General features: G+C 65.0%; 49 protein-coding genes (1 of these 49 cut by a window edge). 23 read left to right on the top strand and 26 right to left on the bottom strand.

Going from position 1 to position 57,032, the window contains the following annotated elements; translation table 11 throughout:
- Nucleotides 1-141: 141 nt before the first annotated feature.
- Nucleotides 142-1,578, bottom strand: coding sequence for a lipopolysaccharide biosynthesis protein (locus BRA471DRAFT_RS08950; protein ID WP_007606388.1), 1,437 nt, complete (start codon nt 1,576-1,578; stop codon nt 142-144).
- A 307-nt stretch (nt 1,579-1,885) separates the two neighbouring features.
- Between BRA471DRAFT_RS08950 and BRA471DRAFT_RS08945 the strand changes: the two genes are divergently transcribed.
- Complete coding sequence (locus BRA471DRAFT_RS08945; RefSeq protein ID WP_007606386.1) at nt 1,886-2,953, top strand: endo-1,4-beta-xylanase; 1,068 nt, start codon at nt 1,886-1,888, stop codon at nt 2,951-2,953.
- Between the two features lie 12 nt (nt 2,954-2,965).
- Here the strand turns inward: BRA471DRAFT_RS08945 and BRA471DRAFT_RS08940 are convergent, their stop codons facing one another.
- The 5 genes from BRA471DRAFT_RS08940 to BRA471DRAFT_RS08920 form a co-directional block, all read right to left on the bottom strand.
- The gene (locus BRA471DRAFT_RS08940) at nt 2,966-3,916 is read right to left on the bottom strand and encodes a DUF6492 family protein (RefSeq protein ID WP_007606383.1); all 951 of its coding nucleotides are present in this window, start codon (nt 3,914-3,916) and stop codon (nt 2,966-2,968) included.
- Between the two features lie 111 nt (nt 3,917-4,027).
- Complete coding sequence (locus tag BRA471DRAFT_RS08935) at nt 4,028-4,630, bottom strand: DUF6036 family nucleotidyltransferase (protein ID WP_007606380.1); 603 nt, start codon at nt 4,628-4,630, stop codon at nt 4,028-4,030.
- Nucleotides 4,631-4,638: 8 nt separating this feature from the next.
- The gene (locus BRA471DRAFT_RS36625) at nt 4,639-5,010 is read right to left on the bottom strand and encodes a hypothetical protein (protein ID WP_007606378.1); all 372 of its coding nucleotides are present in this window, start codon (nt 5,008-5,010) and stop codon (nt 4,639-4,641) included.
- Nucleotides 5,011-5,104: 94 nt separating this feature from the next.
- Nucleotides 5,105-5,896, bottom strand: coding sequence for a protein-L-isoaspartate O-methyltransferase (locus BRA471DRAFT_RS08925; protein WP_007606376.1), 792 nt, complete (start codon nt 5,894-5,896; stop codon nt 5,105-5,107).
- Nucleotide 5,897: 1 nt separating this feature from the next.
- Nucleotides 5,898-9,362: an AAA family ATPase gene (locus BRA471DRAFT_RS08920; protein ID WP_007606374.1), complete on the bottom strand. Its 3,465-nt coding sequence runs from the start codon at nt 9,360-9,362 to the stop codon at nt 5,898-5,900.
- Nucleotides 9,363-9,504: 142 nt separating this feature from the next.
- On the opposite strand from BRA471DRAFT_RS08920, the gene BRA471DRAFT_RS08915 reads away from it, so the two are divergent.
- From BRA471DRAFT_RS08915 to BRA471DRAFT_RS08905, 4 genes are all read left to right on the top strand, one after another.
- Nucleotides 9,505-15,954, top strand: a complete 6,450-nt coding sequence (locus BRA471DRAFT_RS08915) for a non-ribosomal peptide synthetase (protein WP_007606372.1) — start codon at nt 9,505-9,507, stop codon at nt 15,952-15,954.
- Nucleotides 15,955-16,095: 141 nt separating this feature from the next.
- Nucleotides 16,096-16,263 (top strand): hypothetical protein, encoded by a 168-nt coding sequence (locus tag BRA471DRAFT_RS38775; protein WP_007606370.1) that lies wholly within the window; start codon nt 16,096-16,098, stop codon nt 16,261-16,263.
- Nucleotides 16,264-16,508: 245 nt separating this feature from the next.
- The gene (locus BRA471DRAFT_RS08910) at nt 16,509-17,240 is read left to right on the top strand and encodes a 4'-phosphopantetheinyl transferase superfamily protein (RefSeq protein WP_007606367.1); all 732 of its coding nucleotides are present in this window, start codon (nt 16,509-16,511) and stop codon (nt 17,238-17,240) included.
- Complete coding sequence (locus tag BRA471DRAFT_RS08905) at nt 17,237-18,217, top strand: LLM class flavin-dependent oxidoreductase (protein ID WP_007606364.1); 981 nt, start codon at nt 17,237-17,239, stop codon at nt 18,215-18,217. The genes BRA471DRAFT_RS08910 and BRA471DRAFT_RS08905 overlap by 4 nt, the downstream gene beginning before the upstream one ends.
- 139 nt (nt 18,218-18,356) lie before the next feature.
- Here BRA471DRAFT_RS08905 and BRA471DRAFT_RS08900 read toward each other — a convergent pair whose 3' ends face one another.
- The 3 genes from BRA471DRAFT_RS08900 to BRA471DRAFT_RS08890 form a co-directional block, all read right to left on the bottom strand.
- The gene (locus BRA471DRAFT_RS08900; protein WP_007606362.1) at nt 18,357-19,382 is read right to left on the bottom strand and encodes a histone deacetylase family protein; all 1,026 of its coding nucleotides are present in this window, start codon (nt 19,380-19,382) and stop codon (nt 18,357-18,359) included.
- A gap of 124 nt (nt 19,383-19,506) precedes the next feature.
- Complete coding sequence (locus BRA471DRAFT_RS08895) at nt 19,507-20,448, bottom strand: SMP-30/gluconolactonase/LRE family protein (protein ID WP_007606359.1); 942 nt, start codon at nt 20,446-20,448, stop codon at nt 19,507-19,509.
- Complete coding sequence (locus BRA471DRAFT_RS08890; RefSeq protein ID WP_007606357.1) at nt 20,405-22,477, bottom strand: sorbosone dehydrogenase family protein; 2,073 nt, start codon at nt 22,475-22,477, stop codon at nt 20,405-20,407. Before BRA471DRAFT_RS08890 ends, BRA471DRAFT_RS08895 begins: the two co-directional genes overlap by 44 nt.
- A 206-nt stretch (nt 22,478-22,683) precedes the next feature.
- On the opposite strand from BRA471DRAFT_RS08890, the gene BRA471DRAFT_RS08885 reads away from it, so the two are divergent.
- The 3 genes from BRA471DRAFT_RS08885 to BRA471DRAFT_RS08880 all read left to right on the top strand — a co-directional run bounded on the left by BRA471DRAFT_RS08885 (nt 22,684) and on the right by BRA471DRAFT_RS08880 (nt 24,954).
- Nucleotides 22,684-22,917 carry a hypothetical protein gene (locus BRA471DRAFT_RS08885; protein ID WP_007606355.1) on the top strand — a complete coding sequence of 78 codons (234 nt, stop codon included), beginning with the start codon at nt 22,684-22,686 and terminating at the stop codon, nt 22,915-22,917.
- Nucleotides 22,918-22,926: 9 nt separating this feature from the next.
- Nucleotides 22,927-23,103: a hypothetical protein gene (locus tag BRA471DRAFT_RS38770; RefSeq protein WP_007606352.1), complete on the top strand. Its 177-nt coding sequence runs from the start codon at nt 22,927-22,929 to the stop codon at nt 23,101-23,103.
- Between the two features lie 261 nt (nt 23,104-23,364).
- Nucleotides 23,365-24,954: a gamma-glutamyltransferase family protein gene (locus BRA471DRAFT_RS08880; protein WP_007606350.1), complete on the top strand. Its 1,590-nt coding sequence runs from the start codon at nt 23,365-23,367 to the stop codon at nt 24,952-24,954.
- A gap of 2 nt (nt 24,955-24,956) precedes the next feature.
- Here BRA471DRAFT_RS08880 and BRA471DRAFT_RS08875 read toward each other — a convergent pair whose 3' ends face one another.
- Genes BRA471DRAFT_RS08875 through BRA471DRAFT_RS08860 form a run of 4 tightly spaced genes read right to left on the bottom strand, consistent with a single transcriptional unit; the run spans nt 24,957 to nt 28,427 of the window.
- Nucleotides 24,957-26,243: an FAD-binding oxidoreductase gene (locus BRA471DRAFT_RS08875; RefSeq protein ID WP_007606349.1), complete on the bottom strand. Its 1,287-nt coding sequence runs from the start codon at nt 26,241-26,243 to the stop codon at nt 24,957-24,959.
- Between the two features lie 12 nt (nt 26,244-26,255).
- On the bottom strand, nt 26,256-26,987 hold the full coding sequence (locus BRA471DRAFT_RS08870; protein ID WP_007606347.1) for an amino acid ABC transporter ATP-binding protein: 732 nt from the start codon (nt 26,985-26,987) through the stop codon (nt 26,256-26,258).
- A complete protein-coding gene (locus BRA471DRAFT_RS08865; RefSeq protein ID WP_007600584.1) occupies nt 26,984-27,637 on the bottom strand; it encodes an amino acid ABC transporter permease in 654 nt (217 codons plus the stop codon). The genes BRA471DRAFT_RS08870 and BRA471DRAFT_RS08865 overlap by 4 nt, the downstream gene beginning before the upstream one ends.
- Nucleotides 27,638-27,668: 31 nt before the next feature.
- On the bottom strand, nt 27,669-28,427 hold the full coding sequence (locus BRA471DRAFT_RS08860; protein ID WP_007606346.1) for an ABC transporter substrate-binding protein: 759 nt from the start codon (nt 28,425-28,427) through the stop codon (nt 27,669-27,671).
- Nucleotides 28,428-28,608: 181 nt separating this feature from the next.
- Between BRA471DRAFT_RS08860 and BRA471DRAFT_RS08855 the strand changes: the two genes are divergently transcribed.
- Entirely contained in the window at nt 28,609-29,277 is a 669-nt protein-coding gene (locus BRA471DRAFT_RS08855) for a helix-turn-helix domain-containing protein (RefSeq protein ID WP_007606345.1), read from the top strand.
- Between the two features lie 63 nt (nt 29,278-29,340).
- The gene (locus BRA471DRAFT_RS08850; protein WP_007606344.1) at nt 29,341-29,898 is read left to right on the top strand and encodes a hypothetical protein; all 558 of its coding nucleotides are present in this window, start codon (nt 29,341-29,343) and stop codon (nt 29,896-29,898) included.
- Nucleotides 29,899-29,945: 47 nt separating this feature from the next.
- On the opposite strand, the gene BRA471DRAFT_RS08845 is transcribed toward BRA471DRAFT_RS08850, so the two are convergent.
- Together BRA471DRAFT_RS08845 and BRA471DRAFT_RS08840 are read right to left on the bottom strand one after the other, a co-directional pair.
- A complete protein-coding gene (locus BRA471DRAFT_RS08845) occupies nt 29,946-31,211 on the bottom strand; it encodes a D-amino acid dehydrogenase (protein ID WP_007606342.1) in 1,266 nt (421 codons plus the stop codon).
- Between the two features lie 69 nt (nt 31,212-31,280).
- A complete protein-coding gene (locus BRA471DRAFT_RS08840) occupies nt 31,281-32,609 on the bottom strand; it encodes an aspartate aminotransferase family protein (protein WP_007606340.1) in 1,329 nt (442 codons plus the stop codon).
- Nucleotides 32,610-32,758: 149 nt separating this feature from the next.
- Here BRA471DRAFT_RS08840 and BRA471DRAFT_RS08835 point away from each other — a divergent pair, with 149 nt between their 5' ends.
- Together BRA471DRAFT_RS08835 and BRA471DRAFT_RS38765 are read left to right on the top strand one after the other, a co-directional pair.
- Entirely contained in the window at nt 32,759-33,307 is a 549-nt protein-coding gene (locus BRA471DRAFT_RS08835) for a cupin domain-containing protein (RefSeq protein WP_007606338.1), read from the top strand.
- Nucleotides 33,308-33,446: 139 nt separating this feature from the next.
- Nucleotides 33,447-33,599: a hypothetical protein gene (locus BRA471DRAFT_RS38765; protein WP_007606330.1), complete on the top strand. Its 153-nt coding sequence runs from the start codon at nt 33,447-33,449 to the stop codon at nt 33,597-33,599.
- A 43-nt stretch (nt 33,600-33,642) separates the two neighbouring features.
- Here the strand turns inward: BRA471DRAFT_RS38765 and BRA471DRAFT_RS08830 are convergent, their stop codons facing one another.
- Genes BRA471DRAFT_RS08830 through BRA471DRAFT_RS08820 form a run of 3 tightly spaced genes read right to left on the bottom strand, consistent with a single transcriptional unit; the run spans nt 33,643 to nt 37,440 of the window.
- Entirely contained in the window at nt 33,643-35,898 is a 2,256-nt protein-coding gene (locus tag BRA471DRAFT_RS08830) for a xanthine dehydrogenase family protein molybdopterin-binding subunit (RefSeq protein WP_007606329.1), read from the bottom strand.
- Entirely contained in the window at nt 35,885-36,946 is a 1,062-nt protein-coding gene (locus BRA471DRAFT_RS08825; RefSeq protein WP_007606327.1) for a xanthine dehydrogenase family protein subunit M, read from the bottom strand. The genes BRA471DRAFT_RS08830 and BRA471DRAFT_RS08825 overlap by 14 nt, the downstream gene beginning before the upstream one ends.
- A complete protein-coding gene (locus BRA471DRAFT_RS08820) occupies nt 36,943-37,440 on the bottom strand; it encodes a (2Fe-2S)-binding protein (protein WP_007606326.1) in 498 nt (165 codons plus the stop codon). Before BRA471DRAFT_RS08820 ends, BRA471DRAFT_RS08825 begins: the two co-directional genes overlap by 4 nt.
- A 240-nt stretch (nt 37,441-37,680) precedes the next feature.
- Between BRA471DRAFT_RS08820 and BRA471DRAFT_RS08815 the strand changes: the two genes are divergently transcribed.
- Together BRA471DRAFT_RS08815 and BRA471DRAFT_RS08810 are read left to right on the top strand one after the other, a co-directional pair.
- Nucleotides 37,681-38,322 carry a TetR/AcrR family transcriptional regulator gene (locus BRA471DRAFT_RS08815; RefSeq protein ID WP_007606325.1) on the top strand — a complete coding sequence of 214 codons (642 nt, stop codon included), beginning with the start codon at nt 37,681-37,683 and terminating at the stop codon, nt 38,320-38,322.
- A 53-nt stretch (nt 38,323-38,375) separates the two neighbouring features.
- Nucleotides 38,376-38,783, top strand: coding sequence for a DUF4864 domain-containing protein (locus BRA471DRAFT_RS08810; protein WP_007606324.1), 408 nt, complete (start codon nt 38,376-38,378; stop codon nt 38,781-38,783).
- Here BRA471DRAFT_RS08810 and BRA471DRAFT_RS08805 read toward each other — a convergent pair.
- The gene (locus tag BRA471DRAFT_RS08805) at nt 38,780-40,045 is read right to left on the bottom strand and encodes an MFS transporter (protein ID WP_007606319.1); all 1,266 of its coding nucleotides are present in this window, start codon (nt 40,043-40,045) and stop codon (nt 38,780-38,782) included. The two genes, BRA471DRAFT_RS08810 and BRA471DRAFT_RS08805, sit on opposite strands and share 4 nt — an antisense overlap.
- A 151-nt stretch (nt 40,046-40,196) precedes the next feature.
- Between BRA471DRAFT_RS08805 and BRA471DRAFT_RS08800 the strand changes: the two genes are divergently transcribed.
- The 8 genes from BRA471DRAFT_RS08800 (at nt 40,197) to BRA471DRAFT_RS08765 (ending at nt 47,530) form a co-directional block, all read left to right on the top strand.
- On the top strand, nt 40,197-40,640 hold the full coding sequence (locus tag BRA471DRAFT_RS08800) for a hypothetical protein (RefSeq protein ID WP_007606317.1): 444 nt from the start codon (nt 40,197-40,199) through the stop codon (nt 40,638-40,640).
- A 79-nt stretch (nt 40,641-40,719) separates the two neighbouring features.
- A complete protein-coding gene (locus tag BRA471DRAFT_RS08795; protein WP_007606316.1) occupies nt 40,720-41,004 on the top strand; it encodes a hypothetical protein in 285 nt (94 codons plus the stop codon).
- Nucleotides 41,005-41,013: 9 nt separating this feature from the next.
- Nucleotides 41,014-42,450, top strand: coding sequence for a TolC family protein (locus BRA471DRAFT_RS08790; protein WP_007606315.1), 1,437 nt, complete (start codon nt 41,014-41,016; stop codon nt 42,448-42,450).
- A 13-nt stretch (nt 42,451-42,463) separates the two neighbouring features.
- Nucleotides 42,464-43,801, top strand: coding sequence for a copper oxidase (locus BRA471DRAFT_RS08785; RefSeq protein ID WP_007606314.1), 1,338 nt, complete (start codon nt 42,464-42,466; stop codon nt 43,799-43,801).
- 35 nt (nt 43,802-43,836) lie between these two features.
- Nucleotides 43,837-44,292, top strand: coding sequence for a cupredoxin domain-containing protein (locus BRA471DRAFT_RS08780; protein WP_007606313.1), 456 nt, complete (start codon nt 43,837-43,839; stop codon nt 44,290-44,292).
- A 16-nt stretch (nt 44,293-44,308) separates the two neighbouring features.
- On the top strand, nt 44,309-44,611 hold the full coding sequence (locus tag BRA471DRAFT_RS08775) for a copper-binding protein (protein WP_007606312.1): 303 nt from the start codon (nt 44,309-44,311) through the stop codon (nt 44,609-44,611).
- Between the two features lie 282 nt (nt 44,612-44,893).
- The gene (flhA, locus tag BRA471DRAFT_RS08770; protein WP_035973738.1) at nt 44,894-47,035 is read left to right on the top strand and encodes a flagellar biosynthesis protein FlhA; all 2,142 of its coding nucleotides are present in this window, start codon (nt 44,894-44,896) and stop codon (nt 47,033-47,035) included.
- Between the two features lie 294 nt (nt 47,036-47,329).
- Entirely contained in the window at nt 47,330-47,530 is a 201-nt protein-coding gene (locus BRA471DRAFT_RS08765; RefSeq protein WP_007600553.1) for a hypothetical protein, read from the top strand.
- A gap of 1,085 nt (nt 47,531-48,615) precedes the next feature.
- On the opposite strand, the gene BRA471DRAFT_RS08755 is transcribed toward BRA471DRAFT_RS08765, so the two are convergent.
- From BRA471DRAFT_RS08755 to fliI, 7 genes are all read right to left on the bottom strand, one after another.
- Nucleotides 48,616-49,527: an ABC transporter substrate-binding protein gene (locus BRA471DRAFT_RS08755; protein ID WP_157234035.1), complete on the bottom strand. Its 912-nt coding sequence runs from the start codon at nt 49,525-49,527 to the stop codon at nt 48,616-48,618.
- Nucleotides 49,528-49,766: 239 nt separating this feature from the next.
- Entirely contained in the window at nt 49,767-50,993 is a 1,227-nt protein-coding gene (locus BRA471DRAFT_RS08750; RefSeq protein WP_007606305.1) for an NAD(P)/FAD-dependent oxidoreductase, read from the bottom strand.
- Between the two features lie 353 nt (nt 50,994-51,346).
- Nucleotides 51,347-52,306 carry an AraC family transcriptional regulator gene (locus tag BRA471DRAFT_RS08745; RefSeq protein ID WP_007606304.1) on the bottom strand — a complete coding sequence of 320 codons (960 nt, stop codon included), beginning with the start codon at nt 52,304-52,306 and terminating at the stop codon, nt 51,347-51,349.
- A gap of 238 nt (nt 52,307-52,544) precedes the next feature.
- Complete coding sequence (locus tag BRA471DRAFT_RS08740) at nt 52,545-53,597, bottom strand: anti-sigma factor domain-containing protein (RefSeq protein WP_007606303.1); 1,053 nt, start codon at nt 53,595-53,597, stop codon at nt 52,545-52,547.
- Nucleotides 53,598-53,648: 51 nt separating this feature from the next.
- Complete coding sequence (locus BRA471DRAFT_RS08735; RefSeq protein WP_007606302.1) at nt 53,649-54,194, bottom strand: sigma-70 family RNA polymerase sigma factor; 546 nt, start codon at nt 54,192-54,194, stop codon at nt 53,649-53,651.
- A 179-nt stretch (nt 54,195-54,373) separates the two neighbouring features.
- Nucleotides 54,374-54,793 (bottom strand): flagellar export protein FliJ, encoded by a 420-nt coding sequence (fliJ, locus tag BRA471DRAFT_RS08730; protein WP_007606301.1) that lies wholly within the window; start codon nt 54,791-54,793, stop codon nt 54,374-54,376.
- A gap of 121 nt (nt 54,794-54,914) precedes the next feature.
- Nucleotides 54,915-56,240, bottom strand: coding sequence for a flagellar protein export ATPase FliI (gene fliI, locus BRA471DRAFT_RS08725; RefSeq protein ID WP_007606294.1), 1,326 nt, complete (start codon nt 56,238-56,240; stop codon nt 54,915-54,917).
- Between the two features lie 415 nt (nt 56,241-56,655).
- Between fliI and ctrA the strand changes: the two genes are divergently transcribed.
- On the top strand, nt 56,656-57,032 hold the 5' portion of the coding sequence (ctrA, locus tag BRA471DRAFT_RS08720) for a response regulator transcription factor CtrA (RefSeq protein ID WP_007600544.1). It continues 325 nt past the right edge of the window; 377 of the gene's 702 nt are visible here — the first part of the coding sequence; the start codon lies at nt 56,656-56,658; the stop codon falls past the right edge of the window.

Below are 57,032 nucleotides of genomic sequence, written 5' to 3'. Positions count from 1 at the left end.
CAAGAAGCACGGTTATGGCCACCGACGCAACAAAATCGCCCTCCGCCTGGACAGCTTCCCGTCGGAACCGAGCCATCGCCAGGCCAAGCGGCGCTTTCAGAGCTTCAGACGGTGAGGCCAAGCCTCGTCAGACATCGCGGCTTAAACGCCCAGCGCCTTGCGGTTGAAGGTGCGCAGGAAACGCAGCGACAGCGTCCGGACGTTTGCGACGTTCAGCAACCAGCCGGCAGCAGCATAAGCGAGCCCGCCGGCGAGGCTCACGACCATGAGCGGGACGAGGCCGATCCCATTGACCTGGGATCGTGCCAGGAGGATCGCAGCCGCCATCGCCGCAGCGGAGACCGCAACGCCGGCGAGGCGGTGGAGGTCGAACGGGACCGGATGGGCGCGATGCATCAGGACGACGGCAACGAGGAAGCCGATCGCTTCGGTTGCGAGCGTCGCCAGCGCCGCGCCGTAGAGGCCATGGCTGGCCACCAGCACGAACATCAACGCGACGCTGACGACCAGCGTCAGGAACGACTGCGCCGCCAGCATGAACGGCCGCTCGGCAAGCTGGAAGCTGATCTGCACGTAGAATTGATTGGCGATGCCGAACAAGCGCGCGAGCACCAGGGTCGGCAGCAACGCCGACACGCCGGCGCGGAAGTCGACGCCGACGAGCGTGCCGGCGACCTGGTCGGCCGCGAGCGCGAGCCAGACGGCGACGGGCGCGACCACGACGAGCAGAAGCTCGAGGCTCTCGGTCAGCCGCTCCCGCGTCGTCTCGGTGTTTTTCTCCGACAATGACCGGAACACCAGCGGCACGGTCGCCGCGGCGACGCTGGAGGCGATCATGACCATGAACTGTCGCGGCAGATCGGCGGCGACGCCAAAGATGCCGGCGGCGTCCTTGCCGAGCAAATAAGCCACGATGAGGCGGTCGCAGGCTGAATAGACCGCAACGGACAATCCGGCCAGCGTCAGCGGCAGGCCGTAGCGCGCGAGCTGCACGAACTGGCTGCGCTGAAAGCGCGCGATCCTGGTGCGGTCACCGACGAGGTTCAGGATGATCCCGGCGAGCGAACCCAGGCCGAATGCGGCGAGCAGTCCCAATCCACCCCAGCCGAGCCAGATGCCGAGCAGGCCGAAACCGACGCTCGACACGCTGCGCACGATCGAGATCGCCGCGAACCTGTAAGGGCGCAGTTTTGCGCGCTCGAACTCCTGGCCGACATCGACGGCATTCGCCATGATCGCGACGAACATGCTGGCCAGCAGCAGCCCAACGCTGAGATCACTGCGGAACAGGAAGACCAGCGGCGTGGTGGCGCAGAGGACGGCGACGGTGAGCGCGAAGGCGACCATTGCAGTGCCGCGAAAATCCACCTCGGCCGACATCGCCTGATAGCGCGACACCGAGAGCTTGATCCAGGCGAAGAAGATCGCGCCCAGAATGCCCGCCAGGCTGATGCCGACGACATAGACGCCGTACTCCGCCGGCGTCAGCAGCCGGGTGTAGGCCGTGACGGCGAAGAAGCCCACCGCCGCAGGCAGGATGTAGGCGACGAGATAAATCGAGAAATGGCGGTTCAGCATGCGAGCACGGGACCGGCAACATTGTTGCGAGTGTGACGGCCGTTCATCAATTGGACCATGGCAGGGCGAACGAATTGCGCCGCAGCATCTCTGAAGAATGTCACATAAGTCTGGAGATCGGGCGGCGAATGCGGCTTTGAGGCCGCTTTCGCGGGTTAGCGTTAAATTTGCCCTTCCCTGACGGCGGCAGGGCCACCGAAAGGAACCGTGATTTCGCAGATGGCAAAGTTAACCCAACGAGGGGAAACCCCGGCGTTGCAAGGCGTCGCTTGGTACGATGGCGCGTTGGTTCCGATTAAGGAATGCCGTGACCAGGCTCGACAGACGCGAATTTCTCCTCGGCAGCGCCGCGGCACTCGCGGCGGGCGCATCGGCGTCCGCAGCGACGGCGTCGAAACTCGCCCAGCGCAATCAGGGATTTGGTGCCGCGGCCACGCTCTGGGATCTGCAAGCCGATCCCAGGCTCGGCGAAGCCATCAGCACCTATTGCACGCAGGTGGTTCCGGTGCTCGAGCTGAAATGGCCGATGCTGCGTCCCGACGCGCACACCTTTGCCTTCGAACGTGCCGACGCGATCCTGGATTTCGCCCGGCAGAACGACCTGACGATGCGCGGGCACGCGCTCGCCTGGTATCACGACATCCCGGACTGGACCAAGCAGATCAAGGATACCAAGGGCGTCGAGCGCGCCTATGTCGACCACATCGGCACCGTCGTCTCCTATTACAAGGACAAGCTGACGTCGTGGGACGTCGTCAACGAGCCGATCCCGGACAATCCGCGCAGCCCGAAAGACCGGCGCGAGTCGTTCTGGACGCAGCATCTGGGCAATCGCTGGATTCCGCTGGCGTTCCGCACGGCGGCCGCGGCCGATCCCTTCGTCAAGCTCGCGATCAACGAATACGACATCGAGTCGGCCAAGGACACGTTCATTGCGAAGCGCGCGGCCTACCGTCATCTCATCATGGACCTGCTCGACCAGGGCGTGCCGTTGCACGCCGTGGGACTGCAATCGCATCTGCATGCCGAGCTCGAGATCGACACCCATGGGCTCGCCGAGTTCGTCACCGAGCTGCGGTCCTGGGGGCTGGAGGTCTATGTCACCGAGCTCGATGTCGACGACCAGAAGCTGACGGGGACGCCGGCGGAGCGCGATGTCATCGTCGCCAAGCGCGTCGATGATCTCTTGACCGCGATCTCGACCAGCGGACCGGTGCGCTCGATCCTGACCTGGGGCCTATCGGACCGCTACAGCTGGATCAACGGCACCTTTGCGCGGGCGGACAAGCAGCCGAACCGCCCCTTGCCGCTCGACGGCGAATTCAAGCCGAAGCCGTTCATGAACGTGATCAGCAAGTTCACGAAGGACGCGTGAAGGCGCCGGGTCTCAGCGCGTCTTCGGAGCCTCGAACTGAACCTCGTCCCCGATGTCCTCCGGAGACAGGCTCGGACTGCGACGGTCGCGCGAGCTGAGGCGGAACACGTCGCGAATGTCGTCGATCGAGGTCGACGAATAGGACTGGATGCACAGCGCCACCTGGTCGGGCGAAGCGGCGCGCATCATCGCTTCGATGGCCGGGCGGTCGAGGCGCGTGTCGTCCCAATGCGAGACCGCGATGCTGTCTTCGGTGATCCGATGGGCGGCCAGATGCGCGGGCGAGTTCGCGACGAAATGGCCGTACATGAGATATTCCGAGAACTTCTTCTTCCGGCACAGTGCCAGAACCCAGTTCAATCCCGTCGCCGACTTGATCGCGTCGGTCATCGCACGCGCGGTGTCCTTGTCCCAGACCAGCGCGTTGCCGACATAGTCGTCCGCGGGGAAGGACCGGTCCTTGATGCCAAGGAGCTGATCGACGGTGCGGAGCCACAGGACATGCAAGGGGTGGGCGGCGTCGATTCCGTTGCGCGTGACGAATAGCGGCGTCTTCTCGGCGCCGGCATATTGCCCGACGTCGAATTCGCGGAAGAACAGATTGTCCGAATCCAGGATGCAGACGCGCTGCTCGGGCGCGTTGAGGACGCCGGCGATCTTGAGGATCTGCTGGATGTGCCAACCATGAACAGGTGATGACAGAAGCGACAGCCAGACGCGCCGTTTGCTGATGAACTGGAGAGCCGGCGGCAGCGCCCACAGCCATTTCGGCAAATAGCGCGAGGCCGGAACGATGACACGCTTCTCGGAAGCGAACCGCGCGAACAGCGGCAGATCCTCATCGTTAACGAGAACATAATGCCGCGTGTAGCCCGTCAACCACGTGTCGATGCTCTCGCTGAGCAGCGAAAAGCGCTCGATATCCTTGGCGTAGCTGGCGGTCAGCAGGGCAACGGAATGCATGGCGCACGCTCGTATGGCGATCAGGCCGTACTCATAGCGGCGCATAGATAGGCTGGAAACTCACAATCTGAATCAAGGTAAAGCGAAACAGAGGGGTGACCGCAGGAAAGGTTAGCCTTCGGACGCAAGGCTTCTGACGTAGGCGATCGCTTGCTCAGCTACGGTGGGATCAAGATCCGTTTTACGTATCCTTTGCTCAATCAGCTCCAGGTCCAAAGGCCGCGTCCCATGGATCGCGCTGACGAACCTCTTATCCCTATCATCCAACCTGGCGAGTTTTGACACGACGAGGTCTTCCAGCGCAGGCGCCACGCCGGTCACCGTCCGTCCCCCGACTTCAGTTTGTACTCTGACCGCCCGGTTCAGCCATCCTCTCGGGAGCTTAGCCGTCGTCTCATCGACGCCATCGATGTAGAAACCATGCGTGCGGTGGAACTGGCTTTCAGCTCCAAAAAGGCCGTCGATGTGTTCAGACGCAATGGGCTGCACACCGTCACGCGTGTGCTTGGCCTCCTTCATTTCCCAGACTTTTGCGTTTGCTGGGAAGGCATCGATTTCCGGCGATTGCCTCGTCGCCTCTGGCGCATCGGACATGGAAGCCAGTATCGCCTGACTGCCAACGATGTACACCGTATCCGTGTCAAATGCGAAGGCCAGGGCTCTGACGACTCTAAGCAAGTCCTCGAAATCACGTACGGGGCCACCCTCAGCCATCACAGATCTCAATCAGAAGCAATTTGAGTACTCAAGGCGCGTTCGACGATTCGTCTTGCAGCTCTTCGTAGCCGGATGCGCATGTCGTAATCCCCAAAATGGACGCCTTCGGTGAGAAAGAATGGCGACGAATTGCGCAATTTGACCATCTCGCGATCGCGACTGATCAGTTTCACCGCAAGTTCTCCAGTCGGAAGAGCAAGCAACTCCTGCCACTCGCGCACGAAAGGCCAATCGGTAAATTGGTCAGCCTGACGGGTATGAGCTGCTTTGGCCTTTTCGACCAAAGATGGATCGCGGCGAAGCCTCCGCACGATCAGCCGATGCATCATCAGCTTCGCGGTATCGCCAACCACACCTTCGTTCAATCCGTCATCCATCTGTTCATCCGGGCCCAGCTGGAAATATAGACAACTCGCCGGGAACAAAACAGGGTGCAACTTCCCAATAGTTACCACTTTGGCGCGGTGAGCCCTAATCCAACGGCAGCCCCTGCTCGATGCCGCGAAAGCGCAGCGGCGCCAGCGCGGAGGCGCGCTGCCACCAATCGGCGACGCGGTCGTCGAGCGCAGTCACGCCTCGACCCTGACCGGGGAAGATCCGGATCTGCTGCACCGTCTCGGCTTCGAACCCCTTGCCCTTGCGGGTGATCTTGAGCGCGGCGCCTTCGCGGTCCCGCTGGGTCAGCGGCACCAGAAGCCGGCCGCGCGGACGAAGCGACCGAAGCCAGAGCGAATGCGGCTGCGAGAAGCCGGCATGAACGATGATCACGTCGGCGGGTTCGCCGATGTCCTCGCATCCGTCGCCATGGACGACCGCGACGTTGCGATAGGCGCCAAGATAGGTTGCGGCGCGCGCCGCAAGCCGCTCGTCGCATTCGATCGCCCGCACCTTGCCTTTGGGCCCCACGATCTTCGACAGCACGGCCGAGAAATAGCCGAGCCCGCAGCCGATCTGGACGACACGGTCTCTTTCCCCGACCTCGAGCAAATCGATGAAGTGCGCCCACAGGCTCGGCAGCCCGGTGTCGAGCTTGCGGCGCGCATCGATCGCGACCAGCACATTGTCCTGGAGATGAACGGGATCGGCATCCGGCGTCAGCCGATAGTTGCGCGCCGCCTCGCTCTTGACGCGCCAGGGTCCCTTCGCCAGAAACTTTTCGCGCGGAACAGTGGCGAGGGCTTCGAGCAGGCGCGTCGAGGAGATCCGCTCGCGTCTTGCGATCAGCTCCACGTAACGCGTACGCGCGGCGGCAAGGTCGCTCATCTCACGGGATGGCCTGTGCGCGAACAGGCGCCTCCGCGCCGAGCTCGTCGATCAGTTGCATCGCCTGTTTCAGGTCCGGCGTGGAAAAGCCCTCGCTGAACTTGCCGACGATCGGTACGAGCAGGAGACGAGCGTGCTCGCGCTTTCCGGCTTCGTGCGACAGGCGCGCGAGGCTGACGGCGGTGCGAAGCTCCCACGACAGCGCGCCCTGCTTGCGCGCGATCTCCAGCGACAGGTTGAACAGATCCTCGGCCTCCTGCACCGAGGCCGGATTCCCGTCCGACAGGGTGATTTCGCCTTGCAGGCGGTAGACTTCGGCGAGGTAGGAGTGATCGCCGGTCCGTCTTGCGGTCGCGAGCGCACCGTCCAGCGCGCGCAAGGCGGCATCGCGCATCCCGACTTTGGCGTAGGCCTCCGCGAGCAGGCAGCGGAACCAGCAGCCGGCGAGCCAGGAATCCATCGCTTCGTATTCGTCAAGGCCGAACCGCATCTGGCTGAGACCTTCGTCGGCCTCGCCGAGCTGCGCCAGCGCCCACCCGCGCAGGATCGCCGCCTGCTGCTTCCAGTGCAGGAAATTGTGCTCGGTGGCGATGATCATGGCGCGGTTGGCGTGGTCGCGCGTGCCCTCGACATCGCGCAAATGCTGGCAGAGATAGGCGCCGAACACGAGCGCGAAGGCGAGCGTGAAGGGATGGCGGATCTTCTCGGCGTTCGCGATCGCCTGCTCGCTGTGCTGGCGCGCCGCGTCCGGCCGGCCGAGGAACCACAGGAGGTAGCCGAGATAGGACAGCGAGACGACGCCGGGATCGGTGCCGTGCCGCTCCATCAGATCGGAGTGCAGGTCGGGGCTGTAGAGGTTGATGCAGCGATGCAAATGGTGCTGGGACGCGGCAAAGCGCCCGCGATAGAGCATCGTCATCGCGATCGAGCGATGCGCCTCGATCAGATAGCCGGTCTGCTGCGCCGGTTGCGTCCCCTCGTTCAGCCGCTCGCGCTTGGCGAACTTCAATAGCTCGACGCTGAGATCGTGCGCGCGGGTGAGATCGGCGCGGATGAAATGACAGACCCAGAGCCCGCGCGTGGCGGCGAAGGCCTTTTCGTCGTCGTCGAGCTGCTGGCCGAGTTCGAGGGCGCGGACGTAGTTCTCCTCGACCTCCTGCACGGCATAGCCCTTGGCGGCGATCAGCGCGTTGCCGAGCGCGATGCGCAGTTCGAGCTCCATCTCGTCGGCGCCCTGCATGCGCGCATTGGCCTGCACGACGCTGAGGCCGCGGCCCAGATGCCCGATCGCCTCCAGATTGGCGCCACTCTTGGCCGCCTGCTTGCCGGCCTTGAGCCAGAAGCTGGCGGCGCTCTCGCTCTGGCCGGATTCGGTCATATGATGGGCGAGCAGTTCCGGTTCGCGCTCGGTCTTCTCGGGATACATCTCGGCGAGCACCTGGGCGATCCGGGAATGCAGCTTGCGCCGCTCGCTGTGCAGCAAGCTCGCATGCGCGGCGTTCTGAATCATCACGTGCTTGAAGGAGTAGAGCGCGTCGGGCGGATGGCCGCGGCGCATGATCAGCCCGGCCTCCTCCAGGTGATTGAGCGCGGCCTCGATCTGTTCGGCGGGCGTATTGGCGACCGCGTGCAGAGTCTCGTAGGAGAATTCGCGACCGATGGTGGCGCCGATCTGCGCGATCCGCTTGAACGGTCCCATCCGGTCCAGCCGCGCCATCAGCGAGTCCGTCAGCGTCGCCGGGATCGCAAGCTGCCGCCACGGGCCCGACAGCACATAGCGCCCGTGCCGTTCGGTCAGGAGGTTGGATTCGAGAACCGTCTTGGTCAGCTCCTCCAGGAACAGCGGCACGCCGTCGGTCTTGACGATGATCTCCTCGATGACCTCCTTGGGAAGCTCGCGTCCCGCCACGCGCTCGACCAGCGTCGCGCGCAACTGCCGGCTCAACCGGTTCAGCACCAGGGTCGTGATATGCGAATGGGCGTTCCAGCTCGGCTGGAATTCGGTGCGCGCGGTGATGATGACCAGGATCGGCCGGTTCTGCGCCCGGTCGACCAGGAGATCGATCACCTCACGGGACGTCGGGTCGATCCAGTGCAGATCCTCGAATGCGATCACCAGCGGCTGCTCGCGCGCGAGGCCGAGGAAATGATTGACCAGCGCCGCGACGGTCGCATCCTTTTGCTGCTGCGGCGACAGCTCCAGCGGCGGATAGCGGTCGCCGGTCGGAATTGACAACAGCGCGGCAAACAGCGGCGCAACCTGCTCGATGTCGCCATGAGCGGCGGCGATCGCGGTCTCCAGGCTCGCCAGCGACTGCACGGACGCATCCTCGCGATCGAGGCCGAGAGAGAATTTGAGCTGCTCGGCGAACGGATAGAACGCCGTGGAGGTGTAATAGGGCGAGCACTGGAACGAGACCTGTCCATGGCGATCGCCCGCGATCCGGTCGAAGATCTCCTGGATGATGCGCGACTTGCCGATGCCGGGCTCGCCGAACTTGACCACGACCTGGCCCTCGCCCTCCTTCGCCTGCTGCCAGCGCCCCATCAGCAGCGCAATCTCCTCCTCGCGGTTGACGAGCGGGGTCAGCCGCGTGCCCATCGCGGCGGCGAAGCGGGTCTCCACCCGCGAGGCGCGCATCACGTGCCAGGCCTGGGCCTTCTCCGAGATGCCCTTGAGCGCGTGGACGCCGAGATCGCGGTAGTCGAACTTCCCCTTCAGCAGCGACTGGGTCGACGTGGAAATCACCACACCGTTGGGCGGCGCCAGGCCTTGCAGGCGTGCGGCGAGATTGACGGTTTCTCCGACCGCGGAGTCGCGCTCTTCGGTGCCCTGTCCGACGAGGTCGCCAACCACGACGAGACCGGTTGCGATGCCGATGCGGACGGCGGGTGAGTGGCTGAGCGCACCACGCGGCTCGATCGCGCGGGCGGTCGACAGCACCCGGACGATTTCCAGCCCCGCGCGCACGGCGCGCTCGGCGTCGTCCTCATGTGCGGTCGGATAGCCGAAATAGACCAAAATACCGTCCCCGACGAAGCGGGCAGCAAAACCTTCGTAATGCTTCACCACGCGGACGCAGGTTTCGCGGAAGCTCGCGATCATGTCGCGCACGTCTTCCGGATCGAACTGCACCGAGAGCGAGGTGGAATCCACCATGTCGCAGAACATGGTGGTGAGCTGACGCCGCTCGGCGCCGACCTCCGTCCGGACTTGCGAGCGCACCGCCGCGTCGGACTTTTCCGCGGTTTCGGCCCGGAACAACGCGGTCATGGCCCGCTGGAGCCGCTTCCGATCGCCGAGCGGCAATCCGAGCTCGACGAGATCGGATTCGGTCAGGTCCGCCATGACGTCGAGATCGAGACGGTGCTGCGCGAAGAGATCGGTATAGTGGCTAAGACCGATGCCCTCGAGCCAGCGCTTCAGCCCGCCTTCCGTTCCCGTGCCCGGCTCATTCTCCAGCATGGTGATTCCGCCCGACCAATTACTCCGTCGAAGGGCTTAGGGCCCCGCAACCACAGATTTTGGGGCCAAAACTTCACCTCAGACTGGACGCGTTCCCCAACTTCTTGGAAGAATAGCCCAATCGGATCAAAAGGGAACGGAATTGTCGGACGTCACAGGCCCAGCCCCGCGGGAATCAGCGAGCACGACGGCCGAAGCGAAGATATTCGCGGATATCGGCGGTCTTCTCGATTTCCATGCCCGCAAGACGCCGGCGGCCCCGGCCCTCCTCGCCCCCGGCCGGCCGCTCCTCAACTACGGCGGGATTGGCGAGCGGACGCAGGATCTGGTCCGCACGCTGCGCGGGCTTGGCATCGCCCCTGCCGACCGTATTGCGGTTGCGCTGCCGCGCGGTGCCGACAGCGCAATGGCCCTGATTGCGGTCGCCTCGAGCTGCGCTTGCGTCCCCGTCAATCCCGATCTGACGGCGGACGAGCTGCAACGCTATTTCAGCGAATTGAAGCTGACGGCACTCGTCACCCGGGCGGACACGAACTCGGCGGCCCGCGATGTCGCCAAGGCGCTCGATATTACCGTGATCGATTTCGTGCCGGGGTCGCAAGACGATCTCGGCGGCTGCGCGTTCGTGGGGCCGGCGGTTGGACCGGCGATCAGCAGCGGCGCCTCGCGCGGCGACGATGACGCGTTCATCCTGCTGACCTCAGGCACGGCGGCGCGGCCGAAGATGGTGCCGCTGACGCATCGCAACGTCTGTCTCTCCGCCTACAATGCCGGCCGCGTGCTGTCGCTTGCGTCCCACGATCGTCTGCTCAACGTCCTGCCGCTGTTTCACGCCCATGGTTTGATCTCGGGCCTGCTGACGGCGCTGGCCGCGGGCTCCAGCGTGATCTGTACCGAGGGTTTCGACGCATCCTCCTTCTTCGGCTGGATGCGGCAGCTGCAACCGACCTGGTACACGGCAGTGCCGACCATTCATCGCGCGCTGCTGACGGCGGCGGAAGCGAACCCGGATCTTGCCCGATCGTCGTCGCTGCGCGTGATCCGCTCCGCCTCGGCCTCGCTTGCGCCTGCGATCCTCGACGGGCTGGAGGCGACGTTCGGCGTTCCCGTGCTCGAGACCTACGGCATGACGGAGGCGGCCTCGCAGATCGCGGCCAATCCGTTCGAGCTGCGCAAGGTCGGATCGGTCGGCCGCGCCGCGGGCCCCGAGATCGCCATCATGGACGAGGCGGGCCGTGCGCTCGCCAGCGGCGAGCCCGGCGAGATCATGCTGCGCGGACCCAACATGAGCCGCGGCTACTATAATGACGAGGCGGCGACGCAGGCCGCCTTCCGCAACGGCTGGTTCCGGACCGGCGATCTCGGCTATCTCGACGCCGACGGCTATCTCTTCATCGTCGGCCGTATCAAGGACGTCATCAACCGCGGCGGGCAGAAGATCTCGCCCCTGGAGGTGGAAGAGGTTCTGCTCAGCCATCCGGCAGTGCTGGAGGCCGGCGTGTTTGCCGTCCCGCACCAGAAGCTCGGCGAGAACGTCGCCGCAATCGTGGTGCTGCGGCCGAATTCCGAGGCGACCTCGGACCAGTTGCGCCAGTTCGCACGGAAACGGCTCGCGGCCTACAAGGTGCCGAGCCTGATCCGCAGCGTGGCGACGCTGCCGAAAGGCGCCAGCGGCAAGGTCAAGCGCAATGCGCTCGCCGAGCTGATCGCAACAATAGGCGGCGGCGAGGAGGAGGCGCGTCTGCCGCACAACGCGCTGGAGACCGAGCTCGCCGGGATCTGGGCCAATTTGCTGGAGCTGCCGCAGGTCGGGAGCGATCAGGATGTCTTCGCGCTCGGCGCCGACTCGCTCGCGGTGACGCAGATGCGCTCGCGCCTGCGCGAACGCTTCAATGTCGACTTCTCGTTCGAGGACGTGTTTGATTGCGCCACGGCCGCCGCGCTTGCGGCCCGGATCGAGACCGCTGCAACCCAGACGATGCTGCCTGCCTGGCGCCAGGCCACGGAAGCAGACGCGCCGCTGTCGTTCCAGCAGCAGCGGATGTACGTGCTCTCGCGGCTGGACCCCACGCGCTACAATTATAACGTCGTCGAAGTCGCGCTCCTCAAGGGTGGGCTCGACGTCGCCGCACTCTCTACTGGCCTCGCCGCGGTGTCGGCGCGCCATGAGGCGTTGCGGTCGGTCATCACCGAACGCGAGGGCGAGCCGGTGCAGCTTGTGCTGCAATCGCCGCCGCAGTTCGAGCGGATCAAGCTCAAGCCCTGCCCCGCGGACAAGCGGGCCGCTGTTGTCAGGCGCGAAGCGTTCCGGCTCGCACAACATCCGTTCGACCTCGCGCACGAGGCGCCGCTGAAGGTCACGCTGCTCTCGTTCGACAAGAGCAGCCACGCGCTCGTGGTCAATGTCCATCACCTCGTCACCGACGGCTGGTCGCAGCGGCTGTTCTGGGAAGAACTCGCCGCCCATTATTCGGCAGCGCGCAGGAACGACGTGGCCGCACTGCCTTCGCCCGCCTTCCAGTACCGCGACTTTGCGCTCTGGCAGCAGAGCTGGGCGCAGTCGCCCGCGGCCAGGGAGCAGCTCGATTACTGGCGGACGCAGCTGGACGGCGTCACCACGCTGCCGCTGCGGACCGACCGGCCAAGGCCGGAGGTCTGGAGCGGCCACGGTGCCCGTCACTATCTCGAATTCTCCAAAACTCTGTCGGCCGACCTGCGCGCGCTGAGCCAGAACCAGGGCGTCACACCCTTCATGACCCTGCTCGCCGTATTCCAGTGCCTGCTGTTCCGCCACACCGGACACGAGGATGTCGCGACCGGCTCGCTGATCGCCAACCGCAACCAGATCGAGAGCGAGCGCCTGATCGGACTGTTCGCCAACACCGTGATCCTGCGCAATGATTTTGGCGGCGATCCGAGCTTCGGCGACATGTTGCGCCGGGTACGGCAGGTCACACTCGATGCCTACCGCAACCAGGACCTCCCGATCGAAGAAGTCCTGCGCGCGCTTCAGATCGCGCGAAGGACGGACGGCAATCCGCTGTTCCGGATCATGTTCATCCTCCAGAATGCATCGATCGAGGCGGCACGTTTCTCCGGTCTGTCGACGCGGCGGATCGAGATCGATCCAAAGGTGGCGCGATTCGACATCACGCTCGAACTGGTCGAGGCCGACGGCCGTTTCACCGGCTTCTTCGAATACGCCACCGATCTGTTCGACGCGGCGACGATCGAGGGCATGGCCGCTCAGTTCAAAACCCTGCTCAAATCCGTCATCGCCGATCCCGAGCAGCGCATCTCGCACTTGCCACTCCTGACCGAGGCCGAACGCCGGCAGCTGCTGGCGCAGGGCCGGGGCGTGTCGGCCAATTTCACCACGCGCGGCAATTTGAGCGAACGTTTCGACCGCCAGGTCAAGAAGACGCCGAACGCGATCGCCGTGTCGGACGGCCGCACATCCCTGAACTATCGCGAGCTGGCGCGCCGCAGCCAAGCGGCCGCGCGCTGGCTGGCCCGCGAAGGCGTCGGCGCCGAGACCGTAGTCGCCTTGCTTGCAGATCGTGGGCCCGACCTGCTCGCGGCGATGATCGCCGTGCAACGCGTGGGCGCCGCCTTCCTCAATCTCGATCCCGACCAGCCGCCGGCACGGCTCGCAACCATCCTCGGATCGAGCGGCGCCCGCATGCTGCTGACCGGACGGGCGCAGTCGTCCATGGCCGAGGCACTGCTCGAACCGCTGGTCGAGCGCATCCAAATGGCCGAACTCGAGGACGCCATCGCGCCAGCGTCGAGCAAGCCGGCCCGTGCAACGCGGCGCGCGGCGTCGAGCCTTGCCTATCTCATCTACACTTCCGGCTCCTCCGGCGCGCCGAAGGGCGTCATGATCGAGCAGCGCGGGCTGTCGAACCATCTGGCCTCGCTCATCTCCGAGCTGAACCTCTCGTCCCGGGACGTGATCGCGCAGACCGCGCCGCAGAGTTTCGTCATCTCCGTGTGGCAGTTCCTCGCGGGGCCGATGGTCGGCGCGCGCGTCCATGTCTGCGGCACCGCGATCGTGCAGGACCCGATTTTGCTCGCGCGCGAGATCGAGCGCGAGGGCATCACGGTGCTCGAGATCGTCCCATCGCTGCTGCGCGTGATCCTCGATCGCATGGACGAGGCACAAATCCGACGCGCCTTTGCGAGGCTGCGCCTTCTGATCTCGACGGGCGAGCCGTTGCCCGTCGATCTCTGCAAGGCCTGGTTCGCCCGCTGTCCGAAAGTGCCGCTGATCAACGCCTATGGTGCCTCGGAATGCTCCGACGACGTCTCGCTGCATCGCCTGACCAGGGCGCCCTGGACCACGACGGGCAACGTCCCGGTCGGCGCGCCGCTGCCGAACACCCGGCTCTACGTGCTTGACGCAGGCCTGCAGCCGCAGCCGGTCGGCGTGACCGGCGAGCTCTGCATCGGCGGCGCCGGTATCGGCCGCGGCTATGTCAACGATCCCGCGCAGAACCGGCAGCGCTTCCTGCCCGATCCGTTCTCGCGCAAAGCAAGCGGCCGACTGTACCGGACCGGTGACCTCGCCCGCCGCCGCGCCGACGGCACGATCGAATGCCTCGGTCGCGCCGACCATCAGGTCAAGGTCCGCGGCTACCGTATCGAGCTCAAGGAGATCGAGAACGCGCTTGCCGACCATCCCAGTGTGCGCGCCGGCATCGTCGAGCCGCGCCGCGAAGCGGGCGGCGATATCAGGCTGATCGCTCATATCGTCGCAAAATCCGGCAGCCGGAGCAGCGCCAGCGAGCTGCGCGACTTCCTGAAGAGCCGGCTGCCGGGCCATGCCATCCCGTCCGCGTTCCTGTTCCTGGATCAGGTGCCGCTCAATGCCCATGGCAAAATCGATCGGGCCGCGCTGCTGGCGCCGGCGCAGCAGGAAAAATCCGGACCGGATGCGGCGGTGCCCGCGCGGCGCTTCACCGAAAAGGTGCTGTCCGACATCTGGATCGACCTGCTGAAGGTCGAGAGCCTCGGCGTCACCGACAATTTCTTCGACCTCGGCGGCCATTCGCTGCTGGCGGGCCAAGTCATGGCGCGCGTCGCCCGGGCGCTCGGCGTGTCGCTGCCGATCAAGACCATCTTCGAGGCACCGACGATCGACGAACTTGCCCGGCGGGTCGACGAGGCCGTGGCGGCAAAGCCGCGCAAGCCGGCCGCAAGTTTCGCAAGGCTGGCTACAGCGAGCCTGGCCGAAGGCAGCCCTCCCATGCTCTCGATCGCGCAGGACCAGATGCTGCGGATCGAGCAGAATCTTTCGGGTTTGCCGCTGTTCAACCTGCCTTTCGCCTTCCGTCTCCAGGGGCCGCTCAATCTGGCCGCATTGGCGCAGGCGATCGATGAGATCGTGCGCCGGCACGAATCGCTGCAGACCCATTTCGGCTGGAGCGGCGGGGAGCCCGTCAGCCGCATCGCCGCGCCCGGCGCCCTCGGCCGTGTCCTGACCGTCGAGACGATCGGCGACGGTCAGCCCCACAACAACAAGCGGCGCAAGGCGCTGGAGCTCCGCAAGATCAATCTCCTGATCGAACAGGAGACCTATGTCCCGATCGACACCACGCGCGCGCCGCTGCTGCGCGCCCGGCTGTTGCGGCTCCACGATTGCGATCACGCGTTGCTGCTGACGCTGCACCACGCCGTTGTCGATGGCTGGTCGATCGGCGTGCTGTTCGAGGAATTATCGAACCGTTATGCGGCGCTGGCCGGCCATCGGTCGATGCCGCTGCCGAAACCGCCGCCGGCCTTTTCGGACGTGGCGCGCTGGCAGCGCTGGTGGTGCGGCACCGATGCCGCCCGCCGTCAGACGGCCGACTGGACCGAGAATTTGCGCGGGGCGGCTCCCCTCTTCGAGGGCGTATCAAGGCCGGGCCCGTCCAGGGGGCACCATCCGGTCAGCCTCAAGCGTGAGCTGATCGGCCGGCTCGCGGCCTTCGCCGGGCAGCACAATTGCACGCTGTTCATGTGCCTGCTGACCGGCTTGAAAGCCGTGCTGCTGGCGCGGACCGGCCGCCACGACATCTCGATCGCCACCGCCATGGCCAATCGCGCCCAGCCGGACACCGACCGGATCGTGGGTCCGTTCGAGAACACGGTGATCGTTCGCACCAAAATCACGCCGGAGCTGTCGTTCGCGCAGGCCGTCGCCCGGGTCCGCCAGAGCGTGCTTGACGCGCATGCGCGCCAGGAGCTGCCGTTCAACATCCTGGCCGACCATCTGGAGCAGGAGGGGGTCAATCCGGCCTCGCTGCTCCAGGTCTATTTCACCCTGCAAAATCCGCTGCGCCAGCCGCTCGATCTGCCTGATCTCACGACAGGATCGATCGGCAACATCGCCCGCGAAGGCCAGCCGGTGCTGCCGATCGACCAGACCTGGCTGTCGCTGATGCTCAAGGAGCGGTCGACGGGAATCAGCGGTTCGTGCAATTACAAGAGCGAGTTGCTCGACGGCGCTACGGTCGGCCAGTGGATGGAGGATCTCGTCGCGCTGCTCGGGGCGGCTCTCGTCCAACCCAATGCGCCACTCGGCCGATTGCTCGATCGCAGGGCGGCATGACCGGCCGCAGAGCACGGGCGAATACGGGGTCACTCGTCAAAGCTGTGAATGACCAAGTTGCATCTTGATTATTTGGCGCCATCGCGCAAGATTATTCTCGCGTTTTGATTTGGACGATTATTTTCAACCGGGGAGTTCGTTATGGGTTTCATCAAATTTACCAAGGGCACCTCGTTGAGCGACAAGGACCGCAAGGCCCTGCAGAAGTTGCTCGGCGCCGAGAAGAAGAAGTTGCAGTCCGCGCTGAAGGACGTCGACGCCAGTATTTCGATGCTGGGCGGCTCCAAGAAGAAGAAGAAGAAGTCGTAAGACTCGTCGGCCGGGACGCCGCACGAATCTTCAGGCTTCAGTTTTCGGGCTTCAGTGTTCAGATTTGGCCGCTCGCGTGTCGAGTTGGGGTCTCGCACAAGCTTGCGCCCGTAAACCGGCCAGCAATCGACAAGGATTCGCCCGAGTGGACCGCTAGAAGCGGTCCGCTCAGTTGCTTCTTGCTCAGTTGATTCTTCCGTCATGGCAGGGGATTTGGCCCCGGCCTGACGCCATGGGCCCAATTGATGGCAGACGACAGAATTGAACTGTTTGTCGGACTGATCGAGACTTTTGACGCGCCGGATGCGGTCGATACGTGCCGGCGCCTGCTCTCGGTCGACGAACGGGTACGAGCCGACCGCTTCATGTTCGAGCGGCACCAGCGGCAGTATATTTTCGCGCATGCGATGTTGCGCCTTGCGCTCTCGCACGTCGCACCTGAGGTCGCACCCACCGACTGGTCGTTTGCGGCCGGGCGTTACGGGCGGCCGTTTGTCGCATCGCCCAAGACTTCGAGCACGCTGCATTTCAGCCTGTCGCACGCCGACGGCTGCGTTGCCTGCGTCGTGTCAGGGCATGAGGCCGTCGGCGTCGACGTCGAGACCGTGTCGCGTCGGGTGGCGCCGCTGTCGACCGCGCTTCGGTTCTTCGCGCCGGAAGAGGTCGAAACGCTGCGCGGGCTGCCGGAGCCCGCCGCGACTGATCGCTTCTTCGACTACTGGACGCTGAAAGAAGCCTATCTGAAGGCCAGGGGATTCGGCCTCAATTTGCCGCTCGACGCCTTCGCGATGCAGGTATCGCGCGAGGCGATCGAGATCAGCTTCAAGCCTGATATCGCCGACGATCCGGAAGGCTGGCGATTCCAGCTGATCTCGCCGTCGCCCTCGCATCGTCTCGCGATCGCCGACGGCTCCCGCGCCACCGGCGGCCTTCCCATCACCCGCAATGCGTGGCCGCTGCAAGAGGCGGCTGAATGACACTGCCGCGGCTGCGCGTCTTTCCCGCGATTTCGCGCAACCGCGACCCCAAGAAATATGTCGGCGAGCTGATGCGGGTGGCGCAGTTCGCCGACCGCAACGGCTTCGAAGGCATCCTGCTGTTCGAAGGCAACGACGTGTTCGTCGAGCCCTGGGCGATGGCCCAGCACATCATCAGCGAGACGACCCGATCCTCGCCGCTGATCGCGGTCAATCCGGTCTACATGCACCCCTTCACGGCGGCGAAATTCGTCTCGTCCTTTGCGCAGCTCCACGGCCGCAAGGTCTATCTCAACATGATTACGGGCACGGCGGTCAGCGATCTGCAGGGGCTGGGCGACGAGCAGTCGCATGCCGACCGCTATGTCCGGCTCGGCGAATTCGTTGCGCTGATGCGCCAGTTGCTGGCAAGCCCGCGGCCGGCCACTGTCGAGGGGCGGTTCTACCGCGCAAGCAACCTGCAACTGCGGCCGCGCCTGCCGCCGGAGCTGATGCCGGAATTTCTGGTCGCGGGCCAGTCCGAGCCGGCACGGCGCGTCGCAAAGGAGACCGGCTGCATCAAGATGCAGATGCTGCCGCCCGATCTCGACCGTGGCCTCGATGCGCCGGGCGTGAATTTTGGAATTTTCGCCCGCGAGGGACGCGAAGAGGCACGGCAAGCGGCAAAGGCCCGCTTCCGCGACAATGCCGACGATCGCGAGCTGCTCGTGCTCACCGTTGAGAACAGCGATTCCGTGTGGAAACGGCGCCTCTACGAGGGCCAGAGCGGCGAACTCGCGGACAATGGCTATTGGCTGCTGCCGTTCCTGACCTTCCAGGCCGACTGCCCCTATCTTGTCGGCAGCTACGCGGAGATCGGCGCGAAGCTGAAGGAATTTGCCGCGAAGGGGCTGACCACGATCATGCTCGACATGGTCGCCGACGAGACCGAGATGCAGCACGTCTGCAAGGCGCTCGCGGCGAGCGGGATGTTTTGAGTTGTGTATGAAGTCGACCTAACCATCCACATCGTCATTGCGAGCGTAGCGAAGCAATCCAGAGTCCCTCCGCGGAAAGATTCTGGATTGCTTCGCTACGCTCGCAATGACGGAGAATGATGGCCTACTCAGCGAGAAATCACCGCGCCTCTTCGAATCCGGCCAGCACCGAGGTCAGGTTCGCGCCGAGGATATCCGAGAGATAGCCGCCCTCCTGCACGAACACGGTCGGCAGGCCCATCTTCGCGATGGCCTGGCCGATGCGGCGGAAGCCGGGCGTGGTGACGGCGAGGCCCTTCAGCGGATCGTGCTCGGAGGCGTCGAGGCCGAGCGCGATGACGAGGGCGCCGGGCGCAAAGGATTCGATCGCCTTGCGTGCGACGTCCATCGCATGGATATAGCCGTCATCCCCCGTGCCGATCGCCAGGGGAATGTTGAGATTTGTGCCGAGGCCGGGACCTTCGCCGCGCTCATGCGCGTAGCCCCACACGTAAGGATAATATGCGACGGGATCGGCATGGATCGAGACCGTGTAGACGTCCGGCCGCGCGTAAAAGATTCCTTGCGTGCCATTGCCGTGATGGACGTCGACGTCGAGGATCACCACACGCTCGTGCCTCTGCCGCAGATGCGCCGCCGCGATCGCGCTGTTGTTGAGGAAGCAGAAGCCACCGGCCATATCGCGATAGGCGTGATGGCCGGGCGGCCGGCAGAGCGCATAGGTCGCGTCCTCGCCGTCCATCACCATCTGCGCCGCGGTGACCGCGACGTCGGTCGCAGCGCAAGCCGCGGCCCAGGTGCCCGGGCCGATCGGCGCCGCGGTGTCGGCGGTGTGCCAGCCGAGCTTGCCGATGATATGGGTGGGATAAGTCCCGGCGTGGCGCACCGGATGGATGTTGCCGATCATCTCCGGTCCGGAATCGCCGAGCGCGGTCCACGCGTCCCAGGCCTCGCTCAGGAACGACAGATATTCCGGACTATGGATGCGCGCACGCGGTCCCTGCCCAAATGTGGTTGGCTCGACCAGGTGATGCTTGCCGTCCTTGAGCCCTTTGAGCAGGCGGTCGGCACGCTCGGGCTGCTCGGTGGTGCGCTTGACCACACCGCGAACCAGGAAGAATTGCGGATCATGGCTGCGATGCAGCTCGGTATGGACGGCTTTCACTCAAACACTCCGTGGTCGCTTTGACGGTGCCACAGATGTCTAAATCCCCGCGGCGGCGACATGCAAGCAAGAAGAATGCCGTCCCTGTCGCACCGCCCTGCGCCGGAAGCAGATCGCCTGACGGTCAGCAGCGCCCGCGCTGAAGACAGTGCTCGCGGCCCTGCTGGTCGGTGCGGAAGGACTCGACGAAGCCGCCCTGACGCTGGGTGACGAAGATCGTCTTGCCGTCGTGGCCCCCGAAGGCGAGGTTGGTCGGCTCCTTGGCCCTGAGCGCGATCTCCCGCTCGACCGCGCCATTGGCCTTCATCAACGTGATCGTGCCCTTGAGGATGCGCGCGACATAGAGGCGGCCGGCCACGTCGGTGCGCAGGCCGTCGACGGTGTCGGGCTGAAACGCCTTGACGAGTTTTGAATTGGTGAGTTCGTTGCCGCCGACCGTGTAGGACCAGATCTGGCCGCTGCTGGATTCCCCGACATAAAGCGTCTTGTCATCGGGGCTGAGATCGATCCCGTTGGTGGTGCCCATCGCGCGCGGCGCCGACATGAGCTGTCCCTGCACCGTTCCGTCGGCTTCCTTCGCGATGCGCCAGATGTGACCTTCGCGACCTTTCCAGTTCGGATCGCTTGCGTAGATCGTACCATCGCGGGCGATGGTGAAGTCGTTGGGCTGGTTCATCTCGTCGGAGTGAAACCAGATGGCGGGTTCGGTCGATCCCTTCGGAATCGCGAAGATGTTGTGCTTCTTGTAGTCGGCGATGAACATGGTGCCGTCGCGCGCGAAGCGGATGGCGTTGCCGACGCTGCCCTCGGGCAAAGCCGTAAACGGCACGGACGCCGCGCCGCCGACAGGCAGCTTGCCGATGGTGCCGGGCTTGCCGAAATTGACGACGAAGAGATTGCCATCGAGATCGGCGGCAGGCCCTTCGATGCCGAAGGTGTATTCGCCTGATGGCGTCACCTGCACGCTTTCGAACAGTTTTGTTTCCGCTCGTGCCGGTGCCGTCGCAAGGACGAGAACAACGCTACTGCACAGGCACCAGAAATTCCTGCCGGATGTAATAGCCATCGCCGTCGCTGCACTCGCCATTCAGATAGGGATCGGCCGGCCGGAAGAAGCGGCTGAACCCGGGTTTGTCTACAGCGTTCCTTTGTGTCACGACGACGACCTTGGCAGCCGGTATTTCGCCGCATTCCTTGTTGGTTTTGCCAAAGAACTTGCGCTGCGGCGGGCCGGGCTTGATCCGCATCCGGATTCCTGGAACCATTTTTGACACCAGCAGATCCGCCGTGTCGAGCAGGCGCGTGTAACCAGGCTCGGCCTTCGGCAGGCCTTCGCCACCCGGCGGCATCAGCTTCTCCGCGCCTAACCCACGAAGCCGCGTGCGCAACTTGCCGGAATCGGGATCACCAGGATAGATCCAGCCATCCTGCGACAGCATGAAGCGAAGCACCGTCGCGTCCTTCTGTGCGTCCGATTGGCCCGGCTTCAAGCCGAAATCCGAGTGACAGCCGACGCAGTGCTTTTCGACGAGGCCCTTGCGCAAATTGGTGAGCCGGACGCTGTTCTGCGCGTCCCTGGCCACGAAGACCGCCAGTTGATCGATCAGCGCCTGGCTGCGCACGTCGCAGGGCAACGGCGGCGGCGCATCGCCCGCGGCGCGGTCGATCCGGATCACGGTCTGGTTCTTGTCCTCGACCAGCCAGATTGCGCCGTCCTCCGCGACCGTCATGCCGACCGGGGCGCCCTGCGGCCGCACGCCGTTGACGCGGTGCCAGCCTGCGATCAGCTCCTCGAACGGCGCGGCGGCGACGTCCCCGGCCTCGGTCTGAAAGCTGTGGGTCGGATCGGCCGCGCAACTGACATGGTAGCGCACCGGCGCCGGAGCAGGCTTCGGGAAGCCGTGGTCGTCGACGTCATAGACGATGACGCGGCTGCCGGTCGGGCGATAGCCATGCAGGCCGACCAGCAGCTTGCCCTCGAGCTCCGGAAATTTCGCGTGGTGATAATAGAGCATCGCGAGCGGCGCGCCGTGCGGCGGCAGCAGCGAGAACGGCGCCTTGTAGAGAGCGTTGGCGGTGCACAGCGATTTGTAGAACCCCGACTGCAACACGATCCTGAATTCGGGGCTCGGCGTCGACAGATCGTAGCAATAGGGCCAGCCGTAATGCCTGCCCTGCTCGATCGCGTTGATCTCCTCGTTCGGCTTGAAAATGTCAGGCAGGTCGCGACCGTTCTCGCCTTGCAGGAAGGCATAGCCCGCATCGGGAAAGTTCGGGTGCAGCGCCAGCGCCATAGAGTTGCGCAGGCCCCGCGCATAGACGCCGTGCGGCGGGTCGGGTTCGCCAGGCTTCAACGCCGGGAAGATACCGCCCGGGGGCGGCGTGAACAGCCAGATCGACGCCATCGCGGAAGCGCCCTCGGCCGCCGCGCAAGGTCTCGTGATCGGCGCCGGCGTGATGCAGTCGTCGCTGTGTGAGCCGATGTTGACGAACAGCCGGCCGTTCTTATCAAAGACAAACTGCTTGAGTGGATGCGCGCTCTCGTCGAGCTTTGTGCCATCGGGCAACATGATCCGGCGTCCGGGCATGTGACGGACGATGGTCTCGACCGTGTCGCGCGGATTGTCGGCGAGCGGATCGAACCGAAAGATCGTCTCCGCGCTCGAGGCATAGAGCTTCTTGTCCGGACCGATCACGAGACCGAACGGATATTCGATTGCAGTGAGCAGCTCCTTGAACCGCTGTCCCTGGCGCGCGCGCGGGTCGAGCAACAGCAGCCGGCCATCGGTATGGCCCCAGCCCGCCATGTCGGCGACCACGAACAGGTCACGACCGGGCACCTGGATGATCGAGCGCGGGAATTTCAGCCGATCCTCCTCGCTGGCGACGAGGCCAGCGCAAAATCCCGCCTTCATGTCGATCTGGATTCTGGGAAAGGCGAGATCGGCGCTGCCGCAGGTCTCCGTGCCGATCGCATAGCCGCTCTTGCGGAGCGGTTCTGATGAGCCTACCGAGGCGAGGGTCAGGAGGACCACCGAGGCGCCCGCGCATGCACGCAGGCTTCGGCTTTCACGCCAAAATGTGAGGTGGTTCACGGCGCCTCCCGGACTTTCCGTCCAGGGTTGTTCCATGCCGTGGAAATGCCGTCCAGTTGATCAACACCCCCTTGTGATCAAACCAGCAGGGGGCTTGGCGCCGACCAATCTCCGTAGATTCCCTTACCGGGCTCGACCCGAATGTTTCGCGAAGGCTTGGAATGGTATCGGTTTGCCGTCCCAATCGCTCCCAATAGGAGACGCATATGGTCCAGGTCTATTTTCATTGCTCCAACTTGGACGGCACGCTGATCGATCGCAGCGGCACAGCCGTGACCAACCTGACCGAGGCGCGCGACCGTGCCGCCCAGATCATGAACGCGATGATCCTGACGCCCGGCGCTGAGGATTGGCGCGACTGGGTGATCCATGTCAGCGGCTCCGACGGCGAGGAGATCTTCGACCTCCCCTTCACTGCCATGCTCGGCAAGCCGCACTGAGGTGATGCCATGTTGCTCGCGTCACTGACCCTGCTCCGCCAGCCCCTGAACTTCGTCGCCAGCAAATGGCTGACGCTGATCCGGATCGCGGGCAATCCCTACCGGCCCGAACTCCACTACATGCGCGGGCCTGGCCCGAAATGGCACGCCAAGTATCAGGCCAGCCGACTGGATCGCGCGCGCTGAGCCCTGCGGCTTCCGCTTCCCACTGATCGGTCTCTCAACTCGTGATGCCCGGGGATAGCCGTCCGAAGGACGGCGTCGCTTCCGCTCGCCTATGCCCGGGCATTCACGCGTTGGCGCCACCCCCGCCTGTTTCACACCAGCCATGCCGCGTCGCCCTTTCGATGTTCTCGGTGGGGGCGATGTGCCATTCTTCGCGCGCTCCCGCCAATTGCGGAGCTCAGCGCAACGAAGCCAAACCGAAGACAGCACACAGACATCATCATGCCGCACCAGTTCAGCCACGCCCAAACCGTCCGCAAGCCCGCCGTCACATCCAAAGGCGGCATCGTCGCCGCGCAATCGCGGCGGGCGGCCGAAGTGGGGGCGCAAGTGCTGGCGGCGGGCGGCGACTGCGTGGATGCGATCGTCGCCACCACCTTCGCGCTCAACGTGCTGGAGCCCTGGAACAGCGGCATGGGCGGCGGCGGCGCGATGGTGCTCTACCGTGCCGCGGAAAATCGCTACGAGGTGATCGACTACGGCATGTGCGCGCCGCAAAGTCTGCGCACCGCCGATTATCCGCTCAGCGGCGAAGGCGCGGCTTCCGATCTGTTCCCCTGGCAGCGGGTCAAGGACGACCGCAACATCCACGGCCCCGGTTCGATCGCCGTGCCCGGGGTCGTCGCCGGCATGGAAGAGGCGCATCGCCGCCACGCCAGGCTGCCGTGGAAAGATCTGGTCGCGCCGGCTGCCGCCCTCGCCGGCGAAGGCCTGCTGGTCGACTGGTGGACCACGCTGACGATCGCGGCGTCCGCGGCCGATCTTCGGCGCTATCCCGCGAGCGCGGCAACGTTCCTGAAGGACGGCCTCCCGCCAAGCGCGCCATGGGGCATCAAGTCCGAGACGCGACTGCCGCTGGACACGCTGAAGGCGACGCTGGCGCATCTCGCGGCCGCCGGTCCGCGCGATTTCTACCAGGGCGATCTCGCCAGGAGTATCGCATCCGACATCAGGGCCGACGGCGGCGCGCTGTCGGTGGAGGACCTCGCCGCGTTCCAAGCCCATCTGCGCGAGCCCCTCGCGATCCCCTATCGCGGCGGCAAGGTGTTTGCGACGCCGGAGCTCACGGCCGGGCCGACAATGGCGCATGCGCTGCGCCTGTTGCAGCAGAACCTGAAGCCGGGACGCGCGCCCGATGCGGCCGCTTACGCCGAATATGCGCTCGCCCTGCAATCGGCTTATCGCGAGCGGCTCAAGGATATGGGTGATGCCGACGGCAAGCGTTCGCTCGGCGCGGACTATCTGGCGCCCGCCTGCACCACGCACTTCTCCGTGGTCGACCGAGACGGCAACATCGCGGCGGTGACGCAGACGCTGCTGTCATCCTTCGGCTCGAAATACGTCACGCCGCACACCGGCATCGCCATGAACAACGGCATCATGTGGTTCGACCCGACGCCGGGCACCACCAACTCGCTCGCCCCTGGCAAGCGCTGTCTCACCAACTACACGCCTGTCATCGCCGAGGCCAAGGACGGCAGGCGGCTCGCGGTCGGCGCCTCCGGCGGTCGCCGCATCCTTCCGTCGGTGATGCAGATCGTGTCGTTTGCGATGGACTTTGGCATGGATCTCGATGCCGCGATCCATCAACCGCGCATCGACGCCAGCGAAGGCGCGATCGTGATCGGCGATACCAGGTTGCCGGCGGACACACGCGAGACGCTTGCGGCGCGATTCGACTATGAAGAAGCGCGAGTGCAGTCCTTGCCGCAGAAGTTCGCCTGCCCGAGCGTCGTGATGCGCGACGGCGACACCAATTCCGGCGCCGTCGAGATCTTCCAGCCTTGGGCGGACGCGGTGGCGGAAGGCTGAGCTTAGATCCCCAGCCGGTCCCGCACGCGACCAGCGATCACTGCCGTCGTCACGCCGACCGGCCAGAAGGCATGCATCGGGATCGGCTTGATGCCGGTGACGGGCATGTCGATCTCGGCCTTGGCACCGCCGATCAGACGTCGCGCGAGCTGCGCGCCCATCGCGGTCGAGAGCGCGACGCCGCGGCCGTTGCAGCCGAGCGAGATCAGGATGTTGTCCGCGGGCTCGTGCACATGCGGGTAATGATCTTTGGTGATGGCGAGCCGGCTGTTCCAGCCATGGGTCCAGGCAACGCCCTTGAGCTGCGGCCATAGCCGCTCGGCGTATCGCATGAGATAGGCGACGTCGCGCGGCGAATTGATCCAGCGCATCGGACCGCGACCACCCATCAAGAGGCGGTTCTGCTGATCGATGCGGTAATAGACAGTGATGTGGCCGCTCTCGTAAAGGACGGGACGCGTCGGCATGATCGAACGGGCAACATCGTCGGACAACGGCGCGGTGGCGGCGATCGAGGAGAACACTGGCACAATGGTGCGGCGAAGCGCCGGCCAGAGATCGTCCGTAAAACCGTTGGTCGCGAGCAGCACCTTGTCGGCATGCACCACCGCGCGCGGCGTCTCGATGCGCCAGCGGCTGCCCTCGCGACGGAGTGATAGTGCCGGTGTTTCGCCATGGATTTTCGCGCCTGCGGAGATCGCAGCGCGCGCAAGGCCGCGAGCGTAGCTGAGCGGATGCAGGTCGCCGCCGCGGGTATCCAGCATGGCGCCGATGTAGCGATCCGTGCCGGTCATCTCGCGCAGCTGCTCGCGATTGAGGTACGACACCGGCATGCCGCGGGCGATGCACTGCCGCGCGGTTGTCTCGATCGCGGCGGCGCTGGCCTGGTTATAGGCGGCGCGCAGCGTGCCGTTCTGCCGCGCCTCGCACGGGATCTGATAGCGGCGGATCAGATCGTGGGTGAAGTTCGTCGTGCCGCAGGAGAACGCGATCATGCGGCGGCCGAGCTCAGTGCCGAAATCCGCCTCGATCTGATCGGGATCGTGCTTCAGGCCGGGATTGGTATGGCCGCCATTATTGCCGGATGCGCCCCAGCCCGGCTCCTGCGCCTCCAGCACCAGCGCCTCAACGCCCTGCTCCGCCAGATGCAACGCGGTGGACAGACCAGTGTAGCCACCGCCGATGATGGCGACCGAGACCGTCTTGTCGATGTCGAGCGGCGGCGTGGCCACCGGCGCGACGGCGGTGTCGGCATAGAGAGACGGCGGCAGAGGCAGGCGCGTGGTCATGGCAAGAACCGGTCAGAGCGGATGCAGCACGCGGCGCAGAAAATCCTGCGTCCGCGCATGCTGCGGTTGGTTGAGCACCGATTTCGCCGGTCCCTGCTCGACGATGACGCCGCCGTCGATGAACAGCACGCGGTCGGCGACGTCGCGGGCAAAACCCATCTCGTGGGTGACGACGACCATGGTCATGCCGTCGTCGGCAAGCTTGCGCATCACGCCGAGAACGTCGCCGACCAATTCAGGATCGAGCGCCGAGGTCGGTTCGTCGAACAGGATGGCCTTGGGCTGCATCGCCAGCGCGCGCGCGATCGCGACGCGCTGCTGCTGGCCGCCGGAGAGCTGCGGCGGATGCTCGTTGGCTTTCTCGGCAAGGCCCACCTGGGCGAGCAGCGCGCGGCCACGCTCGAATGCGGCAGCGCGCGGCTCCTTCTTCACATAGAGCGGACCTTCGACCACGTTCTCCAGCACCGTCCGGTGCGGAAACAGATTGAAGCGCTGGAACACCATCGAGACCTGGGTGCGGATCTTCACGATCGACGGCGCGTCGCGATCGACCTTCAATCCCTCGACGCTGATCTCGCCGCTGTCGTAGCTTTCGAGACCATTGATACAGCGCAAGATGGTGGATTTGCCGGAGCCGGAGGGGCCGACGATGCAGACCACCTCGCCTTTCTGGACGGACGCCGTGATGCCCTTGAGCACCTCGTTCTCGCCAAAGCTCTTGTGGACGTCGGTCAGCTCGATCATTTCTTGCCGGCCCGCTTCTCGAAGTGACGGACCAGCAGGATCAGCGGAATGCTCATGGTGAGATACATCAGCGCGACCATCGTGAACACGTTGGTGTTCTTGAAGGTCGAGGATGCGATCAGCTTGCCTTGCAGCGCGAGCTCGGCCACCGTGATAGTCGAGGCCTGCGAGGAGTCTTTCAGCATCATGATCATGACGTTGCCGTAGGGCGGCAGCACGATGCGCACCGCCTGCGGCAGCACGACCCGGCGCATGGTCAGCCACCAGCCCATGCCGATCGATTGCGCCGCCTCGATCTGCCCTTTGTCGATGGCCTCGATGCCGGCGCGGAAATTTTCCGCCTGATAGGCCGAGTAGGCGATGCCGAGCCCGAGGATCGCGGCCTGCAACGCGGACAGCGTGACGCCGAGATCGGGCATCACGAAGTAGAGGTAGAACAACAGCACGATGATCGGAATGCCGCGGATCACGTTGATCAGGCTGGCGCTGAGCAGCGACAGGACGCGGATGCCGGAGACCCGCATCATCGCCCAGACGAGGCCAAGCACCGTCGACAGCAGCAGCGAGCCGATGGTGACGACGATCGTCAGCACGACGCCGCTCATCAGGATCGGGAAGAATTCGGCTGCGTCGTGCCAGAAGCCTTTCATCGATCAGCCTTCATCGATTGGCCTCTTGCGATCAACCCTGTGCCTTCAGGCCCCATTTGTCGAGGATCTTGTCGATGGTGCCGTTGGCCTTCAGCTTGGCGAGCGAGGCGTTGATCTTGCCGAGCAGCGCGGTCTCGCCCTTGCGCACGCCGATGCCGACCGAGCCGACGGTGACGGGCTTGTAGCCGTCGACCAGGCGCACCTCGGGGAAGCCGCCCTGCTTCAGATTGTAGGCGAGGATCGGGCAATCGGCGTAACCGGCCTTGAGGCGGCCGGTGTTCACGTCGCGCAGGATGTCGGGGATGGTGTCGTAAGCCTTGACGTCGGCGAACAGGCCGGACTTCTTCAGCGCGTCGACGAAGGCGGTGCCGACCTGGGCGCCGACCGTCTCGCCCTTCAGATCGTCCTGGGTGGCGTAGGCCTTGGTGTCGCTCTTGGGAACCACGAGGCCTTCGCCATAGGTGTAGATCGGGTCGGAGAAGTCGACGACCTCCTTGCGCGGCGCCGTGATGAACATCGCGGCCGCGATGATGTCGATCTTGCTCGATGTCAGCGACGGGATCAGCGCCGAGAACTGCATCGGCTCGATCTGCACGTTGAAGCCGGCGTCCTTGCCCACTTCAGTGACGAGATCGACCATGATGCCCTGGATGGAATTGGTCTTGGTGTCGAGGAAGGTGAAGGGAATGCCTGTCGGCGTCGAGCCGACCTTCAGCACTTGCTGCGCCGAAGCCGGCGCTGCTGCGGCAATCGCGAGTGCCGCTACCGCGGCCAGACCAAAACGCTTCATCGCATTCCCCTTTGGGTCCGGCCGATGGCGGCGCTCGCGGATCTCGTCATCGCAGACGTTGCGGGCCAAGCCGTTTCGGCCTATTTTCACCAATATGAAAATTTGGTCACACTTTCACGACCGATGCAAGCGGTTTTCATGCACATGAAGGAAGCGGTTTGACGTGAGCGGTGGCAAGAGAATGCGCAGACCGGCCGCCGCAAAGCCGGCGAAGAAGGTGCAGATAAAGGTGAAGGTGAAAGCCAACGCCAGGGCTACGGCGAAAGCGGCCGAGCCGGCGATGGATGTCGCGGTTGGCCGCCGCATTCGCGATCTCAGGCGGATCAGGCAATTCTCGCTCGAGACGGTCGCTGCGCGCACGGAGCTGTCGATCGGCTTCCTGAGCCAGATCGAACGCGGCCTGTCGTCGCCGTCGCTGCGCGTGCTGGCCACGCTCGCCGACGTGCTCGGCGTCGGCATCGCCGCGCTGTTCGGCGCGAGCCCGAGCGCCGACGGCGCATCCGACCAAATCGTCACGCGCGGGCTTCAGCGGCCCGAGCTGAAGCTCTGGCGCACCGGCGTGTCCAAGCAATTGCTGAGCCCCGCCAGCGCCGACAACCGGCTCAATCTGTTCCTGGTACATCTGGAGCCCGGCGGCTCCACGGGCGACGAGCTCTACACCCATGACGGCGAGGAAGCCGGCCTCGTGCTCGAAGGCGAGATGATGCTGACGGTGGACAGCGAGACGTGGTCGCTGAAGACCGGTGACAGCTTTCGCTTTGCCAGCCGCAGGCCGCACCGGTTTTCCAACCCGGCGGAGGATACCAAGGCGGTGGTACTGTGGGTGAATTGCGTGACGGGGGCCGGGTAGTTTGCCGGCGCTCCGTCTGCTGGCATAATGTGAGGGCATTTCGCGAGGTGAGGGAAGCCACCGATGGATGACCCCATCATCGCCGCGATCCGACGGCGATTGAAAACGAAACCCACCGATCTAGGCCGCCCCCCGCACGCGGGATTGATGCCGGGCAAGCCCGGCGATATCGACTCCGACGAAAAGCATCTTCGTTTCGGGCTGCCATCCCTTTTGAAACGCATCTATGCAGAGATCGGGAATGGAGGCTTCGGCCCGGGATATGGGCTCATCGGGCTAACGAACGGCGTTCCCGACGATACCGGCAAGACCGCTGTTGCGATTTACGACGTGTTTCGCAGCGCGCCAGAGCTGGGATGGCCCGATGCCCTGCTACCTATCTGCCATTGGGGATGCGCGATCTACTCTTGCATCGATTGTCTCGCCCCGGACTTCCCGATGCGAATCTTCGATCCCAATGCTCAGGATGGAGACGACTGGAGCGCCGCATTCTTCGAGGAATCGCGCGGTTTCGAAGATTGGATCAGCTCGTGGGCGTCCGGCGTCGATTTGTGGGATGCCATGTACGGCAATGATGGCCACATCGCCCGGATTCTGTCCGCACGGCGCGAGCCGCCTTGAACATCATGACGTGAACGCCTCCCATCATCATTGCGAGGGAGAGAGTGTTACCCAAACCGGTGTTCGTACCGGTCGACGGTCAGCGCGCTCACATCCACATCCGGCTTCTTGCCCGACAGCATGTCCGCAAGCACCCGTCCCGAACCGCAAGACATGGTCCAGCCGAGCGTGCCGTGGCCGGTGTTGAGGTGCAAGTTGGCGTACTTCGTCGGGCCGATCACGGGCGGGCCGTCCGGCGTCATCGGACGCAGGCCGCTCCAGAACGTCGCCTTGGAGAGATCGCCGCCGCGCGGGAACAGATCGGTCAGGGAGTGATCGAGCGTGGCGCGGCGCGCATCATAGAGCTGGCTCGAGAAGCCGGAGATTTCGGCGGTACCGCCGACGCGGATGCGATTGCCGAGGCGCGTGATGGCGACCTTGTAGCTCTCGTCCATCACGGTCGATTCCGGCGCGCCGGAAGCGTCCTTGATCGGTACCGTGATCGAATAGCCCTTCACCGGATAGACCGGCAGCGAAATATCGAGCGGCGCGACCAGCCGCGACGACCAGCTTCCGAGCGCGAGGACGTAGCTGTCGGCCAGCAACATCCCGGCGCTGGTCGCGACGCCGCTGACGCGCGCGCCGTCGGTGACGATGCGCTCGATGCCGGTGTTGAACATGAAGCGCACGCCGAGCGCTTCGGCGTGCTTGGCCAGCGCCTGCGTGAACATGTGGCAATCGCCGGTCTCGTCCTGCGGCAAGCGCAGTCCGCCCGCGAACTTCTCCTTCACGCCCGCCAGCGCCGGCTCGGCCGCGATGCAGCCCTCACGGTCCAACACCTCGAACGGCACGCCGTATTGCTTGAGCACGGCGATGTCCTCGCCGGTGCCGTCGAGTTGGGCCTGATAGCGGAACAGCTGGAGCGTGCCCTGCGAGCGCTCGTCATACTGGATGCCGATGTCGCGGCGCAGGTCGCGCAGGCAATCGCGGCTGTATTCCGCGATCGGGATCATCCGGCTTTTGTTGACCGCATAGCGCGCGCTGGTGCAGTTGCGCAGCATCTTGACGAGCCAGACCCACATCACGGGATCGAGCTTCGGCCGGATCACCAGCGGGCCGTGCTTCATCAGCAGCCATTTGACCGCCTTCACCGGGACGCCGGGACCGGCCCAGGGCGAGGAATAGCCGGGCGACACTTCGCCGGCATTGGCAAAGGAGGTTTCGAGCGCCGGTTCGGGCTGACGGTCGACCACCGTCACCTCATGGCCGGCACGCGCGAGGTAGTAGGCAGAGGTGACACCGATGACACCGCTGCCGAGGATCAGAACTTTCACGCTTCGTCAAACTCCCGCGGCATCACGCGCGCCGCTGCAAGAGGCAACTCGCAACGGCGAGAGCAATTATCAGGCCACCCGCTTGATGGCATCACCGAGGATCGACACGATATCGTCGATGTGGCTCTTCTCGACGATGAGCGGAGGCGACAGCGCAAAGCTATCGCCGCTCATGCGGAAGTACAGCCCGCGATTGAAGCAATCGACCATGACGTCGTAGCCACGCACGCCGACCGTACCGTCACGCGGCGACAGCTCGACCGCGCCCATCAGACCGCAATTGCGGATGTCGACGACGTTGGGCAGGCCCTTCAGCGAATGCAGCGCATCGCGCCAATATTCGGAGATCGACGCACCGCGCGTCAGCAGGCCTTCGTCCTTGTAGATGTCGAGCGTGGCGATACCCGCGGCGCAGGCGACCGGATGCGCCGAATAGGTATAACCGTGGAACAGCTCCATCGCGTTCTCCGGGCCGACCATCAGGCCGTCGTGAACCTTGCGGCTCGCGAACACGGCGCCGCAGGGAATGGTGCCGTTGGTGATGCCCTTGGCCGTCGTCATCAGATCAGGCGTGACGCCGAAGAAGTTGGCGGCGAACGGGGTGCCAAGGCGGCCGAACCCGGTGATGACCTCGTCGAAGATCAGGAGGATGCCGTGCTTGTCGCAGATCTCGCGCAGGCGCTGGAGATAGCCCTTCGGCGGCGGCAACACCGCGGTCGAGCCGGGCACCGGTTCGACGATGACGGCGGCGATGGTCTCGGCGCCGTGCAGGGCCACCAACCGCTCGAGATCATCGGCGAGCTCGGCGCCATGCTCGGGCTGATCCTTGGCGAAGGCGTTGCGGGTGAGATCGTGGGTGTGGCGGATGTGGTCGACGCCCGGCAGCAGGGTGGCGAAGGCGCGGCGGTTGGCGACCATGCCGCCGACCGAGGTGCCGCCGAAGCCGACGCCGTGATAGCCGCGTTCGCGGCCGATCAGCCGGGTACGGCTCGCCTGGCCGTTGGCGCGATGATAGGCGAGCGCGATTTTCAGCGCGGTGTCGACCGACTCCGAGCCGGAATTGGTGAAGAAGATGCGATCGAGGCCCTTCGGCGCGATCTCGGCCAGACGCTCGGCGAAGTCGAATGCCAGCGGATGGCCCATCTGGAACGACGGTGCGAAGTCCAGCGTCATCAGCTGGCGCTCGACGGCGGCGGCGATCTGCTTGCGGCCGTGGCCGGCATTGACGCACCAGAGACCGGCGGAGGCGTCGATCACCTTGCGGCCGTCGACGGTGGTGTAGTGCATGCCCTCGGCCGAGGAGAACAGGCGCGGCGCCTTCTTGAATTGCCGGTTGGCCGTGAACGGCATCCAGAACGAGTCGGTCTTGATGGTGTTCGGAATCTGATGAAGGGTCACGGGCCACGCTCCTTTGCTGACCTGCTACCAGAGGCACGGCTTGAAAAGCGCAACAAGTCCTTTTCTGACGGGCTGCAAGCCATTGATTTGACTGGGGCTGCCGGTCCATATTTGCGCGATCCGCAACACTTGCAACACGGGTCAGGGACATGAGCGTCGATATCGGTGGACGGCTGCGATTCATCCGGGCGCGCCAGAAGCTGTCGCAGCGCGAACTCGCCAAACGCGCCGGCGTCACCAATTCGACGATCTCACTGATCGAATCCAACCAGATGAACCCATCCGTGGGGGCGCTCAAGCGCATCCTGGACGGCATTCCGATGGGCCTTGCCGAATTCTTCGCGCTGGAGCCGGAGAGCCGGCGCAAGATCTTCTACCGCGGCGAAGAGTTGACCGAGGTTGGCAAGAAGCCGATCTCCTATCGGCAAGTCGGCGACAATCTGTTCGGTCGCAGCCTGCAGATCCTGAAGGAGCGCTATGAGCCCGGCAGCGACACCGGGCGCGTTCACCTCGTCCATGACGGCGAGGAAGGCGGCATCGTGATCTCGGGAAAGCTCGAAGTCACCGTCGAGGACGAGCGCCGCATCCTCAATCCGGGCGATGCCTACTACTTCGAGAGCCGTCGCCCGCATCGCTTCCGCTGCGTCGGCGGCAAGCCGTGCGAGGTGATCTCGGCCTGCACGCCGCCGACGTTTTGAAGTTATCCGCGATCCCACGGGCCACCGGTATCATACGGAGCTTGAGCCATCTCAATTTCCGCAACCTGATCCTCTATATGTTTCGAGCCATAGCCAAGCAGCCTCCGCTTTCCGGAGCCGCTTCGTAACAGGGCTCGCTATGAAGATCACGCTCGCAAATGCAGAGGCTGCACTCGATGAAGTGCAGCGCGACAGCGACAGGCTCCATTCGGAGGAGCTGCGCAAGGCCATCGCGAACTACATCGAGGCGCAGCGAGAAGCGCTCAGGGCTCTTCGCAAGAAGCTGCATTAGCACCCGACGGAGCGAGACCGCCTCGCCGGCCCGCGGCCTCAGGCTACGTCAGTAACTCCTCGATCCGGATCGGAAAGCGGCGCACGCGCACGCCCGTCGCATGCCACACCGCGTTGGCGACCGCGCCTGCGCTGCCGGTGATGCCGATCTCGCCGACACCCTTGATGCCGAGCGCGTTCACGTGCGGGTCGTGCTCCTCGACCGTGATCACGTCGAGCGGCGGCACGTCGGCATTCACGGGGATATGGTACTCGCCGAGATTGGCGTTCATGATCCGGCCCGTGCGGCGGTCGGTTATGGCTTCCTCGTGCAACGCGAAGGACAGGCCCCAGATCATGCCACCGAACAGCTGGCTCTGCACCATGCGCGGGTTGACGATGCGTCCCGCGGCGAAGGCGCCGACCATGCGGGTGACGCGGACCTGGCCGAGCTCGGGATCGACCTTCACTTCTGCGAATACCGCGCCATGGGCGTGCATCGCATACTCCTCCATCGCCGCCGGATCCGGCGCGCCGGTGCCGCGCGCCTCGACCTCGGCGACGCCGGCGCGCGCGAGAATCTCGGAATAGCTTTCGCCGCGGCTCTCGTCGTCGCGCCGGATCAGCCGGCCATCGCGCGCGATCACGCCGGCATTGCCGGCACCGAACAGTGGCGAGCGCTCATCGCCGGTGGCGAAATCGGCTAGTTTTGCAATCACGGCCGCGCCCGCGCTGTGGATCGCAGCACCCGCGGTTGCCGTGTGTGCCGAGCCGCCGGCAATGCCGGCATCGGGCAGGTCAGACGTTCCCGCCTTGAACTCGACGCGGTCGATATCAAGCCCGAGTTCGTCGGCCGCAATCTGCGCCAGTGCCGTCCAGGCACCCTGCCCCATGTCATGCGCGCCGATTTCCATGGCGCCGGAGCCGTCGCGGCGAAGCACGGCACGCGCTTCGGCCTGGAACATCAGCGCGGGGAAGGTCGCGGTGCCCATGCCCCAGCCGACCAGAAGGCCGGTGTCGTCGTGCATCTGCCGCGGCTGGAGCGATCGCTTGGCCCAGCCGAAGCGCGCGGCGCCCTGTTCGTAGCAGGCGCGCAATGCCTTGGACGAAAACGGCTTGCCGGTGATCGGCTCGACGTCGGCATAGTTCTTCAGACGAAAGGCGAGCGGATCGATGCCGCAGGCCCATGCCATCTCGTCGATTGCACTCTCCAGCGCGATCGAGCCGGTGGCCTCGCCGGGCGCCCGCATGAACAACGGCGTGCCGGTGTTGACGCGCACGGCATCATGCGATGTGCGGATCGCAGGCGCCGCATAGAGCGTGTGCGAGGCATCGGCCGCAGGCTCGTAGAAATCATCGAACGTGCTCGAAACCGTGCGCGCGTGGTGATCGAGCGCTGTCAGGCGCCCCTCGCGGTCGGTGCCGATGCGCAGCCGCTGCCGCGTCGGCGCGCGATGACCGACCGGCCCGTACATCTGCTCACGGCGCAGCACCAGCTTGACCGGTTTGCCGACGAGCTTTGCCGCCATGATGCCGAGCACCGGAGGACCGGCCATGAGCCCCTTCGAGCCGAACCCGCCGCCGAGGAACGGACTGCGGATGTGGATCTTGTCGTGCGCGATGCCGAACAATTCGGCAACGCGCGCCAGCGACAGCATGAGGCCCTGGGTCGGCATGTCGATCTGCAGATTGTCGCCGTCCCAGGCAGCCACGATCGCATGCGGCTCCATTGCGTTGTGATATTGCGGCGGCGTTTCGTAAACCGCGTCGATCCGCTTCTCGGCCGACGCAAGTCCCGCCTCGACATCGCCGCGGTGATTTTCCGTGGGGTTGCCGACGCCGACGGCCGGCGGCACGAAACTTTCACCCGCATCGAGGCCGATGAGCGCGGGCAGCGTCTCGTAGCGCGGCGCCAGCAGGGCCGCGCCTTCCGTCGCCGCCTCCAGCGTCTCCGCGATCACGACGGCGATCGGCTGGTTGGCGTAGCGAACCTCGTCGCTCTGCAACACCTCCATGCGGAACACGAATGGATTGGTCTTGATCTCGGGGTCGATCGCGAGTTCAGGCTTGTGGTCCGACGTCATGACATCGACGACGCCGGGATGGCGCTTGGCAGCCGCGACATCGAGCGAGGTCACGCGGCCGCGCGAAATGCTGGCGGCGGCCATCACCGCAAACAGCATGCCGGGCGGATGATTGTCGGCGGCATAGGTCGCCTGGCCTTTGACCTTGAGCACGCCGTCGCGGCGGGTCAGCGGCTGGCCGATGTTCGAGCCGTGGCGCAGATGAGCGGGCGCGCTGGTGAGATTAAGCTCGGGCATGAATGGCTCCGGAGGTCGAGGCAAAGGGAGAGGCCGGCAGCGCGGGGATGCGCGCGGGCGTACCGGCGGCGGCGAGGCTCAGCGCGCGCACGACGATGCGGCGCGCGAGCTCGATCTTGAAGGCGTTGTCGCCGGACGGTTTTGCGTCGGCGAGCGCGCGCGAGGCGGCTTCCTGGAAAGCGTCCACCGCGGGCGCGACGTTCCTGAGCATGTCCTCCGCGGCGCGAGCGCGCCAGGGCTTTGCGGCGACACCGCCGAGCGCAAGCCGCGCCTCCGCGATCTTGCCGTTCTCGATCCGCAGCGCAGCCGCAGCCGAGACGACGGCAAACGCATAGGACGTTCGATCGCGGACCTTGAGATAACGCGCATGAGCAGCAAAGCCGCGCGCAGCGGACGGCAGGCGCACCGCGACGATGAGATCTCCCGGTTCGAGCGCCGATTCACGCTCGGGGGTCTCGCCGGGCAGGCGATGCAGCTCGTCGAGCGCGATCTCGCGCCGCCCGTTCCTGCCCTCGATCTCGACGATGGCGTCGAGCGCGACCAGTGGCACGCAGAAGTCGGACGGATGCGTTGCGATGCAGTTTTCGCTCCAGCCGAGCACGGCGTGGGTGCGGTTCTCGCCCTCACGCGCGTCGCAGCCGCTGCCGGCCTCGCGCTTGTTGCAGCGGCTGGCGGTGTCGTAGAAATACGCACAGCGCGTCCGTTGCAGCAGATTGCCGCCGACGGTCGCGGCGTTGCGCAGTTGCGCCGATGCGCCGGAGAGCAACGCTTCGGCGACGGCCGGGTAGGACTTGGCAAAGTCGGCGTCATGCGCGAGATCGGCGTTGCTCACCAGTGCGCCGATACGCATCCCACCCTCGGCGAGGCGCTCGATGCGATCGAGCCCGTCGAGATGGCTGACATCGACCAGACGATCCGGACGGCTGACGCCGCCCTTCATCAGATCGAGCAGATTGGTGCCGGCGGCGAGATAGACCGCGCCCGGCTGCGCGGCGGCCGCGACGGCCTCGGCGACCGTGGCGGGCCTGACATAATCAAATTGCTTCATGCGGTGCGCCTCTGATTGGATTCGTCCATGTCGGCCTGCGCGTCGAGCACGGCATCGACGATGCCGGCATAGGCGCCGCAGCGGCAGAGATTGCCGCTCATGCATTCGCGAATGCGCTCGGGATCGTTGCCGGCCTGCGCCTCGCTCATCATGCCGATGGCGCTCATGATCTGGCCGGGCGTGCAGAAGCCGCACTGAAATCCGTCATGGGCGATGAAGGCGGCCTGCACGGGGTGCAGCTGGTCGCCCCGCGCCACGCCCTCGATGGTGAGAATGTCGGCGCCGTCATGACTGATGGCCAGCGCGAGACAGGAGTTGATGCGCTTGCCGTCGACGAGAATGGTGCAGGCGCCGCATTGGCCGCGGTCGCATCCCTTCTTGGTTCCGGTCAGATGGAGGCGCTCACGCAAGAGATCGAGCAGCGTGACGCGCGGATCGTCGAGGACGAAATCGCGCCGCGCACCGTTCACGGTGAGGCTGATGGAGTGGTTCATACAAGGCTCCGATCAGATATGGACATGAGTCGTCGCGCAGCGCGCCACCGCCGTGGCCGCCGTTGACATGCGCCGCCCGAACATCATCCGGGCCAACGTCTTCAGCGAAGATACGGAGGCAGCCTCCGCTTAACAAGAGCCGGCGGGAAATATTTGGAATTCGTCAAAAGCCCGTGCGCATCAACGCGATGCAGCCCCGTAAGGGTTCAATCTAACCAATTCGTGATCTACATTGCGTGGATGGACGAGCACACCGACCAGACCCGGAAGCCCCGCGCCGATGCCGTGCGCAATCGCGAGCGCGTGCTCGAGGCGGCCAAGGCCGTGTTCAACGCGGGTGGTCCGGAGGCGAGCCTGGAAGCCGTCGCAAAACGTGCGGGCGTCGGCATCGGTACGCTCTACCGGCATTTCCCGACCCGCGAGGATTTGTTCGAGGCGGTGTACCGGCGCGAGGTCGAGCAGCTCAGCGAGCTCGCCGAGCAGTTGAAGAACGCCAGTGACCCGGTCGACGCGCTCAGGCGTTGGCTGCGCTCTGGCGTCGAATTCGTTGCCACCAAGAAGGGCATGGTGGCAGCCCTGGCCCTCGCGGTGCAGAGCGGGTCGGAGTTGCATGCCTTTTCCTTTGAGCGCCTGACGAAGGCGATCGGCTCGCTGCTCGATCGCGCAGCCGCGGCCGGCGCGATGCGGGCAGACGTCAGTCCCGAGGACTTGCTGCGCGCGTTCTTCGGCATGTGCTACATGCACGACCAGCCCGGCTGGCAATCCTCGGTGCTGCGAATGCTCGACGTGTTCGTTGACGGGCTGCGGGTGCAGCCTGTCATGAAAGCCAGGGTGCGCGCGGCCGCCAAGTCCGCGAAGCCGGCTGCAAAGCGGAAGCGATAGCCCGCGAGATGTGCTAGGATCGGTACCGCCGGGATTTCAACGCGGAGCCTGTCATGCGCATCGCCGCCTTGCTGGTCTTTCTCAGTGTCGCCTTCGGTCCAATCTCAATACGCGCCGACGATGTCGCGACGGCACAGGATATCATCCGCGCCCAGGAGCAGGCATTCGGCCGCGACGACGCGAGCGTGGCCTATTCCTACGCCGCGCCGGCGATCCGGGAGATCTTCCCTGCGCCCGACATCTTCATGTCCATGGTGCAAAACGGCTACCCGCCGGTCTATCGGCACAAGAGCTTTGAATTTGGCGACAGCAAGAGCGAGGGCAGCCGGATTGCCCAGCACGTCCATATCATCGATGCCAATGGCGAGGCCTGGGAAGCGCTTTACACGCTCGAGCAGCAGGCGGACGGCAGCTACAAGATCACGGGTTGTTCGCTGCTGAAGGCGGGGCAGGCAGTCTAGGTCGCAAAGCCCGGACCGGTCCTGACGGCATTCATCCGCGAGCGGATCAGCAGCGTCACGACGATGCCGATATTGAGCGCGTTCCACGCCACGCCGTTCGCGAACGCCGCGGCATAGGAGCCCGTCGCATCGAAGATGACGCCGGACACCCAGCCGCCGAAGGACATGCCGAACACGGAGGCGAAGATCACGATGCCGACGCGAGTTGCGGCTTCGCTCGCCGGCATCGCTTCGCGCACGATGATGGCATAGCTCGGCACGATGCCGCCCTGGAACAGGCCGAACATCGCGGAGATCAAATACAGCGAGGTCAGGCTGTCGAAGAACAGGTAAAACACCAGCGCAAAGCCTTGCGCCAACGCACCGATCAGAAGCGTCGGGATGCCGCCGATCTTGTCGGCGAGATAGCCCGAGCCGATCCGGCTGACGATGCCGCAGGCCATCATCAGCGACAGCATCTCGGCGCCGCGCGCCACGCCATATCCGAGATCGCCGCAATAGGCGACGATATGCACCTGCGGCATCGCCATGGCAACGCAGCAGGAGATGCTGGCGATCGAGAGCAACACCGTCAGCGTGTTGGTCGAGAGCTTGAGGTCGACCCGCGGCGGCGCTGCATTGGCATGATCGTGAACCTTGTCGTGGCCCATCTGCGCGCGCAGGACCAGCACCAGGATGGTCATCAGGCTCACGCAGACGAGGCCGATGCCGATATGCGTGTAACGCCAGCCGATCGTCTGCATGCCCGTGCTCACGAGCGGGGGCCACATCGTGCCGGCGACATAATTGCCGCTCGCGACGATGGTCACGGCCAGCCCGCGATAACGCTCGAACCAGTGCGAGGCTTCCGCCATCAGCGGCGCGAAGGTCGCCGAGGTGCCGAGCCCGATCAGGAAATAGGCCGCCACGAACTGCCAGAGCTGGACTGACAGACCCGCCAGCACGTTGGCGACGCCGAGGAAGGCGATGCTGATCGCCATCGCCGCCACGATGCCGAACCGGTCGGTGATCCTGCCGGCGATGACGCCGCCAAGCCCGAAGCCGAACATCATCAGGGTGAAAGCCAGCGACACCGCGCCGCGCGTCGCCGAGAATTCGGCCTGCACCGCGGGAATCATGACGACGATCGCCCACATGCCGACGCCGCCGATCGAGCCGATCAGAAGCGCAATGACGAGGCGCATCCAGGCCTGACGCGAATCAGGCGTGAATGCTTCAGGTGTCTGTCCTGATTGATTTGGCGCGTGCACGGGCGGGACCATGGCCCGCGGATCGCCACAGGGTCAAGCATTGTGGCGCGATATTGGGCATGCACGGTGCACTGCGGTAAGAAGGAGCTTGGCGAACGCGCGGTTTGCCATTAATTTGCAATCTGCGTGTGCAACATGGCCGCGCGGAGCGTATGTCGGCGGAATGTTGCTGCGACTGACACGATCGATGCGGATCAGGGTGGGGCGCATCATTGCCCTTGCCTATCTGTTCTGCGTGCTCGCGCCGGCCGCAAGCCTCGCCTGGGGTAGCGCTCCAGCACCGTGCCTCGACGACGCGCTCCCCGCCGAACTCGTGCCGGTGCATCACCAGATGCAGGCCGGCCACACGCATGACGGCGCCTCGCATGACCACGCCGGGCCGCATGCGCATCACCAGACCGCCGCGCAGGACGCGCCCGCGCCGCATCATCACGATGGCAAGGGCACGCCGGGGCCGTGCTGCGCGATGATGTGCGTGAGCGCGTTGCCGGCCGACCTGCCCAGCGTCGCAAAGCCGCTTCAGCCGGTTTCCGCCTGCTCGCCCGAGATCGTGGCCAGCCTGCACAGCGCGGCGCCGCCCCTGCTCTACCGCCCTCCCATCGCCTGATCTGACGCGCGACGACGTCAGGCCGAGCGCGCATCCGCGCGCGCGAACCTGTGGTCTCCAGACAGATCAGGGATGACTCATGCTTACGCTTTCCGGGGCGAAGTCCGCCGCTGCATCCACAGCGCGGGGACGACACTTTCGATTCATTTGGCCGCTGCTGGCCGCGACGGCATTGGGGTTGTCCGGCTGCATGCCGGCAACGACACAAGTCCCCGGCGCTGATCCTGCCGATCCCGCGGCCAAGGTCGCGCGCGCCAGCTATCGTTCGACGATTGCGCCCTACACCAGCTTGCGGCCAGCAACGCCCGCACCATGGCGCGAGCGCAACGAGAGCGTCGCGCCGCAACCCAAGCAAGACCGGTAGGAGCGCGCCATGACACACCATCTCGCGCGACGCCTTTACGTTCTCGCTGCGCTCGGCCTTTGCGCGCCCGGACTTGCCGGCTGCGCCGCCTTCTCGCCCGACAGCGGGATGAAGGCCGTCTCGGAGTTGACGAGCCAGGCCATCAACAAGGATGTCGCCTTTGTGCGAACAACCGAAGGAGCCGGCGCGGTCGACGCGCGCGTTCGCCAACTGCTCTCGCGAACACTCAACCCCGAGACCGCCGTGCAGATCGCACTGCTCAACAACAAGGGGCTTCAGGCCGCCTATAACGAGCTGGCGCTGGCCGAGGCCGATCTCGTCGAGCAGAGCCTGCCGCCCAATCCCGTGTTCTCGGTCTCGCGGATCTCGGGCAACGGCGCCAGCGAAATCGAGCGTCAAATTGTCGGCGACATCCTCGCGCTCGCCACCCTGCCGTTCCGCTCGGACATCGCCCGCGATCGTTTTCGCCAGGCGCAATTGCGAGCTAGCCTGGCGACGTTGCGGCTTGCTGCCGACGTCCGCCGCGTCTATTGGCGCGCCGTTGGCGGCAACGAGATGGCGGCGTTGCTGACGGATGCGAAGGCGACGGCGGAATCGACCGCGCAGCTCGCGGTCAAGCTCGGCGAAACCGGCTCGATCAACAAGCTCGATCAGGCCCGAGAGCAGGTGTTTTACGCCGAGACCACCGCCGACCTCGCCACCGCGCGACAGACGGCGACGAGCGCGCGCGAAAAGCTGGCCCGGCTGATGGGACTGTGGGACGGCGGCCTCGACTTCCGCCTGCCCAATCAGCTGCCGCCGCTGCCGCGCCGGCCGCAGGCCTTGCCGTCCATCGAAGCCGACGCGGTCGCCCATCGCATCGACCTTCAGATCGCGCGGCTCGAGCTCACCGCGCTGGCGAAGTCGCTGAACCTCACCGAGGCGACGCGCTTCGTGACCCTGCTCGATCTCGCCGGCATCTCCCGTCGCACCCGGGATCCGGAAGGCGCGCCGTTCCGCGAGCGCGGCTTCGACGTCCAGTTCCAGATCCCGATCTTCGACGGCGGCGAGGTGCGGGTGCGGCAGGCGGCGGAGACCTACAATTTCGCCTTCAATCGGCTGACCGAGCGCGCCGTGAATGTACGCTCCGAGGCGCGCGATGCTTATCGGGTCTATCGCTCCGGCTACGACATCGCCAGCCACTATCAGCGCGAGATCATCCCCTTGCGAAAAATCATCACCGAGGAGATGCAGCTCCGCTTCTCCAGCATGCAGGTCGATATCTTCGCGCTGCTCACCGAGGCGCGGCAGCGGCTCGCGTCGCTGCGCGGCGCAATCGACGCCAGGCAAAGATTCTTCCTCGCCCAGTCCGACTTGCAGACCGCCGTCAATGGCGGCGGCGCGCCTGCTGACGGCGACAATTCAACCACCATCGCCGCGGCAGCGCCTGCCGATGGCGGTCACTGACATGGAGGCCAACATGTTTTCCCGCCGAGGATTTTTGGGTAGCGCGGCGCTCGCCGGCGCATCCGTCGTCAGCGGCCGCGCGCAGGCCGCCTCCATTCCGGAAGCCCCGCACATGGACAAGGTGGTGATGCAGCCGCCGCTGCACCCCGTCAGCGGGCCGGACTATCGCCCCGTCGTCACGCTGAACGGCTGGTCGCTGCCGTTCCGGATGAATGGCGAATGGAAGGAATTCCATCTCGTTGCCGAGCCTGTGGTGCGCGAATTCGCCGAGGGCATGAAGGTGAATCTGTGGGGCTATAACGGCCAGTCGCCGGGCCCGACGATCGAGGCCGTCGAGGGCGACAAGGTCCGCATCTTCGTGACCAACAGACTGCCCGAATACACCACCGTGCACTGGCACGGCATGATCATTCCCAGCGGCATGGACGGTGTCGGTGGACTGACGCAGCCGCACATCCAGCCGGGAAAAACCTTCGTTTACGAGTTCGAGATGAGGAAGAGCGGGACCTTCATGTACCACCCGCATTCCGACGAGATGGTGCAGATGGCGATGGGCATGATGGGCATGGTCGTCGTGCATCCGCGCGACCCGAGCTTTCGACCGGTCGACCGCGACTTCGTCTTCGTCATGAGCACCTATCGCGTCGATCCCGGCACTTATCTGCCGAAGGTCAACGAGATGACCGACTTCAACATGTGGACCTGGAATGCGCGGGTGTTTCCCGGCATCGATCCGCTGCCGGTCAGGCTCGGCGACAAGGTGCGCGTGCGCATCGGCAATCTCAGCATGACCAACCATCCGATCCATTTGCACGGCCACAGCTTTGCGGTGACCTGCACCGACGGCGGCTGGATTCCGGAGAGCGCGCAATATCCGGAGACGACGACGGACGTACCGGTCGGCGCTGTCAGGGTGTTCGACGTGCTCGCCGACAACCCCGGCGACTGGGCGTTCCACTGCCACAAGTCGCACCACACCATGAACGCGATGGGACACGACATGCGCAACATGATCGGGGTGTCGCGCAAGGATCTCGCCAGGGCCGTCGGCAAGCTCGCGCCTGACGGCATGGCGATGGGCTCGACCGGCATGGCGATGGGCAACATGGAGATGCCGGCGCCCGACAACACGCTGCCGATGATGACCGGCACCGGTCAGTTCGGCCCGATCGAGATGGGCGGCATGTTCACGGTGATGAAGATCCGCGAAGGCCTCGCGCGCGACGACTATCGCGATCCCGGCCCCTACCAGTTCCCGCAGGGCACCGTCGCCTACGAGGTCACGCCGCCGGCCCCGGAGCCCGTGCGGCAACAACCAGGCGGACCGCCGATGAAGAACATGAAGATGTGAGCGCTTCGATGAACCACCACCAACTGGAGATACCAATGAAGACGACGATCAAGCTCGGTCTCGCGCTGGCCGCGCTTTCCACCGCGCAGGCCTTTGCCCACGACCAGCACGGGCACGGCACCTTTTCGGCCGGCGAGCCCGGCGATCCCAAAAAATCCGCGCGCACGATCGAGATCCTGCTGAACGAGATGGACTACGCCCCCGCCAGGATCGAGGTCAAACGCGGCGAGCAGATCCGCTTCGTGCTGCGCAACGTCGGCAAGGAGGACCATGAATTCCTGCTCGCCACCACCAAAGAGAATCTCGCGCATGCGGTGGAGATGAAGAAGCATCCGCACATGGAGCACGACGATCCCAACGGTGTCAGGCTCGCGCCGAGCAAGACAGCCGAGATCCTCTGGAAGTTCAGCAAGGCCGGCACGTTCGAATTTTCCTGCCTGATTCCCGACCACCGCGACTACGGCATGGTCGGCCACGTCACCGTGAAGTAACGCAAGGGAGGTCCCCATGAACCGCATCATCCGTATCGCCGCCGCGCTGTCGCTGGCCGTCGGCCTTGCCACAGGTGCCCTGGCGGCCCAGGGCGCCGCGATCAGTGGCGAGGTCAAGAAGATCGACGAGGGCGCTGGCAAGATCACGCTCAAGCACGGACCCGCGAAAAACCTCGGCATGGATGAACCCATGACCATGGTCTACCGCGTCAAGGACCCGGCCGTGCTCAAGCAGGTGAAGGTCGGCGACAAGGTGACTTTCGAAGCCGAGGAGGCTGCTTCGGGCTATACGGTGACCCGGATAGAGAAGGCGAAGTAGGTCATCTCGGTCATTCCGGGCTCGCGCTTCGCGCGCCCCGGAATGACGGCCTGAGAGCCCCCAAATACCGCGGTCAGCCCCCATGCCGCACCCTTTATTAACCCTTTGCTAACCATACACCCGGCAAGAATTGCCCAGTGGAGTCGAGTGTCGTCAGCCGCGTAGAACGGGGAGTGCCCTGTGGACGCCAGTGCGGTGCCTCACTTTCGGAACGGCGGCCCTTCGGCCGCCGCGCAGACATTTGGGGCGCGCGGACGGCAGTCGCGCGGAGGGGCAGCTACCATGGTCGACGTCACCGCGGGACAGGGCGTAGGCAGCACAAACGCCGGTTTCCCCACCCTTGCCGAGATCGGCAACATCCTCAAGCGCGGCGATATCGCGCTGGCGCTCGGCGTCCTCACCATCCTCGTGGTGCTGATCCTTCCGCTGCCCGCGATCGTGCTGGACTTGTTCCTGGCGATTTCGATCACGCTCTCGATCCTGATCCTGATGACGTCGCTGTTCATCCAGGCGCCGCTGGAATTCTCCGCTTTCCCGACCGTCCTGCTGATCTCGACCATGCTGCGGCTGTCGCTCAACATGGCCTCGACCCGCCTGATCCTGTCGCACGGGCACGAGGGCACGGACGCCGCCGGTCACGTCATCGAGGCCTTCGGCAGCTTCGTGATGGGCGGCAATTTCGTCATCGGCATCATCGTCTTCGCCATCCTGATCATCGTCAACTTCGTCGTCATCACCAAGGGTTCGGGCCGCATCGCCGAAGTCGCGGCGCGCTTCCACCTCGACGCCATGCCCGGCAAGCAGATGGCGATCGACGCCGACCTCTCCGCCGGCCTGATCGACGAGGCGGTCGCCAAGCAGCGGCGCAAGGATTTGGAGGACGAGAGCGGCTTCTTCGGCGCCATGGACGGTGCCTCCAAATTCGTCCGCGGCGACGCCATCGCCGGCCTTCTGATCGTCTTCATCAACGTCGTCGGCGGCATGATCATCGGCGTGGCGCAGCAGGGCCTGTCCTTTGCCGACGCCGGCCGCAGCTACACGCTGCTGACCGTCGGTGACGGCCTCGTCACCCAGGTGCCGGCGCTGATCGTTTCGACCGCGGCCGGCCTGCTCGTCTCCAAGGCCGGCGTGTCCGGCGCCGCCGACAAGGCGCTGATGAAGCAGTTCTCCGGATATCCGCAGGCGCTCGCGATGTCCGCGGCGGTCATGCTGGTGCTGGCGGCCCTGCCGGGCATCCCGACCCTTCCCTTCCTGGCGCTCGGCTCCGGCGCCGGCGCGCTCGCCTGGCACGCCCGCAACCGCAACCGCGCGACTGCCAGGGCCGAGGAAGTCGCGAAGACCGCACCCGCGCCGGGAACGCCCGGCGCAGCCGGTTCCGCTGCGACGGAGGAGCCGATCTCCGCGGCGTTGAAGATCGACGACCTCAAGATCGAGCTCGGCTATGCCCTGCTGCCGCTGGTCAACGGCCCCGACGGCACCGACCGCCTCACCGAGCAGATCAAGGCGCTGCGCCGCTCGCTCGCGATCGAGATGGGTTTCGTGATGCCCGCCGTGCGCATCCTCGACAACGTCCAGCTCGAAGCCAACACCTACATCATCAAGATCAAGGAGGTCGACGCCGGCACCGGCAAGATCTGGCCGAGCCAGTTCATGGTCATGGACCCCGGCGGCAGCCAGGTGCAGGTGCCCGGCATCCACACCACTGAGCCGACCTTCGGCCTGCCCGCGACCTGGGTCGATGCCAGCCTCAAGGAGGAGGCCTCGCTCAAGGGCTACACCGTCGTCGACGCCGCGACCGTGCTCTCGACCCACCTCACCGAGCTGCTCAAGGCCAACATGTCGGACCTGCTCTCCTATGGCGAGGTGCAGAAGCTGCTCAAGGAGCTGCCGAAGGAGCAGGGCGAGCTGGTCAAGGACATCGTGCCCGGACAGGTCACCGTCTCCGGCATCCAGCGCGTGCTGCAGCTGCTGCTCGCCGAGCGCATCTCGATCCGCGACCTCTCGACCATCCTCGAAGGCATCGCCGACTCGCTCGCCTTCTCGCGCAATCCCGCCACCATGGTCGAGCACGTCCGCGCCCGCCTGGCGCGGCAGATCTGTGCGCAGAACACCTCCTACAGCGGCTACCTGCCGCTGATTGCGCTGTCGGCGCGGTGGGAACAAGCCTTCGCCGAATCCATTATCGGCCAGGGCGAGGAGCGCAGCCTCGCGATGCAGCCTTCGAAGCTGTCGGAGTTCATGACCGGCGTGCGCGAGGCCTTCGAGCGGGCCGCGCGTGAAGGCGAGGCCCCGGTACTGGTCACCTCTGCGGCAATTCGTCCCTTCGTGCGTTCCCTGGTCGAGCGGTTCCGGGCCCAGACGACCGTGCTGTCGCAGGCTGAAATCCACCCCAGGGCGAGGTTGAAAACGGTCGGAAGCATCTGATTTGCCTTAAGAAGCCGTGTGTTTTTCGGCCACAGGCAAATGGTTTTTCAGCTTTTGGCGCCTTGCCGATCAACGGCCGGCAAGGCGCCTGACAGGCACATTACAGCTTTGAAATAATTGCCAAATTGCACGATCCAGGGCCGTTTTTGATCGCGGCTTCTCACGTCCTGTCACGCTCTTGTGATCGCCTCTTGGGAACGAATCCCCCCAATACTAGGTTGTTGGGCACCGGAAGCATGAACCTGCCCAAACACGCAGGCGACTACTTCGGGTAGATGGCGGCAGGAGCCTTCCATGAACCACTCGATTTACAGCGCAGATCGCTCGACCCACCTCAAGATCGTGGTTGTCGCGCTCGTTGCCGGCATCGCGGTGGCGGGTCTCGGGATCACCGCGCGTACGAGTTCAGACGAAGGCCTGACCCAGACCGCTCGCGTCATGAAGGCGGGCAAGCCGATCGCCATCACCAGCTCGAACGTTTCCCTCGTTCGCTAAGGAGATTTGAGTTTCAGGAATTCACGCGGCTCTTTATCAGCCCCCCAAAGTCGCCACGTGGATATGTAGACGACCCCAACCCCAAGTCGACTACAGAAAGCGCCCGCCCCCCACGGGCGCTTTCTCATGTCTGGGGTATGTCGCGCGATACTTTCCTCTCGTGTCCCGGACGCGCTGCAGCGCTCTTCGCGTTGCTGCGCAGAGCCGGAACCCAGCAAGCCACGCCGCCCGCTGACACATGGGCCCCGGCTCTGCAGCGCATCACTTCGTGCCGCGCTGCGTCCGGGGCACGGGACTGAGTTTTCGGGCACACCTACTTCAACATCGTCATCGCGAGCGCAGCGAAGCAATCCAGGAATCCCTCCAAAGAGACGGGCTGGATTGCTTCGCTACGCTCGCAATGACGGAGTCGGCGGCAGCGTCGCTCGTTCAATTCGCATCTCCATCGTAGACACACCTTCGCGTCCTCGCGGCTTGTTTCGCCCGAGCTTTGCTTCATCGCCTCACCCTCACATGAAAGAGGGCGCAGGGAAGACCGGGTGCCGGCTGGCACCCGCGGTCCACTGTGCGAGATTGTCGTGAACAAAATTGCACAGCGGCATACAGGTGAAGCCAAAACATCCGGCCTTCCCTGCGCAGTGGCTTTACGGCTTATGTCGTGATCTCCCCGGGGAGCGATGCACTATTGCCCCCGTCGCCTTGCGGATGGCTGATGCGCGTGCCCGGTTGGGCACCCCACATCACCGCAACGCTTGGCGCACAGACCCCGGGCGCCAGGACCACACGATTTTGCCGTACGCCGATCACACCGGTCGTGTGCGCGACGCCTTCGCTCACGGTTGCCCGCCCTGCGAAGTCCTTCGCGCCGGTGTGGCCAACGTCCACCGCCGTCCGGCCCGCGTTCGTGACGATCGCGATACGCCCCTCTTCCTTGGGCCGGAGTGAGGCGGAATATACGCAATTCCGAATTTCGGTAAAGTGGAATATTTTGGGCGGTACGGGTTGACTGCCTGCTTGGGTGTTTTGCCCGGCGGGCAACGCTAGCGCTTGTATGAGGCTATCATGTCTTGGCAAGGGCCGTGCCTTCATGACTCGATCACCTCATCGGCCACCGCCAGGAGGCGGTCCGGCGCCGTGACGCCCAGAGCCTTGGCCGTCTTGAGATTGAGGACGAGCACAAACTTGCTGGCCTGCTCGATCGGCAGGTTCGCAGGCTTTTCGCCGCCGAGGATCTTTGCGGCATAGATGCCGGCGCGGCGGAAGTCGTCGATCAGATCGGCCGAATAGGACATCAGAAGCCCGGCGCGGCCCCATTCCGGATAAGTGCCGACCGTCGGTTTTCCCGGCGCCATCACCAGGGGCAAGACGCGGCGCATGTTGTTGTAGAGCAGCGGCTCGCCGGACACATAGAGGGCATCAACGCCATCTCGCATGCTCGCCGAAACCGCGGCCTCGACGTCATCGAGCCCACGAACTTCATGTCGAACAACCGAAAAGGCGAGTTGACCAGCGACGCTTTGCAATGCGTTCAGCTCGATTGTGGCCAGAAGAGACGACGAACCGATAAAACCGAGCGCCTTCAGGTCCGGCACCAGCTCCTTGAACAGATTGAAGCGCTTGCCGGTAAGTGCCTGCTCGCCGCCAACCGCACTCATCACATTGCCGGTCGCATGGCCGCCCGGGTGCACATAGCTTTCGGCGAATCCTGCTTTGATGGGATCTGCGGCATAGGATGTGAAGACCAAGGGCAGGTCGGGCAGCATCTTGTGCGCGACCGGCGCGGCGGCAGCCGAAGCAATGATGACGCGCGGCTTGAGAGCAGCGAGTTCAAGCGCAAGGGCGGGCAACCGGTCGAAGACACCGTCCGCGTAGCGCCAAGCAAAGGTGAAGTTGATGCCCTCGGTAAGGCCAGCCTCCCGCATGCCCTGACGGATAGCCACAATCCGATCTTCAGCGTTTTTTGCAGGTCCCGGCACCAGCACGGCGACGATCGGCAAGTCCGGCTGGGCACGCGCCACAAGAGGTAAGGCTACCGTCGCGCCTAGTATAGCAAGAAGCTCGCGCCGCCGCATGTCCACCCCCGAGATGTAAAGAGCATTCTATCGGCTTCGTGGAGGTCCTGACCAGGAGATTGCAGTGATGCCGTTCCCAACGGCTCAGCCGGCGTCGGGTCAAAGCCTCGGCGGGCATTGCCTTCCTTTGCTTCCTTCGCCCGGCTCATGGGTGCAGGGTCAGCTCAAACACGCGGCGCGCCATACGTCGGCGGCGGCCCCTGCACCGTCGGCGCGGCTGCGGCGAACAGTTCGTCCTTGCGCCCCGACAGCGGCGGATAGATGCGCTTGCGGTTGATGGTCTGCTTGGTTGCCTTCGCGGCGGCGCCGGTGGCGCGGACGTCGCGGTCCCACCCTTCCGTATAGAGCGCGCCCCAGCCGCCGAGATCGAGCACGGTCACGTACCAGTCGATCCGCAGCGGCAGCATCGGCAGTCCCGCGAGATCGGCGACCACATTGTGGCCGGCGAAGCGGCCCATGGGACGCGCGAACTGGCAGGACATCACGGTCGGATGCAAGCCGTCGACCACGCTCGAGGCGACGTCGCCGGCCGCGAACACACCGCCGACATCCGCAACCCGCATCAGGGGATCGACGAGAAGGCGCCCAAGGCGATCGCGTGCGTCCGGGAAGCTCGCGGCCAAGGGGCTCGCGCGCATCCCGGCACACCAGATCACCGTCCGCGTCGGAATGAACTCGCCCGAGCTCAGGCCCAGGCCGGCGGCCTCGACGGAGACGACGCGCACGCCAAGCCGTGTCTCGACGTCGAGCGAGGCCAACGCCGCATCGATGACGGGACGCGCATGCGCGCCGATCGTGGCGCCCACCGCAGGATTGGGATCGACCAGGAGGACGCGGCGACTGCCGGTGATGCCGGCGCGCGCCAGCCTGTCGGGCATCTCGGCCGCGACCTCGATGCCGGTGAAGCCGGCGCCGACCACGACGATCGTCGAACGCCCCGGCGAAGGCGCGCTGCGTCCGAGCGAATTGAGATGATCCTCGAGGCGGAGCGCTGCTGCATAAGTGTCGACATCGAAAACATGCTCGGCAAGGCCGGGAATGTCCGGACGCATCACTTCGCTGCCGAGCGCCAGCACCAGCCGGTCATAAGCCAGCGTCTCGTCGCCGCCACCCCTGACCAGCGAAATCTCGCGACGTACCGGATCGATGGCCTCGACCTCGCCGATCCCGTGACTGACGCCGATCGGATCGAGCAGTTGCGAAAGCGGAAGCGCGACCTCGCCGAGATCGGCCTCGTAATTGCGGACGCGGATGTTGTGATAGGGATTGCGATCGACGACACGAATCTCGATGTCACGGCCGGCCGCGCCGATCTCCTCGCGCTTGCGTGCGGCACCGATGGCCGCCCACAGACCAGCAAATCCGGCGCCGAGCACGACGATACGCGCCATGTCCGTTGACTGCATTTCCCAAGAGAGCGACGACGAAGCGACGAACGGTCAAGCCGTCTGACCGCGCAGACTGTAGCTCATCCGGCCGGGCGGACCTAGGGCAATCGCATATGGGTCTCTGAGGCCATCCTTCGAGACGCCCGCCGTTGGCGGGCCCTCAGGATGAGGACCGAGCGTGCGGCAGCAGTTTTAACGGGCACCGATGCAGCTTAGCCTCATCCTGAGGAGACCGCGAAGCGGTCGTCTCGAAGGACGAGGCGCGCGTTCAGAACTCCCAAAATACCATATGCGATTGCCCTGCGGGCGGACCAACTGCGGTGGCAGCGGCGCGCCGCACAAATTCTCGGCGCGGCTCAGGCCTCGCGCAGTTCCGACGGCGTCGCGGCAAAGCGCTTGCGGAAGGCGCGGTTGAAATAGGACAGATCGGAGAAGCCCGACGAATGCGCGATGTCGCTGATCTTGCGGGTCCTGGCACGGGGATCGCTGAGCAGCTTGCGCGCCTGCAGCAGGCGCTGCTCCAGCACGAATTCGGTGAAGGTCGTTCCGGCCTGCTCGAACAGGCGCTGTGCCTGGCGCGGGCTGAGGCCGGAGCGCGTGGCAATCTCGGACAGGCAGAGATCGTTGCGGCCAAGCGCAGCCATCACGTCGGCGCGCATGAGATCGAGACGGGCCGCCGCATGACCTCGCCCGCGCGCAAGACTCGCATGCTCGGCGTCGGTGCCGAGCAGGAGGCCGACGAGATCGACCATGTGCTGCGCGGTGAGGCGCTGGCCGACGGCGTCGAGATGCGGCGCGTGATGGGCCGCAAGGGAGTGGTAGCGGAAGATCGTCTCGGCGACCGCGCCATCCGAGAGCACTTGCGACAGCTTGTCCTCGGCGCGCGGATTGATCTCGAGCAGCGCGCGGCGCGGCATGCGGATGCTAGTGAAGCGATCTTCCTCGGTGTGGCCGACGGTGCCGGTGATGCCCATGTCGACGAGCACCATCTGCGCGGGCGCAAGCTCCACGGCATGGCCGTTCTGCCCGACCCGGACGAGACCCGCATGCGCCGCGATCAGGACGAGATCGTCGCTGCCGTCGGCGAGGTGGCTCTGGGTACGTGAATATTGCGCGGAGGCGCCTTCGGGAATGGCGAGCGCGATATTATCGACCACGCTGACCTGGAGCCGGCAATCGATGCTGTCGCCCCGGCTCGGCCCGATATCAAGGCCGCAGGCCCCGAAAGTCCGCTCGCGCCAATGTTCGAAGGCCGGGCCGTGTGGCAGCCCCGCATATTGGTGAATGAAGATGCCCGACGTTTTCGCTGCATCCATCTGATTTCTCGCCCCTCTCCGGCACCATGATTGGGGGGCGCCGACTGCAAATTCCGGGCATTTGACGCCGCGAAACGCGGAGAGGTTCAAATCGGGGGCGGATTCGGCGGGATTTGTCGGAAGACGACGGCAGGACGGACCGTGGCGACAGCTTTCTGCGCTTGTAGCCCGCATGGAGCGCAGCGGAATGCGGGGCAGCGGTCCCGGATTGCGCTGCGCTCCATCCGGGCTACGACGTCTACTTCTTGGCGGGCGCCTGCGGCTGGGACGGCGGCACGGTTTCGATCAGCTTGCCGGAAAATACCGGCGCCGAGGTCGGCTGGCCGTTGGGCGACCCCCCCGCCTGCTCGAGCGTGACGGCGTAGGTCGCGCCGTTGACGACGTCGGCATCGTACGAGCCGAGCACCGGTCGTGCGGTGAAATCGCCGGCGCCGATCACACCCAGCGAGCGCGGGCGCGGCAGCTTGTCGGAGATCAGCCAGAGCTCGAAACTCTTGCCGGGCTCCGGTGTCGCGCCGACCTTGCGCACGGTAAAATTCTTGGTCGCACCGTCGATGGTGAGGATGAAGGCGGGACCTCCGCCCTGGCCCTGCAACAGCGCGACATATTGCGACGACGGGAGCGGCGCCGGTGTCTTCACCTCGACCGTCCGGATCCGTGGCGCCGGTCGCAAGCCGCCCGGCAGCGCCTCGGGCTGGAAGATCTGAAGCGACAGCGTCACGAGCAGTGCGGCCGCGAGCGCGCCGACGGCGGATGCGATGGTGCGCCAGCGCTTCACGCGACCCTCGAGCCGGATCACGTTGCTGTCGTCGGCAACCGGCGGCGGTGGCGCACGCACGACCTCCGGGTCCGGCGCGTGGACCTGCGGCATGAAGATCGGCATGACATCGGGAAGCGCATCGGATTCAAGTCGCGCCGGGTCGGGCTGCTCCGCTTCGGGAGGCGGCGGCGCTTGCTGCATAGTCTCCGACGGCACCGGCGGAGGCACGGTGTCGAGTGAGGAAAACTCCGGCACAGGTGGCGGCGGCACTTCGTCCGGCAGCGCTGGCGGCTCCTGCGCAAAGGCCGTCCGCGCGAGCTCGGACCTGATGTTCTCCCACACGATCGGACGCGGCTCGATCGAGCCGACCATCTGGTTGAGGACGCCGAGCCGGAATGCCCACGCCTGCACGACATCGGCGAACGCCTTGTCCACCGCGATCATGGTCTCGACCTGCGCGCGCTCGCCGGCGTCGAGCGTACCGAGCGCATATTCCGCGGCGAGCGCGATATGGTCCTCCGTATAGGCCATCAATTGCGGTCCAGACCCACCCTCACCGTATGAGCTCCCGTAGCCCGAATCTCATAGCCCGAGACATTCGCGAATATCCATCATGCTGCGCCGGAGCCATGTCTTCACAGTGTTGACGGGCGCCGCGAATTTTTCCGCCAATTGCTCGCGGCTCCAGCCGTTGTAATAGGCGAGAAGCACGAGCCTCTGACGGTCCGGCTCGAGCCGGCCGATGCATTCCAGCAGCCGCTTCAACTCCTCGGTCATCTCCCTCCGCGCCAGCGGATCGGGGCTGTCGCTTGCGACTTCCATCGCCTGCGGCTCTTCCTCGATGGAGACTTCCGTCTTCTTGCGCACGATGTCGATGGCGCGGTTGCGCGCGATCGACGCCATCCATGTGATCGGCGACGCGAGAGCGGGATTGAACTGGCCGGCGCTGTTCCAGATCTTGACGTAGGTCTCCTGAATGACCTCCTCTGCGAGATCCTGTCGGCGCAAGATACGGAGCACGATGCCATAGAGTTTCGCGCGCGTGGCGACGTAGAGGCGCTCGAACGCGGCCTGATCGCCCTGCGCTACCGCCCCAATCAGCCCGACCAGCTCTGCTGGCGTCAGCATTCAGCCCCCCGATGCGCGGCCCGTCGCGTTCCGCGCGGGCCCTGGCACTCCGCCACCATAGCGCGCGACAAAGCCGACCACCAAGGGGGCGCGGCGGCACACTGTGGACAGGACATGCGAAAACCCGGACCTTGGGGGTCCGGGTTCTGCAAATTCTCGCAGGTCTGGCGGCTAGCGTCTCAGGCGACGGCGCCCATGCGGGCACGCATCAGGCCGATGCTGTCGAGATCGGCCTGCTCGCGGGCGTTTTCCTCGGCGCGTTCGCGGGCCTGATCGCGCTCGTCGAGGAGCTCGACCTTCTTCAGCTCCTCGAAGGCTTCGGCCAGCGCAGCCTTGGCTTCGTCGAGCTGGCCCTTCAGCTCGTCGGCCGAGCGGGTCAGGTTCTCGCGTCGCTGGATGGCAGCCTTGGCATAGGTCGGATAGGCGAAGTGCGAGGGATCGTTGATCCCGGCGCGCTCCTGCTCGGTCGAGATCTCGCGTTCAAGATCGGTCGACATCCGCTGGAAGTCGGCGATCATGGTCTCGATCTGGGTGACCCGGCGGCGCTTCTCGTCGACCTGAAATTTCTTCAGGCGGATGAGGGTATCACGTGACTTCATCGACTCGTACTCCCCAGAAGTCCCTTGGCTGCGCGTGGGACAACACCGGTCTCCCCACAGGCCCGACTGGGGCCAAAACCGGCTCTGCTACTCTGTGGGATGGGATGATGACGGGACAAAGTTAGCGTTCCGTTTCCAAATTGCCGAGGATTTGCGCCAACTGGCGGTAGCCGTCCGCCAGCGATGCATTTTCGTCCTTGCGCTGGCGCAGGAACGCCTCCAGCGGCTCGTGCAGGCGGATCGCCTCGTCGACCTCGGGGCTGGAGCCGGCGCGGTAGGCGCCCAGACGGATCAATTCCTCCATGTCGGCATAGGTCGCCATCACCGCCCGCGCCTTCTGGATGGTCGGCCAGAACTGCGGGTCGGCCGATTTCGGCATGGTGCGGGAGACGGATTTGAGGATGTTGATGGCGGGGTAGCGGCCGCGCTCGGCGATCGAGCGCTGCATCACGATGTGGCCGTCGAGGATGCCGCGGACGGCATCCGCGATCGGCTCGTTATGGTCGTCGCCATCGACCAGCACCGTGAAGATCGCGGTGATGGCGCCCTCCCCCAGGCCCGGACCGGCGCGCTCCAGAAGCTTCGGCAGCTCGGTGAACACGGTCGGCGTGTAGCCCTTGGCGGTTGGCGGCTCGCCCGCGGACAGGCCGATCTCGCGCTGGGCCATGGCAAAGCGCGTCACCGAATCCATCAGGCAAAGGACGTCCTGCTCCTCGTCGCGAAAATATTCGGCGATCGCGAGCGTCAGATACGCGGCCTGGCGGCGCATCAGCGCCGGCTCGTCGGAGGTCGCGACCACGACGACGGAACGCGCCAGGCCTTCCTCGCCGAGGTCGTCCTGCAGGAATTCCTGCACCTCGCGGCCGCGTTCGCCGATCAGCCCGATGACGCTGACGGCAGCATCGACGTTGCGCGCCAGCATCGACAGCAGCACCGACTTGCCGACGCCGGAGCCTGCGAAGATGCCCATGCGCTGGCCGCGGCAGCAGGTCAGGAACGTGTTCATCGCGCGCACGCCGAGATCGAGCGGCGCGCCGACGCGCTTGCGCGAGTGCGCCGGCGGCGGCGAATTGCGGTACGGCATCGGCGCCGGGCCCTGCGGCAGCGGCCCCTTGCCGTCGATCGGCTCCCCCAGCGCATTGACGACGCGGCCGAGCCAGGCCGCGCAAGGCCGCACCTGATTTGCGGCATTGGCGATGACGGCCTTGCAGCCGCGCCGCACGCCGTCGAGGCCGGCGAACGGCATCACGACGGCATTGTTGCCGGAGAAGCCGATCACCTCGCAGGGGATGGAACGGTTGCCGCCGGTCTCGATCACGAGCCGCGCGCCGACCGACATCGCATGGATCGGGCCGGCCACCTCGACCATCAGGCCGCGCACGCCGACCACACGGCCATAAATATTGATGCCGTCAATGTCGCCGATCTGTTCGGCAAGAGCCTTCATAAGAGGGCCTTCATGAGGTGATCGCCTTCATAATCCCGGGCTTCGTGGCGAATACCTTAAGTTTCGCCATATTTCTGAACGGCGCTTAACTTCGTGTTTACCCGCATCGTTAATCATTGCGTCACTGTCTTTGTGACTGAGCGTGACTCCCCTTCAGAAGAAGGCTGAGTCGCGGGAGTCGGTTAGGCCCGTCTCTTAAAGTGGAACTTGAACGCAAGGGAATAACGAAAGCTGCTTCGCACACAAGACCTTAGGGCGATTCGACGAAAATTGCATCTACAGGGCTTGCGTTCCAGAATCAGAATTTGTTAACCATCTGTTGTCAGGATCCGAATCAGTTGTTCAAAGGCGTTTTGTTGTGTGCCGCGAATGCGGCCGACCTGACGCCCAGGAGCGGCGACTATGGGGAACTGGCATGCGCGTTTTGCTGATTGAAGATGACAGCGCCGTCGCGCAGTCGATCGAGCTGATGTTGAAGTCTGAGAGCTTCAACGTCTACACGACCGATTTGGGGGAAGAAGGCGTCGATCTCGGTAAATTATACGATTACGACATTATCCTTCTCGACCTCAACCTGCCCGACATGTCCGGCTACGACGTGCTCAAGCAGCTCCGGGTCTCCAAGATCAAGACACCCATTCTGATCCTCTCTGGCCTCGCCGGCATCGAGGACAAGGTCAAGGGTCTCGGCGTCGGCGCCGACGACTACATGACCAAGCCCTTCCACAAGGACGAGCTGGTTGCCCGCATCCACGCGATCGTGCGCCGCTCCAAGGGCCATGCCCAGTCGGT

The sequence above is a fragment of the Bradyrhizobium sp. WSM471 genome, assembly GCF_000244915.1.
Taxonomy (GTDB): domain Bacteria; phylum Pseudomonadota; class Alphaproteobacteria; order Rhizobiales; family Xanthobacteraceae; genus Bradyrhizobium.
The sequence above is the reverse complement of the archived record's forward strand: the minus strand, read 5'-3'. Positions and strand labels throughout refer to the sequence as shown.

Excerpts from the sequence above, each read along its gene's own strand:
- flhA (WP_035973738.1), top strand. The coding sequence starts at position 44,894 with ATGGTCGACGTCACCGCGGGACAGGGCGTAGGCAGCACAAACGCCGGT.
- BRA471DRAFT_RS08750 (WP_007606305.1), bottom strand. The coding sequence starts at position 50,993 with ATGGCGCGTATCGTCGTGCTCGGCGCCGGATTTGCTGGTCTGTGGGCG.
- BRA471DRAFT_RS08920 (WP_007606374.1), bottom strand. The coding sequence starts at position 9,362 with ATGCTGGAGAATGAGCCGGGCACGGGAACGGAAGGCGGGCTGAAGCGC.
- BRA471DRAFT_RS08780 (WP_007606313.1), top strand. The coding sequence starts at position 43,837 with ATGAAGACGACGATCAAGCTCGGTCTCGCGCTGGCCGCGCTTTCCACC.
- BRA471DRAFT_RS08835 (WP_007606338.1), top strand. The coding sequence starts at position 32,759 with ATGAGCGTCGATATCGGTGGACGGCTGCGATTCATCCGGGCGCGCCAG.
- BRA471DRAFT_RS08940 (WP_007606383.1), bottom strand. The coding sequence starts at position 3,916 with ATGCATTCCGTTGCCCTGCTGACCGCCAGCTACGCCAAGGATATCGAG.
- BRA471DRAFT_RS38770 (WP_007606352.1), top strand. The coding sequence starts at position 22,927 with ATGTTGCTCGCGTCACTGACCCTGCTCCGCCAGCCCCTGAACTTCGTC.
- BRA471DRAFT_RS08810 (WP_007606324.1), top strand. The coding sequence starts at position 38,376 with ATGCGCATCGCCGCCTTGCTGGTCTTTCTCAGTGTCGCCTTCGGTCCA.
- BRA471DRAFT_RS08745 (WP_007606304.1), bottom strand. The coding sequence starts at position 52,306 with ATGGATGCAGCGAAAACGTCGGGCATCTTCATTCACCAATATGCGGGG.
- BRA471DRAFT_RS08855 (WP_007606345.1), top strand. The coding sequence starts at position 28,609 with ATGCGCAGACCGGCCGCCGCAAAGCCGGCGAAGAAGGTGCAGATAAAG.
- BRA471DRAFT_RS08800 (WP_007606317.1), top strand. The coding sequence starts at position 40,197 with ATGTTGCTGCGACTGACACGATCGATGCGGATCAGGGTGGGGCGCATC.
- BRA471DRAFT_RS38765 (WP_007606330.1), top strand. The coding sequence starts at position 33,447 with ATGAAGATCACGCTCGCAAATGCAGAGGCTGCACTCGATGAAGTGCAG.
- BRA471DRAFT_RS08850 (WP_007606344.1), top strand. The coding sequence starts at position 29,341 with ATGGATGACCCCATCATCGCCGCGATCCGACGGCGATTGAAAACGAAA.
- BRA471DRAFT_RS08910 (WP_007606367.1), top strand. The coding sequence starts at position 16,509 with ATGGCAGACGACAGAATTGAACTGTTTGTCGGACTGATCGAGACTTTT.
- BRA471DRAFT_RS08805 (WP_007606319.1), bottom strand. The coding sequence starts at position 40,045 with ATGGTCCCGCCCGTGCACGCGCCAAATCAATCAGGACAGACACCTGAA.
- BRA471DRAFT_RS08905 (WP_007606364.1), top strand. The coding sequence starts at position 17,237 with ATGACACTGCCGCGGCTGCGCGTCTTTCCCGCGATTTCGCGCAACCGC.
- BRA471DRAFT_RS08895 (WP_007606359.1), bottom strand. The coding sequence starts at position 20,448 with ATGGCTATTACATCCGGCAGGAATTTCTGGTGCCTGTGCAGTAGCGTT.
- BRA471DRAFT_RS08825 (WP_007606327.1), bottom strand. The coding sequence starts at position 36,946 with ATGAAGCAATTTGATTATGTCAGGCCCGCCACGGTCGCCGAGGCCGTC.
- BRA471DRAFT_RS08785 (WP_007606314.1), top strand. The coding sequence starts at position 42,464 with ATGTTTTCCCGCCGAGGATTTTTGGGTAGCGCGGCGCTCGCCGGCGCA.
- BRA471DRAFT_RS08865 (WP_007600584.1), bottom strand. The coding sequence starts at position 27,637 with ATGAAAGGCTTCTGGCACGACGCAGCCGAATTCTTCCCGATCCTGATG.
- BRA471DRAFT_RS08830 (WP_007606329.1), bottom strand. The coding sequence starts at position 35,898 with ATGCCCGAGCTTAATCTCACCAGCGCGCCCGCTCATCTGCGCCACGGC.
- BRA471DRAFT_RS08790 (WP_007606315.1), top strand. The coding sequence starts at position 41,014 with ATGACACACCATCTCGCGCGACGCCTTTACGTTCTCGCTGCGCTCGGC.
- BRA471DRAFT_RS08735 (WP_007606302.1), bottom strand. The coding sequence starts at position 54,194 with ATGCTGACGCCAGCAGAGCTGGTCGGGCTGATTGGGGCGGTAGCGCAG.
- BRA471DRAFT_RS08795 (WP_007606316.1), top strand. The coding sequence starts at position 40,720 with ATGCTTACGCTTTCCGGGGCGAAGTCCGCCGCTGCATCCACAGCGCGG.
- BRA471DRAFT_RS08885 (WP_007606355.1), top strand. The coding sequence starts at position 22,684 with ATGGTCCAGGTCTATTTTCATTGCTCCAACTTGGACGGCACGCTGATC.
- BRA471DRAFT_RS08820 (WP_007606326.1), bottom strand. The coding sequence starts at position 37,440 with ATGAACCACTCCATCAGCCTCACCGTGAACGGTGCGCGGCGCGATTTC.
- BRA471DRAFT_RS08935 (WP_007606380.1), bottom strand. The coding sequence starts at position 4,630 with ATGGCTGAGGGTGGCCCCGTACGTGATTTCGAGGACTTGCTTAGAGTC.
- fliJ (WP_007606301.1), bottom strand. The coding sequence starts at position 54,793 with ATGAAGTCACGTGATACCCTCATCCGCCTGAAGAAATTTCAGGTCGAC.
- BRA471DRAFT_RS08860 (WP_007606346.1), bottom strand. The coding sequence starts at position 28,427 with ATGAAGCGTTTTGGTCTGGCCGCGGTAGCGGCACTCGCGATTGCCGCA.
- BRA471DRAFT_RS08880 (WP_007606350.1), top strand. The coding sequence starts at position 23,365 with ATGCCGCACCAGTTCAGCCACGCCCAAACCGTCCGCAAGCCCGCCGTC.
- BRA471DRAFT_RS08870 (WP_007606347.1), bottom strand. The coding sequence starts at position 26,987 with ATGATCGAGCTGACCGACGTCCACAAGAGCTTTGGCGAGAACGAGGTG.
- BRA471DRAFT_RS08740 (WP_007606303.1), bottom strand. The coding sequence starts at position 53,597 with ATGGCCTATACGGAGGACCATATCGCGCTCGCCGCGGAATATGCGCTC.
- BRA471DRAFT_RS08815 (WP_007606325.1), top strand. The coding sequence starts at position 37,681 with ATGGACGAGCACACCGACCAGACCCGGAAGCCCCGCGCCGATGCCGTG.
- fliI (WP_007606294.1), bottom strand. The coding sequence starts at position 56,240 with ATGAAGGCTCTTGCCGAACAGATCGGCGACATTGACGGCATCAATATT.
- BRA471DRAFT_RS36625 (WP_007606378.1), bottom strand. The coding sequence starts at position 5,010 with ATGGATGACGGATTGAACGAAGGTGTGGTTGGCGATACCGCGAAGCTG.
- BRA471DRAFT_RS38775 (WP_007606370.1), top strand. The coding sequence starts at position 16,096 with ATGGGTTTCATCAAATTTACCAAGGGCACCTCGTTGAGCGACAAGGAC.
- BRA471DRAFT_RS08875 (WP_007606349.1), bottom strand. The coding sequence starts at position 26,243 with ATGACCACGCGCCTGCCTCTGCCGCCGTCTCTCTATGCCGACACCGCC.
- BRA471DRAFT_RS08950 (WP_007606388.1), bottom strand. The coding sequence starts at position 1,578 with ATGCTGAACCGCCATTTCTCGATTTATCTCGTCGCCTACATCCTGCCT.
- BRA471DRAFT_RS08765 (WP_007600553.1), top strand. The coding sequence starts at position 47,330 with ATGAACCACTCGATTTACAGCGCAGATCGCTCGACCCACCTCAAGATC.
- BRA471DRAFT_RS08925 (WP_007606376.1), bottom strand. The coding sequence starts at position 5,896 with ATGAGCGACCTTGCCGCCGCGCGTACGCGTTACGTGGAGCTGATCGCA.
- BRA471DRAFT_RS08775 (WP_007606312.1), top strand. The coding sequence starts at position 44,309 with ATGAACCGCATCATCCGTATCGCCGCCGCGCTGTCGCTGGCCGTCGGC.